Origin of the sequence: Mesorhizobium sp. M0771 (genome assembly GCF_040320155.1) — a bacterium.
GTDB lineage: Bacteria > Pseudomonadota > Alphaproteobacteria > Rhizobiales > Rhizobiaceae > Mesorhizobium.
This window is the reverse complement of sequence record NZ_JAMYPC010000009.1, coordinates 171,070-226,781: the sequence shown is the minus strand read 5'-3', so window position 1 is coordinate 226,781 and position 55,712 is coordinate 171,070. Positions and strand designations below refer to the sequence as shown.

Annotated in this window: 58 protein-coding genes (2 of these 58 only partly in view); 20 read left to right on the top strand and 38 right to left on the bottom strand. The window is 61.9% G+C overall.

The window, feature by feature from the left end; genetic code table 11:
• The 5 genes from NKI05_RS16600 to NKI05_RS16580 all read left to right on the top strand — a co-directional run.
• Positions 1–144, top strand: the 3' portion of a protein-coding gene (locus NKI05_RS16600) for a hypothetical protein (protein WP_023681074.1). The gene continues 12 nt to the left of window position 1, outside the view; 144 of the gene's 156 nt are visible here — the last part of the coding sequence; its start codon lies beyond the left edge, outside the window; its stop codon occupies positions 142–144.
• 200 nt (positions 145–344) lie between these two features.
• Positions 345–1,532 carry a magnesium transporter gene (locus tag NKI05_RS16595; protein ID WP_031205635.1) on the top strand — a complete coding sequence of 396 codons (1,188 nt, stop codon included), beginning with the start codon at positions 345–347 and terminating at the stop codon, positions 1,530–1,532.
• A gap of 533 nt (positions 1,533–2,065) precedes the next feature.
• Entirely contained in the window at positions 2,066–3,283 is a 1,218-nt protein-coding gene (locus NKI05_RS16590; RefSeq protein ID WP_196814912.1) for a tetratricopeptide repeat protein, read from the top strand.
• 11 nt (positions 3,284–3,294) lie between these two features.
• Complete coding sequence (locus NKI05_RS16585) at positions 3,295–4,104, top strand: FecR family protein (protein WP_023817785.1); 810 nt, start codon at positions 3,295–3,297, stop codon at positions 4,102–4,104.
• Between the two features lie 15 nt (positions 4,105–4,119).
• The gene (locus NKI05_RS16580) at positions 4,120–6,159 is read left to right on the top strand and encodes a CHASE2 domain-containing protein (RefSeq protein WP_023815925.1); all 2,040 of its coding nucleotides are present in this window, start codon (positions 4,120–4,122) and stop codon (positions 6,157–6,159) included.
• Between the two features lie 88 nt (positions 6,160–6,247).
• On the opposite strand, the gene NKI05_RS16575 is transcribed toward NKI05_RS16580, so the two are convergent.
• From NKI05_RS16575 to NKI05_RS16560, 4 genes are all read right to left on the bottom strand, one after another.
• Positions 6,248–7,222, bottom strand: coding sequence for a L,D-transpeptidase family protein (locus NKI05_RS16575; RefSeq protein ID WP_023744460.1), 975 nt, complete (start codon positions 7,220–7,222; stop codon positions 6,248–6,250).
• A gap of 315 nt (positions 7,223–7,537) precedes the next feature.
• The gene (locus tag NKI05_RS16570) at positions 7,538–7,792 is read right to left on the bottom strand and encodes a hypothetical protein (protein WP_023815924.1); all 255 of its coding nucleotides are present in this window, start codon (positions 7,790–7,792) and stop codon (positions 7,538–7,540) included.
• Positions 7,793–8,016: 224 nt separating this feature from the next.
• Complete coding sequence (locus tag NKI05_RS16565; protein ID WP_023667962.1) at positions 8,017–8,220, bottom strand: hypothetical protein; 204 nt, start codon at positions 8,218–8,220, stop codon at positions 8,017–8,019.
• Between the two features lie 289 nt (positions 8,221–8,509).
• Positions 8,510–9,421 (bottom strand): LysR family transcriptional regulator, encoded by a 912-nt coding sequence (locus tag NKI05_RS16560; protein ID WP_023744461.1) that lies wholly within the window; start codon positions 9,419–9,421, stop codon positions 8,510–8,512.
• A gap of 176 nt (positions 9,422–9,597) precedes the next feature.
• On the opposite strand from NKI05_RS16560, the gene NKI05_RS16555 reads away from it, so the two are divergent.
• From NKI05_RS16555 to NKI05_RS16535, 5 genes are all read left to right on the top strand, one after another.
• Positions 9,598–10,800, top strand: coding sequence for an MFS transporter (locus tag NKI05_RS16555; RefSeq protein WP_023815922.1), 1,203 nt, complete (start codon positions 9,598–9,600; stop codon positions 10,798–10,800).
• A 299-nt stretch (positions 10,801–11,099) separates the two neighbouring features.
• Entirely contained in the window at positions 11,100–11,927 is an 828-nt protein-coding gene (locus NKI05_RS16550; RefSeq protein ID WP_023736090.1) for a transporter substrate-binding domain-containing protein, read from the top strand.
• Positions 11,928–12,071: 144 nt separating this feature from the next.
• Positions 12,072–13,352 carry an NAD(P)/FAD-dependent oxidoreductase gene (locus NKI05_RS16545; protein WP_031205631.1) on the top strand — a complete coding sequence of 427 codons (1,281 nt, stop codon included), beginning with the start codon at positions 12,072–12,074 and terminating at the stop codon, positions 13,350–13,352.
• Positions 13,353–13,371: 19 nt separating this feature from the next.
• Positions 13,372–14,343: an amino acid ABC transporter permease gene (locus NKI05_RS16540; protein ID WP_023687785.1), complete on the top strand. Its 972-nt coding sequence runs from the start codon at positions 13,372–13,374 to the stop codon at positions 14,341–14,343.
• Positions 14,344–14,966: 623 nt separating this feature from the next.
• Entirely contained in the window at positions 14,967–15,530 is a 564-nt protein-coding gene (locus tag NKI05_RS16535) for a sigma-70 family RNA polymerase sigma factor (protein WP_023667968.1), read from the top strand.
• Here NKI05_RS16535 and NKI05_RS16530 read toward each other — a convergent pair whose 3' ends face one another.
• The 11 genes from NKI05_RS16530 to NKI05_RS16480 form a co-directional block, all read right to left on the bottom strand.
• Positions 15,531–15,707 carry a hypothetical protein gene (locus NKI05_RS16530; protein ID WP_023667969.1) on the bottom strand — a complete coding sequence of 59 codons (177 nt, stop codon included), beginning with the start codon at positions 15,705–15,707 and terminating at the stop codon, positions 15,531–15,533.
• Positions 15,708–15,848: 141 nt separating this feature from the next.
• On the bottom strand, positions 15,849–16,067 hold the full coding sequence (locus NKI05_RS16525; protein ID WP_023691451.1) for a hypothetical protein: 219 nt from the start codon (positions 16,065–16,067) through the stop codon (positions 15,849–15,851).
• Between the two features lie 73 nt (positions 16,068–16,140).
• Positions 16,141–17,043 (bottom strand): class I SAM-dependent methyltransferase, encoded by a 903-nt coding sequence (locus NKI05_RS16520; protein WP_023691450.1) that lies wholly within the window; start codon positions 17,041–17,043, stop codon positions 16,141–16,143.
• Positions 17,044–17,047: 4 nt separating this feature from the next.
• Positions 17,048–17,980, bottom strand: coding sequence for a GNAT family N-acetyltransferase (locus NKI05_RS16515; protein ID WP_023691449.1), 933 nt, complete (start codon positions 17,978–17,980; stop codon positions 17,048–17,050).
• Between the two features lie 53 nt (positions 17,981–18,033).
• Positions 18,034–19,191: a glycosyltransferase gene (locus NKI05_RS16510; RefSeq protein WP_023667973.1), complete on the bottom strand. Its 1,158-nt coding sequence runs from the start codon at positions 19,189–19,191 to the stop codon at positions 18,034–18,036.
• A gap of 7 nt (positions 19,192–19,198) precedes the next feature.
• Entirely contained in the window at positions 19,199–20,131 is a 933-nt protein-coding gene (locus NKI05_RS16505) for a glycoside hydrolase 5 family protein (RefSeq protein WP_023691448.1), read from the bottom strand.
• Positions 20,124–20,885 carry a TIGR04290 family methyltransferase gene (locus tag NKI05_RS16500; RefSeq protein ID WP_023667975.1) on the bottom strand — a complete coding sequence of 254 codons (762 nt, stop codon included), beginning with the start codon at positions 20,883–20,885 and terminating at the stop codon, positions 20,124–20,126. The genes NKI05_RS16505 and NKI05_RS16500 overlap by 8 nt, the downstream gene beginning before the upstream one ends.
• A 3-nt stretch (positions 20,886–20,888) precedes the next feature.
• On the bottom strand, positions 20,889–21,692 hold the full coding sequence (locus tag NKI05_RS16495; protein ID WP_023667976.1) for a sugar phosphate nucleotidyltransferase: 804 nt from the start codon (positions 21,690–21,692) through the stop codon (positions 20,889–20,891).
• A complete protein-coding gene (locus NKI05_RS16490) occupies positions 21,692–22,792 on the bottom strand; it encodes a CgeB family protein (protein ID WP_023687793.1) in 1,101 nt (366 codons plus the stop codon). Before NKI05_RS16490 ends, NKI05_RS16495 begins: the two co-directional genes overlap by 1 nt.
• A 14-nt stretch (positions 22,793–22,806) precedes the next feature.
• The gene (locus tag NKI05_RS16485; protein ID WP_023667978.1) at positions 22,807–23,403 is read right to left on the bottom strand and encodes a histidine phosphatase family protein; all 597 of its coding nucleotides are present in this window, start codon (positions 23,401–23,403) and stop codon (positions 22,807–22,809) included.
• Positions 23,400–24,503 (bottom strand): inositol-3-phosphate synthase, encoded by a 1,104-nt coding sequence (locus tag NKI05_RS16480; RefSeq protein WP_023681094.1) that lies wholly within the window; start codon positions 24,501–24,503, stop codon positions 23,400–23,402. The genes NKI05_RS16485 and NKI05_RS16480 overlap by 4 nt, the downstream gene beginning before the upstream one ends.
• 85 nt (positions 24,504–24,588) lie before the next feature.
• On the opposite strand from NKI05_RS16480, the gene NKI05_RS16475 reads away from it, so the two are divergent.
• A complete protein-coding gene (locus tag NKI05_RS16475) occupies positions 24,589–26,403 on the top strand; it encodes a hypothetical protein (RefSeq protein WP_023815914.1) in 1,815 nt (604 codons plus the stop codon).
• Positions 26,404–26,411: 8 nt separating this feature from the next.
• On the opposite strand, the gene NKI05_RS16470 is transcribed toward NKI05_RS16475, so the two are convergent.
• From NKI05_RS16470 to NKI05_RS16430, 9 genes are all read right to left on the bottom strand, one after another.
• Positions 26,412–26,597, bottom strand: a complete 186-nt coding sequence (locus NKI05_RS16470; protein WP_023667982.1) for a hypothetical protein — start codon at positions 26,595–26,597, stop codon at positions 26,412–26,414.
• Between the two features lie 94 nt (positions 26,598–26,691).
• Positions 26,692–27,732, bottom strand: a complete 1,041-nt coding sequence (locus NKI05_RS16465) for a UDP-glucuronic acid decarboxylase family protein (RefSeq protein WP_023681096.1) — start codon at positions 27,730–27,732, stop codon at positions 26,692–26,694.
• 23 nt (positions 27,733–27,755) lie between these two features.
• Positions 27,756–28,859, bottom strand: a complete 1,104-nt coding sequence (locus NKI05_RS16460) for a CgeB family protein (RefSeq protein ID WP_023815913.1) — start codon at positions 28,857–28,859, stop codon at positions 27,756–27,758.
• Positions 28,856–29,950, bottom strand: a complete 1,095-nt coding sequence (locus tag NKI05_RS16455; RefSeq protein WP_023667985.1) for a CgeB family protein — start codon at positions 29,948–29,950, stop codon at positions 28,856–28,858. Before NKI05_RS16455 ends, NKI05_RS16460 begins: the two co-directional genes overlap by 4 nt.
• Complete coding sequence (locus NKI05_RS16450; RefSeq protein ID WP_023733218.1) at positions 29,947–31,077, bottom strand: CgeB family protein; 1,131 nt, start codon at positions 31,075–31,077, stop codon at positions 29,947–29,949. The genes NKI05_RS16455 and NKI05_RS16450 overlap by 4 nt, the downstream gene beginning before the upstream one ends.
• A 2-nt stretch (positions 31,078–31,079) precedes the next feature.
• Positions 31,080–32,180 carry a glycosyltransferase family 4 protein gene (locus NKI05_RS16445; protein WP_023725528.1) on the bottom strand — a complete coding sequence of 367 codons (1,101 nt, stop codon included), beginning with the start codon at positions 32,178–32,180 and terminating at the stop codon, positions 31,080–31,082.
• Complete coding sequence (locus tag NKI05_RS16440) at positions 32,165–33,457, bottom strand: TIGR04295 family B12-binding domain-containing radical SAM protein (RefSeq protein ID WP_023725527.1); 1,293 nt, start codon at positions 33,455–33,457, stop codon at positions 32,165–32,167. The genes NKI05_RS16445 and NKI05_RS16440 overlap by 16 nt, the downstream gene beginning before the upstream one ends.
• The gene (locus NKI05_RS16435) at positions 33,454–34,527 is read right to left on the bottom strand and encodes a GDP-mannose 4,6-dehydratase (RefSeq protein WP_023696367.1); all 1,074 of its coding nucleotides are present in this window, start codon (positions 34,525–34,527) and stop codon (positions 33,454–33,456) included. The genes NKI05_RS16440 and NKI05_RS16435 overlap by 4 nt, the downstream gene beginning before the upstream one ends.
• Complete coding sequence (locus NKI05_RS16430; RefSeq protein ID WP_023681102.1) at positions 34,524–35,630, bottom strand: NAD-dependent epimerase/dehydratase family protein; 1,107 nt, start codon at positions 35,628–35,630, stop codon at positions 34,524–34,526. The genes NKI05_RS16435 and NKI05_RS16430 overlap by 4 nt, the downstream gene beginning before the upstream one ends.
• A gap of 217 nt (positions 35,631–35,847) precedes the next feature.
• On the opposite strand from NKI05_RS16430, the gene NKI05_RS16425 reads away from it, so the two are divergent.
• Positions 35,848–36,123, top strand: a complete 276-nt coding sequence (locus NKI05_RS16425; protein ID WP_023667991.1) for a hypothetical protein — start codon at positions 35,848–35,850, stop codon at positions 36,121–36,123.
• 215 nt (positions 36,124–36,338) lie between these two features.
• Here the strand turns inward: NKI05_RS16425 and NKI05_RS16420 are convergent, their stop codons facing one another.
• The 4 genes from NKI05_RS16420 to NKI05_RS16405 form a co-directional block, all read right to left on the bottom strand.
• Complete coding sequence (locus NKI05_RS16420; protein WP_023681103.1) at positions 36,339–36,665, bottom strand: low affinity iron permease family protein; 327 nt, start codon at positions 36,663–36,665, stop codon at positions 36,339–36,341.
• Positions 36,666–36,775: 110 nt separating this feature from the next.
• The gene (locus NKI05_RS16415) at positions 36,776–37,258 is read right to left on the bottom strand and encodes a DUF2269 family protein (RefSeq protein ID WP_023815908.1); all 483 of its coding nucleotides are present in this window, start codon (positions 37,256–37,258) and stop codon (positions 36,776–36,778) included.
• The gene (locus NKI05_RS16410; RefSeq protein ID WP_352792667.1) at positions 37,258–38,544 is read right to left on the bottom strand and encodes an SDR family oxidoreductase; all 1,287 of its coding nucleotides are present in this window, start codon (positions 38,542–38,544) and stop codon (positions 37,258–37,260) included. Before NKI05_RS16410 ends, NKI05_RS16415 begins: the two co-directional genes overlap by 1 nt.
• Positions 38,545–38,709: 165 nt before the next feature.
• A complete protein-coding gene (locus tag NKI05_RS16405; protein ID WP_031214590.1) occupies positions 38,710–39,666 on the bottom strand; it encodes an NAD(P)/FAD-dependent oxidoreductase in 957 nt (318 codons plus the stop codon).
• 188 nt (positions 39,667–39,854) lie between these two features.
• Between NKI05_RS16405 and NKI05_RS16400 the strand changes: the two genes are divergently transcribed.
• From NKI05_RS16400 to NKI05_RS16365, 8 genes are all read left to right on the top strand, one after another.
• Positions 39,855–40,196 carry a DUF768 domain-containing protein gene (locus NKI05_RS16400; protein ID WP_023667997.1) on the top strand — a complete coding sequence of 114 codons (342 nt, stop codon included), beginning with the start codon at positions 39,855–39,857 and terminating at the stop codon, positions 40,194–40,196.
• 154 nt (positions 40,197–40,350) lie between these two features.
• Positions 40,351–41,385, top strand: coding sequence for an ABC transporter substrate-binding protein (locus NKI05_RS16395; RefSeq protein WP_031205624.1), 1,035 nt, complete (start codon positions 40,351–40,353; stop codon positions 41,383–41,385).
• Positions 41,386–41,461: 76 nt separating this feature from the next.
• The gene (locus NKI05_RS16390) at positions 41,462–42,163 is read left to right on the top strand and encodes an ABC transporter permease (RefSeq protein ID WP_245259917.1); all 702 of its coding nucleotides are present in this window, start codon (positions 41,462–41,464) and stop codon (positions 42,161–42,163) included.
• Positions 42,163–42,834 carry an ABC transporter ATP-binding protein gene (locus NKI05_RS16385; protein ID WP_023699999.1) on the top strand — a complete coding sequence of 224 codons (672 nt, stop codon included), beginning with the start codon at positions 42,163–42,165 and terminating at the stop codon, positions 42,832–42,834. The genes NKI05_RS16390 and NKI05_RS16385 overlap by 1 nt, the downstream gene beginning before the upstream one ends.
• Complete coding sequence (locus NKI05_RS16380; protein ID WP_023815904.1) at positions 42,831–44,006, top strand: lanthanide ABC transporter ABC transporter substrate-binding protein PedA1; 1,176 nt, start codon at positions 42,831–42,833, stop codon at positions 44,004–44,006. The genes NKI05_RS16385 and NKI05_RS16380 overlap by 4 nt, the downstream gene beginning before the upstream one ends.
• Positions 43,994–44,956, top strand: a complete 963-nt coding sequence (locus NKI05_RS16375) for a PQQ-dependent catabolism-associated beta-propeller protein (protein ID WP_023739565.1) — start codon at positions 43,994–43,996, stop codon at positions 44,954–44,956. Before NKI05_RS16380 ends, NKI05_RS16375 begins: the two co-directional genes overlap by 13 nt.
• Positions 44,953–45,678, top strand: coding sequence for a lanthanide ABC transporter ATP-binding protein PedB/LutE (locus tag NKI05_RS16370; RefSeq protein ID WP_023815903.1), 726 nt, complete (start codon positions 44,953–44,955; stop codon positions 45,676–45,678). Before NKI05_RS16375 ends, NKI05_RS16370 begins: the two co-directional genes overlap by 4 nt.
• Positions 45,675–46,481, top strand: coding sequence for a lanthanide ABC transporter permease protein PedC (locus tag NKI05_RS16365; RefSeq protein ID WP_023713344.1), 807 nt, complete (start codon positions 45,675–45,677; stop codon positions 46,479–46,481). Before NKI05_RS16370 ends, NKI05_RS16365 begins: the two co-directional genes overlap by 4 nt.
• A gap of 1 nt (position 46,482) precedes the next feature.
• On the opposite strand, the gene NKI05_RS16360 is transcribed toward NKI05_RS16365, so the two are convergent.
• The 10 genes in view from NKI05_RS16360 to NKI05_RS16315 are tightly spaced (at most 58 nt apart) and all read right to left on the bottom strand, a layout consistent with a single transcriptional unit that may run on beyond the window.
• Positions 46,483–46,899, bottom strand: coding sequence for a c-type cytochrome (locus tag NKI05_RS16360; RefSeq protein ID WP_023681113.1), 417 nt, complete (start codon positions 46,897–46,899; stop codon positions 46,483–46,485).
• The gene (locus tag NKI05_RS16355; protein WP_023712216.1) at positions 46,880–47,758 is read right to left on the bottom strand and encodes a cytochrome c oxidase assembly protein; all 879 of its coding nucleotides are present in this window, start codon (positions 47,756–47,758) and stop codon (positions 46,880–46,882) included. Before NKI05_RS16355 ends, NKI05_RS16360 begins: the two co-directional genes overlap by 20 nt.
• Complete coding sequence (locus NKI05_RS16350) at positions 47,755–48,096, bottom strand: hypothetical protein (protein WP_023681115.1); 342 nt, start codon at positions 48,094–48,096, stop codon at positions 47,755–47,757. The genes NKI05_RS16355 and NKI05_RS16350 overlap by 4 nt, the downstream gene beginning before the upstream one ends.
• Positions 48,096–48,701: a cytochrome c oxidase subunit 3 gene (locus tag NKI05_RS16345; RefSeq protein WP_023712215.1), complete on the bottom strand. Its 606-nt coding sequence runs from the start codon at positions 48,699–48,701 to the stop codon at positions 48,096–48,098. Before NKI05_RS16345 ends, NKI05_RS16350 begins: the two co-directional genes overlap by 1 nt.
• Positions 48,698–50,674 (bottom strand): cytochrome c oxidase subunit I, encoded by a 1,977-nt coding sequence (gene ctaD / locus NKI05_RS16340; RefSeq protein WP_023712214.1) that lies wholly within the window; start codon positions 50,672–50,674, stop codon positions 48,698–48,700. Before ctaD ends, NKI05_RS16345 begins: the two co-directional genes overlap by 4 nt.
• Positions 50,671–51,684 (bottom strand): cytochrome c oxidase subunit II, encoded by a 1,014-nt coding sequence (gene coxB, locus NKI05_RS16335; protein ID WP_023815902.1) that lies wholly within the window; start codon positions 51,682–51,684, stop codon positions 50,671–50,673. The genes ctaD and coxB overlap by 4 nt, the downstream gene beginning before the upstream one ends.
• The gene (locus NKI05_RS16330) at positions 51,681–52,214 is read right to left on the bottom strand and encodes a c-type cytochrome (RefSeq protein ID WP_023681119.1); all 534 of its coding nucleotides are present in this window, start codon (positions 52,212–52,214) and stop codon (positions 51,681–51,683) included. The genes coxB and NKI05_RS16330 overlap by 4 nt, the downstream gene beginning before the upstream one ends.
• Positions 52,211–53,002 carry a substrate-binding domain-containing protein gene (locus NKI05_RS16325; protein ID WP_023815901.1) on the bottom strand — a complete coding sequence of 264 codons (792 nt, stop codon included), beginning with the start codon at positions 53,000–53,002 and terminating at the stop codon, positions 52,211–52,213. Before NKI05_RS16325 ends, NKI05_RS16330 begins: the two co-directional genes overlap by 4 nt.
• A gap of 58 nt (positions 53,003–53,060) precedes the next feature.
• Positions 53,061–54,938, bottom strand: coding sequence for a methanol/ethanol family PQQ-dependent dehydrogenase (locus tag NKI05_RS16320; protein ID WP_031205621.1), 1,878 nt, complete (start codon positions 54,936–54,938; stop codon positions 53,061–53,063).
• Positions 54,935–55,712 carry the 3' portion of a heme-binding protein gene (locus NKI05_RS16315; RefSeq protein WP_031202575.1) on the bottom strand. The gene runs 5 nt beyond the window's last position, so only the last 778 of its 783 coding nucleotides appear in the window; its start codon lies beyond the right edge, outside the window — the gene reads right to left on this strand; it ends in the stop codon at positions 54,935–54,937. The genes NKI05_RS16320 and NKI05_RS16315 overlap by 4 nt, the downstream gene beginning before the upstream one ends.

Sequence of the window (55,712 nt, the reverse complement as noted above, 5' to 3'; positions counted from 1 at the left end):
AAAGGTGATACCGCTCTGGACAAGGAGCGCGCCAAAACAGAGAAGCTCCTCAAAAAGGTTGGATACACCGCCTTGAAGGAGGCCGGTGTGGTATCCAAGCGACCCGACCTCCCAAATCTAAAGGTTGAAAAGCGAGGGAAATAGCGCGGACACTCGCATGCTGACCTGACGAGGGCACGCCCAAAATGTAGACGTCTGCTTTGCCTTCTCAAGCTAGGAGCGTGCAGGCGGCGCTTGCGAGAACCACAAGGCGGACTGCTGGGCCGGAAGAACTGTCGTATTTCCGCCCCGGTGCGATCCGATACTTCACAACTTCTTCACTTTCAATTGGGGGGCCATATCATATGAACGAAGAGACCGGCGTTCAGAAGTTGGTGCGCACGCTGCGTGCTCGAGCACCTGATGACGCAGCTGAATTGCTCGCTAGAGAGTCTCCCGAGTTCATCCGCGACACACTAAAGCTGTTGCCTGACGGGCACGCCCGTAAGGTGGCCGAGCATTTGCCACAGCATATGCGGCCCATCAGCTCTCATGATGGTGACATGGGTTTCGCGATCCCCGAGTCGCTCATCGAGGTGATGGACCCGATCCCCGCCAGCGTTCCTGTCGGGACGACGGTTGCTGCCGCGGTGGAAGCTGTCAGAGGCGCCCAGGTGCCGACCGAGCTCACTTATCTCTACGTCACGGACAAGGGCAATAAACTGGTTGGCCTGGCGGTCCTGCGCGATCTGATGCTGAGCGAACCCGACGCGATTGTCGATCACATCATGCTGCCCAGGCCGTTCGCTCTTTATGTCGGTCTCTCTTTGAGTAACGCATGCAAGGCGGCGGTACGGCGTCACTATCCTGTCTATCCGGTGGTGGATGCGGAGAACCGGCTGCTCGGGCAGGTTCGCGGCTGGCGATTGTTCGAGCAGCAAATCATCGAGATTTCCGCCCAGTCTGGACAGATGGTAGGCCTCCAGAAGGAGGAGCGCTCTTTTACGCCGCTGTTTTCAGCCTTCCTGAAGCGTCATCCGTGGCTGCAGTTGAATCTCCTGACGGCCTTCATGGCCGCATTCGTGGTCAGTTCGTTCACAGGCACGATCGAGAAGATCGTCGCTCTGGCGGCGTTTCTTCCAGTCTTGGCCGGGCAGAGCGGAAACACCGGCTGCCAGGCACTGGCTATGACGCTGCGTGGCCTTGCCCTGGGGGATGTGGACAAACGACCGAAGCTGCACTTGGTGATGAGAGAGGGCGCGCTCGCGGCCGCCAACGGCGCGCTCGTCGGCGTTGTTGCGGCTGCGGCGATGTGGTTCTATGCCTCGAGGCAACCGGAGTCGGCGGCGCAGGCGCCGATGCTGGCACTTGTGATCCTGCTTGCCATGTCCGGAGCGTGCCTCATGTCCGGCATCTCCGGCGTGCTGATCCCGTTGGGCCTGCGCCGGGTAGGCGCCGATCCGGCGGTCGCCTCGGCGATCTTCCTCACCACCGTGACCGATATTGTAGGCATGGGCCTGATGCTGGGGCTGGCCACCATGCTCGTGCTGTAGCAAGCTGCGTGCGGTGACGCGTCCCTGGGCGTTGAGGCAATGAGCTGACCTCGCGTTCAAAGAAATTGCAAGACCCGGGCCGAATCGCACACGCGTCGTGAGAAGCACCTTCCGGCAGCTCTCCGGCCCCTTGCGAAACGCGACGGAAGGCCTTTGGAAAAGCCGTGGGTGACCTTGAAGCCTGGTGACCAGATACGCAGGATCGCCCACCCAATATTAATCTTGTCGGCTGTGCGATCCACGCTGATGAGATTTGATTTTGTTAAGCCTTGGGCCAAATACTTCAATCACGTGCAGCAATGTTGAGAAGAGTTTTTGACAATCAGCGCAGCCGAAAAAGGAATAAACCCGATATCTTGTTGCGCAGCTGCAACAGCTGCTGAGGACTCGCATAAGTCCGGCGATCGTTCAGTCGCCTTTTTCTTGCAGTCGTGCTAAATCCCTCGCACTAGTCGGGTTTGGGGTGGGTTCTCGGCATGCAATCTTCGTTTCGAACGATCTTCGGCTTCGCCGCAGCGCTGCTTTGTGCCGGCGTGTTGCCGGCCGGCGCACAAGGTCTTTTTGGGGCCTATGACGATGCGTTTGCGGCCCGCATCGCCAGTCCGGCCGACAATGGAACGCTCGCCCAATTCGTCACGGTCGCGGTCAACGCTGGGCAATACGATCAGGCGATCTCCTCGATCGAGCAGTATCTGATCCAATACCCGCGCGATGCGCGCGCCCGGCTTGCGGCCAGCCGGTTATATTATCATGTCGGGTCCTATGAATTGGCCCGGCGGCAGGTGCAGTACGGCATCGAAGTCGGAGGTCTGACCGCAAGTGAGCAACAGGAAGCTGTTCGCCTGCTCGCCCGCATCGAGCGCGCGTTGCGTGGCGTCACCTGGGAACTCGCCCTGACCGGCGGCGTATTCAGCGCATTCACCGATTTTGAGCCAGGCGGGGCGCAGGACGACGACAGCTTCGTCTCGCCTTACGGGCAGGCGGAAGGTTTTGTGCGGTGGGACCTCGGCACGCCAAGTGCCGACGCGCTCGTTCTTTCGGGGTCGTTGACCGCGACTGAGCGTCTTTTCACGGAAGACCTGTCGGTTCCGGGTGGCGAGAAGACTTTTATCCACGGCAACGCAGCGATAACCTGGGACAAGGGACTGCCCAACAACGGGATCGATTCGCTGCGCCTGCTGCTTTCCGCGTTCACTGTTACGGATCGTTTCGACAGCGACATTTACGAAACCGGTATCGGCCTCAGTGGACGTTTCGTCGTTCGCCCGACGGTCGAGACGACGCTCTTCGCCGGTGGCGGCTACATCGATCTAAGCGCCTCGCAAGGCATTTTCGCGGATAGCAGGGTCTTCTATGAGGCAGGCGGCAGCTACCGCTTCCGCAATGGCCAGGCGCTCGGCTTGCGCTTTGTCGGCTCGAATGACTTCGCTTCCGGATCGGGCGAAATCAGCCGCAGCTATACGGGCGAGGTCCGCTATGGCGGACTGTTGATGAACGTACCGGATCTTTTCGCATGGTCGCACCAGATCGCCTTATCGGCCGGCCACAGCGACACTCCCGATCTGTCCGTCGGCATCGGCACAAATATCAAGAGCGACTTCTGGCGCATTGCCTCGGAAAGCGATTTTCAGCTGACGGAAGCGCAGAAGATCAGCGTCGATCTCGCCTACCGCAAAACCAACTTCGCCCTCGCCAACCGCGACCGAAAATCGTTCGAAATGCTCATGAGCTATACGTTGACGCTCAATTGAAAGAGGCCGCGATGAGGTATCATCAGATCGTCATTTTTATCGCCTGCCTCGCCTTCGCGGCACCATCCGCTGCTGAGACGGTCGGGTCGATGACGGCCTATCAGACCATCATCGTCCGCAATAACGGCGGGACGATGAACGTTGGCGCCGGCGTCGAACTCGGCGACCAGTTGCGCAGCAATCCCACCGGTCTCGGAATGCTGGTGTTCCGGGATGAATCGAGCGCCAAGATTGGTCCAAACACCAGCCTGACGATCGATGAGTTCGTCTACAATCCGGGCTCCGGGTCGGGAAAGATCGACATCGGGATGAACAGCGGCCTGGCCCGTTTTTATGGCGGCCAGGTTTCGAAAGGGGGCGTCATGCAGGTTGCGACGCCGCACATGGTGCTCGGAGCGAGAGGCGGCATCATCGAAGTGCTGGTGGCAGCCGGCCAGACCGTCGGCATATTGCGCGCCGGCCGCATGACCTGCACGATCAATGGCAAACGGCTGGTCATCACGAACCCGGGCTACGCCTGCACGTCGGACGATGGCAAGCTTCTGGCCGGCTACGGCGGCATCGACGCCTTCCCGATCTTGGACAGTATCGACCGGATAGCGGGAACCGGCCTGCCGGGCGCACCGGGTCCTGGGTTGGACGTAAGCGCAATTTGTACGTCGGCTCTAGGCTCCTCGCTCAAAGTCTGCGGGTCCAGGGACGGCGCACTGCCAGGAGTGGTCATGGAATTCCCTGACAGCCCAACGCCACCTGCGGGCAGCGGGGGCCGGCGGGGCGAGTGTGAGGGTGAGGGTTGCTGCTACTACTACAACTGCGATTAGGCCTGGCTGCACGAGATGAGCCACTCGGTCGGTAGGCGCTGGGCTGATTGGCGGCAAGCCGTCAAAATATCCGGCCTTTTGGTCGTGCTCCTGCTGCTCGCTTGCCATTTGGCTTTTGACGGGCCGTTGTCGCGCCTGCGTGAGCGGACGTACGACTTTTATCAGTTTCTCGCCCCACGCCAGGCGACGAGCAATCCTGTCGTGATCGTCTCGATAGACGACGACAGCCTCAAGGCACATGGGCGATGGCCCTGGAACCGTGGCCTCTTGGCCGATCTGGTCGATGGCATCACGCAATCCGGCGCGGCGGTGGTCGGGCTTGCGCTGGTACTCCCCGAGGCTGACACCTCGCCTGAGGGCATGGCCGGAGACAAGCGCCTGGCAGCGGCGCTGTCCAAAAATCGAACGGCGCTTGCCGTCAGCCTGGGCAATGAAGCGACGGTTTCAGAAGCAGAACCCAAAGCCGGCTGGTCGATCGTCGGGCAAGTACCCGATACACTTCCCGGCTTCACCGGTCTTACCGGGTCGCTTGCCGAATTCTCGAACGCCGCCGCAGGCCTAGGCGTGATTCGCACCTTGCCCGATCCCGACGGCGTACTGCGCCATGTGCCGCTGCTCTGGCTTCGCAACACCCCTCAACGCGCGCAGCTGTGGCCGTCTTTCGCACTCGAGCTCCTGCGCCTTTACGCTGGACAGGACGGTTACACAGCCCGGATGAATGCAGCCGGGTTCGACGCACTCAGGATGGCAGGCGCCATTGTGCCGCTCGAGCCGGAGGGGAGCATCCGCCTCTGGGAAACCGCCACCGACACGCCTCGCCTGTCTGCCAGCACTATCCTTTCGGGCCATGGCGATCCGCGGCTGCGGGACGCCATCGCCATTGTCGACCTGTCGGCTGTGGGCCTGACGCAGTACCTGCCCACGCCGACGAGTCCAGCGCGACCAGGAGCGGAGATCCACGCCGATGCGATCGGCCAGATGCTTGCCGGGCGCTTCCTGGCAGAGCCAGCGCACGCGCGTATGCTCGAGCGGCTCTGGTTTCTCCTCAGTGCCGTCGTTTTCATCGGGGTTTCCGGAGTGCTCGCCGGGCGTGTCGTGCTTGGCGCCCTCTCCCTGGCGCTGCTGGCCGTCACGCCGTTCGTGTTCGGCGCTCTCGAGTACAGCCTGCAGGGTGCACTCTATGACCCGCTGCAGCCGGCGCTTGCAACCATCATGGTTGCGGGCTTCGAAGGCTATGTCCTCTACAGGCGCAGCGAGCAGCGCCGGTCCACCCTGACGCGACAGTTCTCCCAATATCTGTCGCCCTCCGTGGTGCAGCGCCTCGCAAGCTCGGACACCGAGGCAATCCTGTCCGGCGAGAAGCGCGAGATCACCATTTTGATCAGCGACATACGTGGCTTCACGACCATGAGCGAACAGCTCGACACCCAAGAGATCGCCAAGGTGGTCAACCATTTCCTCGGCATTGCGACCGATGAGATCCTCAAGCGCGACGGCACCATCGACAAGTTCATGGGCGATGCGGTGCTGGCCTTCTGGAACGCACCGCTAGATCAACCCGATCATCGTGAGCGTGCGCTCGACGCGGGCCTGGCCCTTATCGAGCGGGTGAGGCGCGAAGACGCCGCCTTCACCGCGGATGGCCATCGCTCCATCGAAATCGGCGTCGCCATCGAGACCGGCATCTGCTCGGTAGGCAATTTCGGCTCCGAACGGCGCTTCGATTACACCGCGATCGGCTCCCCCGTGAACCGCGCGGCACGGCTCGAATCGACGACCAAGAAGCTGGGCATCCCCCTGGTGCTTGGACCCGGCTTTGCGGCAGGAGCATCGATGCCGGTCGTCCAGGCGGGCGCCTTTGAGCTCCAGGGTTTCAAGGGCGAGGTGCCGGTTTTCACCGTTCCGGAGATGCAAGCTGCTCAACAAGGTATGAGCCGCGAAGTAGAGAGCCAACATGGTGAGCAATCTGGCGCCCCCGCCATGGTGGTTGGTTCGCCGCCATCCGTGCAAATGGCGCCGCTTGACCTGACACCCCGAACCCGGAGCATCCGCTGATCGGATCCAGCGGATCGCAAGATGCGATTGTCACGGGCACAGACGGACATCTCGTTTCGGCGACCATCGAGGGATGCGACGGCTTGCGTCACTCGTCCTTGAAAGTCACCTTCATATGTTTGTGCACCATTGAGGCGAGGTCCTCGGCATCCCAGTTCGTTAGCCTAATGCAGCCGTGAGAGAAGGTCTTCCCGATCTTGCCGGGTTCGGGCGTGCCGTGAATGCCGTAGCTTTCGATGGAGAGGTCGATCCAGATTGATCCCACGGGATTGTTAGGGCCGGCAGCAATGGTGAAGGGCCGCTTGGTTTTGACTCCCTTGAATGCAAAATCGGGATCGTAGTGATAGGTCGGGTTGTGCACCACCCTTTGGATCTCTGCCTGCCCACTTGGTGCCGGCTTCTCGTCGCTCCCGATCGACGCAGGGTAGACGGCAAGCGCTTTATTGGAGGGGTCGAGCACGCGCACCTGATGAGCGCCTTTGTCGACTTCGACGCCGGCAATGGTGGCGGGAGGTTCACCCCGGCCAACATCTGGTACCAGCAGCGTGGTTCCAGCTTTCCTGAATCCGGTGCCTGGGTTTAGCCTCCTGAGCAATGGTTCGCTCACATGGAAGCGCTCCGCCAGCTTCTCGATCGAGTCGTGATAGCCAAGCCTTCTCAGGCGAGCCATCCTCTCCATGCGCCCCGGAATGCGTTTGGTGAAGGGGCCGCGTACATCTTTGCGGTTCAGTTCATAGGTGACCAGAGCTGGGCTGGTGGAGGTTGCCATCAGCTTGTCCCAAGTCGCCTGGGTGAGCTTGCCATCTGGCGCCAGTCCGTTCGACGCCTGGAAGGCCTTGACCGCCTTGGCGAAGTTCTCTCCAAGGCGGCCGTCGATAAGCCCCGGTGAGAAGCGCGCACGATCCAAAAAAATTTGCGCCTTCAGCACGGCAGGATCGAGCCCTTTCGGGTCGCCGGCGGAGAATTGCGCCTGATTTACCGCGGCTAGATCCAGCTTGGCCGCCTCCGTCCCGCCGCATGCGAAGGCGAATGCAATGGCGAGGAGGAGAAGGAGCCTGATCATCGATGTCACTCCTTGCGTTAAATCGCACCTGATCTGCTTCTATGACGCGCTGTGGCAGATCTGGTTCCATTCGCCGGTAGGAGGATCATAGGCAACCAGCCTTACGCTGCCGACCGGTCCGAGACGTTCGATGCCCAATGCCTTGCCCCTCACGAGAGGCGTTGCTGGCCTCGCAGATCGGCAGTGTAAAAATGGTCTGGCCATGTTGACGTGAGCTTCTACCTTCAAACTGCCCACTACCTGGACCGGCAGTCAAATGGTCTCAGGGCAGCAAGTGAGGAGATGCGCTGGGAACCGGCTTATCGGGCGGGTATTCTATTGATCTTCGGTATCGATAGATCCATGTTCCGTCGTCACTGTGATCGCGTTGTCGCCCGCGATTGCTCTAGCGTATTCGAGGCGCTCCAACTTCTGTTCTGCCGATAGGCCTTTGAACATCGCGGTGGCCGAGTTCGTGATTTTGAAGTCGCCGCAACTCGGACAGCGAAACTCCCGGATGTCACCAACTGTCTCCGAATTAACGAGCGCCTGCTCATCTGTAATCGGGCAAATTGCGGCCATCCAAGCCATCGTGGTCCTCCGTCCTAAGGCCGTCCTCGATTACCCAAAAGGCATCGTCGAGTGCAAAATCCATTTCTGCCGACGCTCACCCCACCTGGAGTACTCCACCGAGTAGATTGCGCTCTCCACTCTCCAACCCAGAATGTGGATTAAAGCCAGTTCCTCGGCGAGCGATTTGCTGGTGAGCGGTAGGCGCTCTCGCTCTGGAGCCTCTCCCAAACGATCGGAGATGTTCATGTAGCGTCGGGCAGGACCGAAGGGCCGGAACGTGGCGTTTTCATCTCTTCGGCAATCACCAGTAGCGCCTCCAGAGCGACGGCGATCCCCGACATCACCGTACTTATGTCTGCGCTGCCGCCGAGCGTCGAAAGTTCGGCCGCTCGCGTTTGCATGCTTTGGCTCAGCTCTTGTAACTTCAGGCGCAGCTCGTCATCCATGTATGTTCTCCAAGCTTGACGCTGGAGGAACGCGCCTGCTTACAACCCGTTCCGCCGGTGGCCGCAGAGAACCGGAGACACCGCAGATGCTACAACTTGCGCTGTGGCGGCGCTTAGGATGGGCGGTGGATTGAGCCTCAGCGACTGACCGTCGGCAAATAGCGGATGCTTCAGTCTCGAAAAGGTGCTGGACGGCTCGATATGCACCGCCCCTTGGCCCAGGGTGCTGGTCCCATGCACAGTAAGGCCGTGCAAGTGCGCGCGGCCTCTGGGCTCAACATTCCAGTCGTCATGGTCCAAAGTTGTCCCAAGGTGGGTTCTCACCAAAGCGGGCGGCGAGAAGCGTCACGAAGCTTTGAACTTTGGCGGAAAGATGCCTTCTTGACGGGTACATCGCGTATATCGACCGGCTTACCGGCTTGAACTGGGGCATCACTGTCTCCAGCTGGCCCGAACGAATGGCTTCTCCAACAAGGAAAGTGGGGCAAAGTACTATGCCTGCTCCACCCAGCGCCGCATCGCGCAGGAGCTGCCCGTTCGTTGCCGTCATCCGTGCAGTGATTTTTACCGCCACTTCCCCCTTTGGTCCGTCGAACCGCCATTTTCCGCGGCTGGCGCGCAACGCGTAGTCCAGACAATCATGGTCGTGGAGATCCGACGGCTTTGTGGGACGCCCGCGTCTGTCCAGATAGTCGCGCGAAGCGCAGACCACCTCGCGTGAGGGCGCGATTCGGCGAGCAACCAGATTGGAAACCGTGAGTGGAGCGATGCGTACCGCGACATCCAAGCCCTCTTCCACGATATCAACCACACGGTCGTCCAACACCAACTCAACCGACACCTCCGGATAGACCGCGAGATATTCTGCAACGACTCTCCCAAGGTGCATCGCGCCGAAGGAGATCGGCGCGCTGACACGCAGTGAGCCGGTCGGACGTGTCTTGCTCTCGGCCGCGCTCGTACGAACTTCCTCGACATCCTCGATTATGCGCAGACTGCGCTCGTAGACGGAGGCGCCGACCTCTGTCAGGCTGATGCGCCGGGTCGTCCGGTTGAGAAGGCGTGCGCCAAGCCACTCTTCCAGCATTTGGACATGCTTGCTCACGGCCGCTGGCGATAGTCGCATCCGCTTGGCCGCTCCAGCGAAGCTGCCTTCACCGACGACGTTGGCAAACACGGTCATGCTGGTCAGCCGGTCCAACTGCAATCACCTCTTTCATTCACGTTTCGTGAATTCACCATCCATATTTCCCTCCATTATCAATCCACGGTGGACAGATTATCTGAAGCCAGGCCGGGATCAATTGCCCGATCCGTCTCTCTAACATTTGCCCGAAACGTCGGCGTCGAGTGCCTTCTTGCGGGCTGGAGGTGATCATGTCTCTGACCAAAGCAGCCCTTCAGGAGAAACAGGGAGCCACTGTTCGCATGTGGCTCTCCGTGCTCACCGTATCGCTGGGTATTTTTTCGATGATCACTGCGGAGCAACTCCCTGTGGGGCTGATTCCGGCAATTTCTTCCGAGTTGAATGTCTCTGTTGGGAGTGGCGGTCTCACGGTGACGATACCCGGCGTAATTGCGGCGTTCGCTTCTATCGGTTTGCCGTTGGCAGTGGGGAGGCTCGACCGGCGTATTCTGATGGCGGGCCTGCTCGCGGCAATGGCTGCGGCGAGCGTGATTTCAGCGCTTGCAACGAACTTTCCCGTTCTGCTCGCGTCCAGGCTGCTCGTCGGGATCACCATCGGTGGCTTTTGGGCGATAGCCGGGAGCATCGCAGTACGCCTTGTTCCTGGACCGTCCGTGCCGCGCGCCATGACTATTGTCTTCGGCGGTGTAAGTGCCGCTGCGGTGCTGGGCGTGCCGGCCGGCACGATCATCGGTGATCTAGTCGGCTGGCGCGGCGCGTTCTGGTCTCTCGCCGGTCTGAGCTTTGCCATACTGCTCGCCGCCCTGCTTGTGCTTCCGAAGCTGGAGGCGGCGCAGCCTGTGGAGGTGAAAGCCCTGCGTGCGCAATTGCGCAATCCCGCCCTTCTGGCGGGCGTGGTTGCGACCGCACTGCTGGTGGCTGCTCACTACGGTGCCTACACCTTCGTGAGCCCGGTGTTGCTGGAGGTCTCGGGCGTCACTGCAGGGAGCATAGGCTGGCTACTGTTGGGATATGGCATTCTCGGAATGATTGGCAACGCCGTCGCAGGCGTCTGGGCCGCCAAATCCGTCGGTCGCACATTGGCCTGCATCGTCATTGGGCTCGGCGCCACGCTGGCTCTCTTCCCTTTGCTCGGGGTCACGCCGCTCACAGGAACCATCCTGCTGCTGGTGTGGGGCTTCGCGTATGGCGCGGCGCCCATCACGCTGCAGACGTGGGTGCTGAGTGCAGCACCAGAAAGCGCGGAGACCGCGACGGCCATCTACTGCTTCACTTTCAATCTTGCCATCTCCGTGGGTACCCTAGCGACCAGTCAGATCGTCGACACGATGGGCGTGAACAGGGTCCTCTGGGTCGACTCCGCCATCATCCTGCTGGTGCTGCTGCCGGTGTGCCGCGCACCCATGCTTAACCGGAACATCGGAAACTCGTAGACAGCAAGCCATCCTGTGCCGCCATCTGTCTATGATGCTGTGTAGGTTGAAGTAGACCTTCGTTCCTCTGTCTTGAAAGTCACGCGCGTCACATCAAACGCGGGTTCCGCCGCACCGTGCGGGTGCCGATGCTTTGCGCCCCCGGAGGACAACTGGCTACTTGAAAAAGGACTTGATCCCCTCGTCGATATGTGTGCTGATATGAGATCGATCTCATGCCGCGCTCTCAATTGCTGTTTCTCTACGGGAGCGCGCTCTGGGAAGCATATGTCTGAATGACGATGAAGAGGGAGGTTCAAGTGAGGAAATTGATCGCGTGGCTGGCCTTGGCCACTACCACGCTCGCGTTCGCGTCTGCGGCGTCGGCGGGTGAAACCATCGACCGGGTTACCTCGAAGAAGGCAATGGTGGTCGCCACAAACAGCGGTTGGCCGCCGCAGAGTTTCCTCGACGACAGTAATCAGTTGGTCGGCTTCGATATCGACGTCTCGAAGGAGATCGCAAGGCGCCTCGGTGTGGAGGTCAGTTTCGACACGCCGGACTGGGCGACGATGACGGGCGGCCATTGGCAGGGACGCTACGATCTGGGTGTCGGCTCGGTGACGCCGACCAAAGCGCGGGCCAAGGTGATCGATTTCGAAGGCATCTATTATTATAGCCCCTACGTTTACGTGGTTCACAAGGACAGCCCGGCCAAATCGGTCGCCGACCTGAACGGTAAGATCATCGGCGTCGAGACCGCCACCACGTCGGAGGATTTCATCCGCAGACAACTCGAGATCGATGCTCCCGGCCTGCCGCCCATCGAATACAAGCTGGAGCCAGGTGAGATCAGGACTTTCGCCGACTCAATGCTGCCGTTCGACGATTTGAGGCTTGGCGACGGCGTGCGCCTCAACGCGGTCATCGCACCAGAACAGACGGCTCAGAACGCGATAAAGAACGGCTACCCGTTGCGTGTCCTGGAAGGCGGCTATGCCTTCCGTGAGCCGCTGGTGGTGATCGCGGAAAAAGGTGATGCCGAGTGGAATGCCAAGATCGGCGGCATTCTCGACGAGATGAAGAAGGACGGTACCCTCGCGAAACTGACCACCAAGTGGTACGGCAAGGATTACAGCGCCGACTGAGGAGCGTCGTGGATAAAGCTTGAGCGGGATGCATTCAATTGAACATCCCGCTCCATCTGTTTTGTTTCAGCCGCATTTCCACGACACCGGGCGGCTCCGCCTGCCTGCAAAATGCTCTAGTGCCGCCACCTCATCATATTGATCATGACATGTCCTGACACCTATTACCGACGCACGCTTGCCGACAACACCATCAGACCGCCGCTGAGCGGCGTTTCCGAGTGCGAGACAGTCGTTGTCGGCGGCGGACTGGCCGGCCTGACGACGGCGTTGCAGCTGGCTCGCGCCGGCCAGCAGGTCGTCGTGCTTGAGGCGCAGCGGATAGGATTCGGCGCTTCCGGTCGCAATGGCGGCTTCGTCAATCCCGGTTTCGCCACCGGCACCGACAACATCGCCGCGATGGCCGGCGTCGACGCGGCACAAAAACTGCACCGCCTGTCCATCGAAGGCGTCGACTTCGTGCGGCAGACGATCCGCGATCTCGACGTCAAGGCGGCAGAGCCGCGCTCCGGTATATTGAGCGTGCTTCGCCACGATGGCGGCGCCGTGCTCAAGGCATATGCCGAGCAACTGGCGCGGGATTTCGACTACCGGCTCGACTATCTCGATCGCGACCAGGTGCGAGCGGTGCTGCATTCGGATCGCTACCACCAAGGCCTGCGCGATCCCAGCGCCTTCCACATGCATCCGCTTAACTATCTGCGCGCCGTTGCTGGCGAGATCGAGCGGCTGGGCGGCAGGATATACGAGAGAACGGCTGCCGTTGAAGCCAACCTTGACGGCGCCGAAAAGATCTTGCGTACCGACAGCGGCGAAGTGCGCGCCCGCCAGGCCGTAGTTGCCACCGGCGGATATACGGGCCCACTGGTCGGCCGGCTGCAGCGGGCATTCCTGCCTATCGCCACTTACGTTATGGTGAGCGAGGAGGCGCCTGACCTCATCGCCAGGGCGATTACGACGACCGACGCCGTCGGCGATAACCGTCGCGCAGGCGATTATTACCGTGTTGTCGAAGGCGGCAGGCGGCTGCTCTGGGGAGGGCGCATCACCACCCGGGCAGCCTCATCGGGCGTGTTGGCGAGGCAATTGCGCCGTGAGATGGTCACCACTTATCCGCAGCTCGAACACCTCAAGACCGAACTCGCCTGGTCCGGGCTCATGTCTTATGCCCGGCACATGATGCCCCAGATAGGCCCGTTGCAGCCGGGCGTCTGGTACCTCACGGCTTTTGGTGGCCATGGCATCAACACCACGGCGATCGCCGGCAAGTTGATCGCCGAAGCCATACTGGGACAATCGGACCGTTACCGGCTGTTTGCACCATTCGGCCTTGCCTGGGCGGGCGGCCCGGCTGGACTTGCGGTTGCGCAACTCACCTACTGGAAGCTGCAGGCGCAGGATTGGTGGCGCGAGCGGGCCCGCTGACCGCAGGGAGATCGAAGACGTGATCGGCCGACTATTGCTCAACCACCCGGACGCGGCGCGCCGCGTTGGCGTGTTCTTCGTGCTCGCCGCCATCGCCGCCGGCCTGTATGGGCTCGGCATCAAAGCCAGTTGGCTCGGCAAGCTCGTTCCGGGGTCGGTCGAGTGGCTCGCCGCCAACCCGGACGTCGGGCGGGCGGTCTCGGCGGTGCTGATCGCATTGATCTTGGTGGCGAACTGGAACGCGCTGCGGTATCTCAGCCGCAAACAGCAGATTGTGGCAGTTTGGATAGAGCTGTTCGTGTTGCTAATGTTGTTTTTCTATTCCTTCGACCTGTCCTTCGCGTTCATCGCCAAGAAGATCGGCTTCCTCGTCTCGAAGGGTGTGGTGACGACCCTCTACATTTCGGCCATTTCGATCGCCATCGCCACCCTCATCGCCTTCGTTGGCGCCATCGCCAAACTTTCCCGCAACGGCGTGGTCTATGGCTTGGCGACCTTCTATACCTCTCTGTTTCGTGGCTTGCCGTTGCTGATGCAGATCTACATCATCTATCTCGGCCTGCCGCAGATTGGCTACGTGATCGGCGCCGTGCCGGCTGGCATCATGGCGCTGTCGCTCTGCTACGGCGCGTACATGACCGAGATCTTCCGGGCCGGCATCGAAAGCATCTCGCGCGGCCAGACCGAGGGTGCTACGGCACTCGGCCTTAGCGCTAACCAGACGATGTTCCTGGTCATCCTGCCGCAGGCGATGCGCGTCATCGTGCCGCCGACCGGCAACCAGTTCATTGCGATGCTGAAGGATTCTTCGCTGGTCTCGGTGGTCGGGGTCTGGGAGATCATGTATCTCGCACGCACGCAGGGCCAGACCGAGTTCCGCCACATCGAGATGCTCATCACCGCCTCGATGATCTATTGGCTGCTCTCGATGGGGCTCGAGTTCCTTCAGTCGCGGATCGAGGACCGGTTCGGGCGCTCACTCAAGCGCTGATCGTCATCCGTGATCTTCGCCAAAGCGAGTTGCACAGCACCGCAACAGCCAGCTTCGGAGAGCAGCTGCAGATTGTACGCGACAGCATGCCGTTCGGCGACGTCGTGAGGGGTGAATCAACCCGGTATTTCATCGGCTTAGCCCGATCGGAGGGCAGAATAGAGCAAGTGCTGGACGAGCATGTTCGTTGGCCGACCGCCCGGCAACTACGACCGATTGCTGGATTTCACCCGCGCCAATAAGTTAACAAAATTAATGACTCTAACATGTCTCCGGCCAACCATTATCGCTATGTATCGATGGTAGCCGAGTTCGCCACGTGGTTCGCCAATAGGTTTGTCAGCAGTGGTTTGCGCGTTACCAGCCGCACGACTCGGTCCATGCCCTGCACAGCCAAACGCACCGGCGAGACTTCCCGGGAATGAAGCTCGGCATGGTGTTTCGTTCCTTTGAAGTGGGCGTGGTTGGGGGAAGACCGTAGTCGGCGTGTTCGCGCCCGGTGGAATTTTCGAAGAGTTGTTTCCAACGGCGGGAACGAACCAAACTTCCATGCATTTAGCTCTGGCTTCGTTCATTCACTCTTTTTTCTGGGAGCTGGACCATTGTCATCCGGAGGCTATCTCTTGGCCGACCAACAAACCAATGACGTTTCCATCGTCGATCTGATACCTGCCCTGCGGGCTTTCGCGCGCACCTTCTGCCGCGTTCCAGACGATGCCGACGATCTGGTGCAGGAAACGTTGACCAAAGGGCTCGCCAACATCGACAAGTTCGAACCTGGTACACGCATGAAGTCGTGGCTCTTCACCATCATGCGCAACACCTACTACACCCGGATCAAGATCGCTGCACGGGAAGCGCCAGGCCTTCTCGACTGCGCGTCTTCGAGACCGATTTCGGAAGCTACCCAGGAATGGACCGTTCAGAGCAAGGAAGTTCACGGCGCCATCCAAAAGCTGCCCGAACATCAGCGCGAGGTGCTGATGCTGATCGGCGTTTTAGGAGTGGGCTACGAGGAAACCGCCGAAATCTGCGGCTGCGCGGTAGGGACGGTCAAGAGCCGGCTGAACCGTGCCCGCGCCAACATCCTTGAGCTACTCGGGGAGAGCTCGTTGCAGACATTGATAGAAAGGCGAAATCAGCTGTCGGATGGTCAGCTCGATATAGAGGTCGACAGCCGCAGATAATCAGCTCTTCACGTCTCGCCGACGCTTCTCGACGAGAGCGTTTTGCAATTGGATCGCCAGCTTGGATAGGCGGTCTGGTATCTTTTCCTGCTCTATGGCGGCCAGCAGGGAAGCAATCTCCTGATCCACCGCCATCTCGACAAGCAGATCCGTGGTATCGTCGCTCGAATGAGACATCACGTTCTCTTGATAGCATCCCTAGATCCAAGTCTGATGATGAGCGCTCGGCACTACAAGGCGTTGTCGACCGCCGAGAGGCTCACCGGCGGCCCTTGCACAGTTTTCCTCCGTGCCGCGGCAAGACGCGGCGCGGTGGCGTCAGTCCTTCAGCAACCGGTTTGCGGCGTGATCCTGAAATTGATCGGACTTGATTCGATTGCCGTCCAGCCCGCGCTCTCGGCTATGTTGCTTCCTGTCGCGGTTGGACAAAACCGCGTTTTCTTCGATCTTGTCCTTGTCCAAGGTGGTCATTGCGCCGGCGCCGGCACCTTTGCCTTGGCTGCCTTGGCCGAAATGCTTTTTGCCGCCGGATGCCATGATCTCCTCCTTCGAATCCAGGACACCGATCGGTGCCGACGCCCGAACCGGCATCGCGCTGTAATGTTCCGTCTCACCCAGCAAGCAGGAAGGCGTCGCCATCCCATGACCCAAACGGCTTCTCGCCGTCGATGACGACCCGCAATTGGTGAGCTTGCGCAAGACGGCCGATGTCGGCCCGGTCCAAAGAAAGCGATCCGCGATAAGAATAGTTGAGCAATGCGAGCCGGCCCGGCCGTTTGAGAACGCGCGCAATTTCATCGAAAAGCCGCTCAGCCATGCCGGCCAGGACCAGGTAGGGAAAGCTGTCGACCGCCAACACGCAATCGAAACTGTCGTCGTCGAAGTCGGCCAGATCGAGACCGGAGGTTTGGCGCAGTTCGACATTGCCGAGCGCTGCGCATTGCTCGGAGGCGATAGAGATCATCCGCGATGATATGTCGATGCCGACCATCCGCTTGAAGGAATTGGACAGCGCGCGCTCGAAACGTCCGATGCCGCAACCGATGTCGAGAATGTCTCGTTCAATTCCGGTGAATTCTCGCGCCTCGAGCCATTCAACGATTTCGTCGGTCATGGCTGTCAGCCGCTCGTCATCGCCAAGGGATCCTAACTGGACACTTGCGGCTGTCGAAATTGCTGCCGCGGCATCAAAACTCGAGGCCAGCCGCGTGACGACGGCAATATCCGTCTCGCCGTTACCGCGTTCATGCCGAACGGCGCCGCCTGTCGCTCGCAAAGTGGCAAGGACGCCCGGTCTGTGGCGCAGCAGTCCAGCGACCTTTCGCAGTCTTTCAGCATCGCCGGTATCCGCCGGACGGACTTTCAGCACGAACTCCGCCAATTCCGCCGCTTCAATTGTGGGCGGCAGGTGAAGCGCCAGCCTGACGAGAACAGCTTCGGCGCAGGCACCATCGGCCATGCAATCTTCGACCGCCCGTCTGACCGATGTCCGGCGCTGCGCGTGCACACTCATGACATCAACTCCGCGTCCAGATCCTCCGCATCGTCCACCTGTCGACGGCGCCCCAGCCATATTTGTAGGCCTCCTGGCCGCGCAGGAAGTCGAACTCGCGCGCATCCTCGCGGATCGACTCCGCGATCGCGTGGCCGATCAGGATCGCCCCTGGGCTCTCCTCGGCATATGCAGGATCGAGGCCGCCGAGATAGGCATAGGCGCGGCCGCGGTGGTGAAATCCGTAATAGGCGGCGACAGTCGTGCCATCGATCGCGAGCAACCAGCATCGGACCAGGCCGTGAGCATCGAGCAAGGGAAGTGAAAGCCCATGGAAGTGCCGCACGGCGGGGTCGGCCAATACACCACCTCCATGTCCAACCCAGCGTGCCTGGTGCAGGCGGATCAATTGGTTCAGGAAGTTCTGATCGCCCCGCGCTGACGCCAACGCGAGCCGGCCGCGTCTGGACGCCGCTTGGCGCGCCCGGCGCAACTGGCGCCTGCGCCGAGCGGGAACGCAGCCGGCCAACGTGTCGTCGCCGGCAACAGCAAGCACGGGACAGGCTGCATGAATTACCGGCCTCTCGACCGTTAAACCGGGATGCGCGATCGTAAGACCGGCACTGTTTTGCGGCAGATCAGACAAGATCCATTGTGACCACCCGACCGAGCAGATCGTTTCGGCAATGGTGGCGACAACCGCCGCCTCGATATCCCGGACAGCCAGGATGTCCAGATAATCACTGAGCGAAATACCGACCGGAAGCAGCTTCGAACCGGCCGTTCCATGCTCGAGATAGAGTGGCGCCAGCCCGACCAGATCGCCGCCACGCCAGACCGCAACTGTCGCCAGTTCACCGGGTGCGAATGCGCGCCACCATGGCACCAGCCAGGCGGGGGATTGGAACGGCGTCGCAGAGGAACTCTGCTCCCACAGTTTCCACCAGTGCGGCGTCAAGGCATCGAATTTTACGGGGTCATCGATGATTTCGCTGCGCAACACTGCTTTTCTCACGGTGCCGCAGCGAAGCGCCGGCAATCTGTGCCAAGTTGTGCCAGCGCCTGATAGGCAGCCATATACGACGAGATCATCCGTTCCAGCGAAAACCGCCGTCGCGCCTCCACCCGGCACGCCTCGGCGTCCAGGCTGGGCGCCGCAAGAATGGCTTGGGCCATCTCGTCGACTGTGTTGACGAGAAAGCCCGTCCTGCCGTGCTCGATGACATCCGCAAGCGCACCATTCGGGAATGCGACCACCGGGGTACCGCAGGCGAGGGCCTCCATGGCGACAAGCGAGCTTGTCTCGGCGGCGAGGCTTGGAATGACCAGACAGCGGGCTGCGTTGAGAAAGCGCCTCTTGGCGTTAAAACCGAGCGGGCCCAGGAAGCGGCGGCGAGCATCAAGACGGGATTGGACCTCGTCGCGAAAGTAGCGCGTATGTGTTTCGTAGGGGTAGACCTTGCCGCCGATGACCAGGGGCACGCCCGCCTGTTTGGCCGCGTCCAGGGCCAGGTGAATGCCCTTTTCCGGGCAGACTCGGCTGAGAACCAGGGCAAAGTCTCGCTTCGGCTGCACCAGGCTCAGTGCTTCGATGTCAACGCCGTTGGGAATCGGCGCCACCAGTCTGGCCCCTGGTGGCGCCGTTTGCTGCTGGGTGGGCGAGACCGCATGGAGCCACAGGTCGTCGCGCGTCGGTCGCAGAGCCTCGGCCGGATACCAGTCCAAGGGCAGGTGGAGGCTCACCAGGGTCGGACCATCGTCGGGCAAATAGGCATGAAAATCGATACCGTGCAGATGAGCCACATCGATCGGCCATCGGGCGCGGGCAGCGGCGATCGCTTTGCGATGAGCCTGCTGCGCGCGGCTCTTCGCCGCCTCGTCGAGCACGCCGTTTTCAGCCGGTATTTCCACAAGGGTACCGCTCGCGCTGGAGCCGCGGCAGCCAATGACGATAGAGCGGTGGCCGGCGCGAACCAGCTCCCGATCGAGCATCGACAGAACCTGTTCGGCACCGCCGACAGCATCGGGTCCGACGGGTGCGAGAGGGTAGGCGACATTGAGGACAGTGAGCGCCGCGGCTGGTTGCGCCTCGGTCCCGTATGCCGCACCACCTGTCGATGATGCCGCTAATTCGTCCAATGTGTCGGGCGTCTGATGCATTGGCAGCATGACACTTTCACGCTGCCGAGGCCCGCCGCGTCGGGAGCGAAGCGGACGTCATGCCGGGCGCATAGCGGCGGATCATGGTTGCGCAGAATTCCGCGAACTCCTCCGGCACCAGAGGTGGGCTGGTGTGGTGGGGCATCATTCCGCGATGCTGCGGTGTAAAGCAAAAGGTGACCGTCACGTCGAAATCGGCGAGTGCCTCCATCTGCCGGTCAAACCAGTCCAGCGCGTTCGGCCGGAAGCTGTCTGCCCAGGAAAGCCCCGTGCGCATATTGGTGACGCCCAGCCGCTTCATCCAGGCGACGGCATCGTCCAGCCGGGCGTCCTCGAAATGAAACCACTGCACCAGCCCCATTGCGGGCGTGTAGCGCAGGAACTCCTCCAGCGCAGGTTTTGGCGTACCGTCCTGGCGTAGCAGCCCCATGTGGAAATGTCGATAGTAAGAAGAGCCCTCTGCCTCGCGATGCCGCGTCGTTGCTTCCCATTCGCGCGGAAGATCGTAGAGGCTGTACCACTGGATGCGTGGTGCGTTGCCGATCAGCAACTCGGCGGTGCGCTTGAGCCCCCAGACCTGGATTTCTTCCGCGCCGAAGGTCGATACGCCGACTTCGCTGACCCAGATGGGAAGGTTGGTGACGGTCGCGATCTCGCCGATCTTCTGTGGCCATTCGTGGATCTGCCACAGGTTCCAGTCGAGCGGAAAGCCGTGCACGGCGACGGCATCGACATGGTCCAGCACGCCGAATTCCTTCATGCGGGTGATAAAGCCCGGATCTATCGGCGAGATGCCACCGAGTACTTTCGTCAAAGACGGGTTCTCCGACGCGATTGCGTCAGCCGACAAGATCGCCATCCTGGCAAAGCGGCTCCAATCGGGATCGAGCTCTGGGTCCCAATGCGATTTGTTGTTGGGCTCGTTCCAGATCATGGCGGCTTCAATCATGGAGCTGTCCTTTCGAGGGGTAGATGGCGCCGCCGCCGGCCGGGTCCCCGGCTGCGCGGCAGAAATAGACCTCCTGCTCGGGGTGCAGAACGATCTCGAAACCGGCGCTGCGCAGCATCGCTTCGGTGCAGGCGCGGTTTGGAATCCACCAGTTGGTGGGATCGTCGGCATAGCGGTGCTCGATAAAATGCAGCTTGGGAAACTGCGGCTGGTCGAACAGGTCATGCGTCCAGAAATGATAGTTTTCTTCCAACTCGGGCAGATCCGCGCTGCCGCGCTGCATGGACTGGAAGATCATCAGGTCACGGGCGACATGTTCGCGGATCAGGTCGAGCGCGAGCAAGGGGTGGCGCAAATGGTAAAGCACCCCCATGAACAGCACGACATCGAACGTCTCGCGCAGCGAGCCGACGTCGTAGACCGAAAGCTTCTGGAATTCGATCTCGCAATCGGCAACCTCGGCGGCAAAGCGAGCCTGCGCCAGGTAGGCGTCATCGAAATCGATGCCGAGGACACGGTCAGCACCTCGCCGTTTCATCTCGATGGAGTAAAATCCTGCATTGCAGCCGATATCGAGTACGGCCTTGCCCCTCAGATCAGCGGGAATGGCATTGGCAAATTTGCGCCATTTGATCAGCGGGTAGTTGCCCAGAAAATGGTTGGGAGCGGTTTGGACGCCGGCAAGTTCCATGTTGTGGAACCATGGGCCGAGCGCATCGATGCGGCGGCGGATTTCGGCATGGGAATGCAGCATGGCTCAGGCTCCTTCGCCAGGAACGACGGGTACATGCGACTGCGCGCCGGGCATGATCATGGTGGGCCGGCGCTGCGCGGATGAGGCGTCGTTTTCAAGCAACCGCAGAGCTGTTCGATAGCCGTTGAAAGTGCCGACATCGACATAGTCCGACCCAGCCCTGACACCAAAAGCTGTACCGCCGGCCGCAATATAGGCGTTGACCAAAGTGCCGATATATTCGTCACTGCGCTCGCGCTCACGCCAGAGTGCCGCAAGCTGATGCAGGATATGGCCCGGCATCTTGAACGCACCCCAGACCCAGTTCGTGGCGGCATCCTGTCGTTTGACCTGGATTTCGATCACGCGCTCGTGGACGTCGGTGACGACGGCGTCGAAGAATTCCGGCTGATCCACCGGGAAAAGCAGAAATGAGAGCTGATCGTCGGGCAAATGGCGGAAACCGTCCTCGGGAAACCAGATCGTATCGGGAAGGCCGACCAGGACGACCTCGTCGGGCGCGACGAGGGGCGCCGCCCGGAAGATCGCATCGCACAGACCGACGGGGTTCGGCTGCACCACGAAGAGAGCCGCCGCGTCACCGTAGCCGGCGGCGTAGTATTCAAGGATGTCGGATTTACCCGATCCGATGATGAAGCAAATCTTGTCGACGCCGGCCTGCACCATGCGCCGTACCAGATACTCGCTCACGGCGCAGGGACGCTCGGTCTGTCCATCGATCCGGCTACCGACCGGCAGCAGCTCTTTCGAGAAGCCGAGCGGCTGAATGCGGCTGCCGCGCCCGGCAGCGGGTACGATGCCCAACATCAGACCGCTTCCCTCATCGGTTCGCCGGGAGATCTTTGAAAGGCATCGTTCAGGATGCGATCCAGTTCCGCCGCGCGCCGTGCGGAAGTGTGTTCGCCCAAGACCCGGTCGCGGGCACGCCTTCGAATGCCGTCGAGCTCGCACTCCGGCAATTGCAATGCGGCGACCACATCATCGGTGTCATGCGCCAACAATATTTCGCGGCCGGGTTCGAAAAATTCGGCTAGGCCCGGCCATGCATCGGTGACGATGGCAGCCCCACACGCGGCCGCTTCGAAGAGCCGTCCCGACGGGCACCAGCCCTTTTGCGCCATCGCCTCCCGGGTGACGTTCAGTGTCAGGCGAGATGATGAGAAGAAAGCCGGATGGTCGGCTGGCGGAAGATGCCTGACAAAGAAGATGTTGTCGCTCCATGGGAATTCCTGCGGATATTGCGCGCCGCCAATGATGAAGCGGTGGTCAGGCAGGCGCGCGGCCGGGCGGACCAGCAGCTTTTCGACGCCGGCCTGGCGATCCGCCGCGTAAGTTCCGAGATAGGACAGATCACCGGCGAATTCGGCGCGCTTCTCTGCCGGCCGGTGTTGGTCGGGATCGACATGTCCATAGAGAGGTACCACGTGACGCGCGCCTAAAACCGACTTAAGCGCCTCGATCGCCGAGCCGCCGGTGTAACTCAAAACGAGGTCGAAATCGGCAAGACCCTCAGGTCCGAAATAGGGCGGACGCTCGCCTTGCTCGATGCGGGCAAGCGTGACCGGAGTGTCGAGATCGTAGAAGACACGCAATCCGCGACCTGTCTGCTGCGCCAACCGCGAGGCCTCCACGGCGTCGGCACAGTAGGAAGTGACGACGACGACATCCGCTTGCTTCATTGCCCGCTCCGCAACGCGACGGATGTCTTCCCAGTCCGGATAAATGACGACGTTGCCGCCATCGAGCCGATCGAGATCACGCGTCCCGGCATAGTAGGGGGTATCGCGTTCGAAGAAGGTGATGGACCATCCCAGCCGACCCAGGGCGCGGATCAGTCCCCGCCAGAGCGTGGCATGGCCGTTGCCCCATGATGATGTAACGGTGAGACCGAAAATGACCATCTGCATCCGGAAAGTCCTCGTCAGGCAGCTTCGTTCATTCGCAGGAGCTTGGAGCCCCAGTCACCCGACACGATCGTCGTGATCGAGGCTGGATCGATGTCGAAGCGGAAGCAGTCGCCGACCGGCAAGCCAAGCACCTTGCAGACGGCGGCTTTGATCACGTCGGCGTGGCTGACCAGGGCGACACACTGATTCGGATGCCGCTCGCGCACTGCGTTCATCAGTGCGACGATCCGCTCCTGGACATCCAGCATGGTCTCGCCGCTCGGTGTCCTGGCCTCCTGCCGCTGGTCGTTCCACGCCCGCCAACCGGCATCGCCATTCAACTCGTCGAAAGTCTTTCCCGACCAATCGCCGAAATCGATCTCGTCGAGTTCGGCGCAGATCGCGATTTCACCGACGCCGCAGGCAAGCGCGATCGGCACGGCCGTCTCTTGCGTACGCTCCCGCGGGCTGCACAAGATGGCTTCAATCGGCTCCCGGGCCATGCGGCCACCAAGATGCGCGGCCTGCGCCTTCCCAGCCTCGCCAAGGCAAACGCCATCCATCCGTCCTGCAAGATAGGAGCCGACATTGTCGTGCGCTGCATGACGGATCAAAAAGAACGTTGTCGTCATTCCGCGGCATCCAGCAAAGGCTCGTCCTTGCCGGCGATGAAAGCGAGCGTGCGCTGCCGCGCTTCGGCGTCGGTGAACTGTTCGGGAGGCGACTTCATGAAATAGCTGCAGGGACCGGTCAGTGCTCCCGCTATGCCGCGATCGAGCGCAAGCTTGGCGCAGCGTATCGCATCGATCACCACGCCGGCTGAATTTGGAGAATCCCAGACTTCCAGCTTGAGCTCGGCGTTGAGCGGCACGCCGCCGAAGGTCGTCCCTTCCACCCGGATATAGGCCCATTTGCGATCGGTCAGCCACGGTACGTGGTCGCTGGGTCCGACATGAATATTGCCTGGCTCCAGGGGAACATCGAACTGGCTGGCCACGGACTGGGTCTTGGAAATCTTCTTTGATTCCAGCCGCTCGCGTTCCAGCATGTTGAGGAAGTCGGTGTTGCCCCCGAAATTCAGCTGATAAGTGCGATCGATGCGCACGCCGCGCTCGCGGAAGAGATTGGCCAGCAGGCGGTGAACGATGGTCGCCCCGACCTGGCTCTTGATATCATCGCCGACCAGCGGCAGCCCTCGCTGCTCGAAGCGCCGGCGCCATTCCGGACGTGAGGCGATGAAAACGGGTATGCAGTTGACGAAGGCGCAGCCGGCCTCAAGCGCGCATTCGGCGTAGAAGCGCGTCGCCTCCTCGGAGCCCACCGGCAGGTAAGAGACCAGCACGTCGGCGCCGCTGTTGCGCAGGATTTCGCTGACGTCGGCAACCGGCTCCGGCGCCTCCTCGATTTCGTCGCGCAAGTATTTTCCGATGCCGTCAAGTGTCGGTCCGCGCTCGACGCGAACGCCGTTTGCCGCCGCATCGGCAAAGCGGAACGTGTTGTTCGGGGCGGCGTAGATTGCTTCAGCGACGTCGAGGCCAACCTTGCTCCTGGCGACGTCGAATGCGCAGACAATCTCGATGTCGTCGACATGGTAACCGCCGAGGTCGGCATGCATCAGCCCTGGGATTGGTTCGTTGCTTTTTGCGTGACGATAATAGGAGAGGCCCTGCACCAGGGAGGATGCGCAATTGCCGACCCCGACGATACCGACACGAACCTTTTTCGATCCCACGAAACTGCCGCCCTATGCTGTTCAAAGGTAAGTTCCTGCCGCCGAACCACCAGCGTGCCGGAATGTTCCTTGGCCTGCCGAAAAATTGCGCAAGACAGCATGGATCGAAGCAGCGCTCGCTGCGTTGCCGCAAGGCAAAGCATTGGAAAACCGATCGATGATCGTTTACGGCGACCAGAAGCGGAGGCAGAGCGCAGAACGGCTTCGCGATGCTGCGAGCGAAATTGCTCAAAGTCTGGACCGCATGGCTCATGGCGTCCGACGCCATGCCGCGTTGGTCGGCCTATTCATCAGCGTATCGGAACTGGTTCGCGCGCTTGCCGATGTCGATTTCGAGAACAGGGGCATCGACATCTTTTCGCCGCGGCAACAGCAAGGCGCCAGATTGCTGGTTGGTCTTGCGGCAGAGGTGGCGAAGTCGTGGCGAAGCGGTTTCGCCGTGGGCGGTGGCATCGAGCCGGGACTTCTCCAACTGCTGGACGGGTTGGATTGCGAGGCTGAGGTTCTGACCGGTTCTGCCGAGGGTTACGCGCATTACGCGCTTTATCCCGAAAGCTATTTGGGAGCGGCGCAGGAGTCAGGTCTCGATGCGAACACATGCGTGATCGGCATCCGCAGCATCGGCCTGGGGCTTGCCGCCATAGTGGCTGCCGCGATTGGCGCGCCGGCGCCGTTCAGCGTTCGTCCGGTCGGCCATCCTTTCCGCAGGCACATCAATGCCGATCCGCGCTCGATCGCTTCCTGGAAGAACAATTCATCGGCACGCTTCGCCGTTGTAGACGAAGGTCCCGGTCTGTCCGGCAGTTCGATGCACGCCGTCGTCGCGTGGCTGCGGGAACTGGGTATTGGTATGGACCGCATTCACCTGTTTCCCAGCCATCCTGGCAACCCGGGCACCGAAGCGTCACGGGAGGCCAGGGAGACATGGTCGCGCTGTCCGAAACATGTGGCGACGGCGCTCGAATGCACCTTCCCCGAAAGCTCGAACATTCCCTCTCTTACCGACTGGGTGGCCGAGGCGGTCGGCAGCCCCGAATTACGCCTGTCCGAACTGTCTGGTGGCGAATGGAGGAGCGCCCACTACGTCGACGAAAAGCATTGGCCACCGAGCCCGCGGGGCATCGAGCGGCGTAAATTCCTGGCGTCCGCGGGGTGTGGTCGCTGGCTCGTCAAGTTCGCCGGCCTCGGCGAAACCGGACGGAATAAGAAAAGAACCGCGGAAATGTTGGGGAAAGCCGGGTTGGGGTCGCAAGTGGTCGGGCTTTGCCACGGCTTTCTGGTTGAACGGTGGATTGACGGCACCACGATGGACCAAGCGCCGCTGCCAAGAGGAAGGCTGGTCGCGGAGTTGGCGCGCTATCTAACCTGGCGGGCGCTCAATCTCCGAACCTGCGAACCGGGTGCATCATTGCTCGCACTCGCGGAAATGGCTGTTTCCAATACATCTGAAGCCCTGGGCGAGAACCGAGCGGCGACGTTGCGCCGTTGGCTCTCGAAAAAAACCCCTGCGTATGTTCTGCAGCGGGTGGAAATCGACGGAAAGCTTCACGCGTGGGAGTTTCTCGTTTGTGCCGACGGCACGGTGCTCAAGACAGATGCCGTCGACCATTGCCGGGCACACGATTTGATTGGCTGCCAGCCGATAGAGTGGGACATTGCCGGCGCCCGTGTCGAATATGGACTATCCGACAGCGATGTGACGACATTGGTCGAGGGGATGGGGCTCGATATTGACAATGGCCACATCGATTTTTTCGAACCCTGCTATTTGGCGTTCCAAATCGGGCTCTGGAGCACGGCTGCGCAATCCGAAAATGGCCAGGAAAAAGCAAGGCTGGCCGCGACCGGAGACCGATACAGGGCGGGGCTGATACGGTTCCTGGACGACTCTCAGGTGTAGCGTTTCGATCAATCCAGCCTTCGTAGCATGTCTGCTTCCTGCTCGAGAATAGCGGCCACTTCCTCGCGCTGCAGATGCGTCATCATCAGGCTGACGCAGCACTCGAGATAGGTGATCGAGGAGCGCCGCAGATAGGCAGCCGCCTCGCGTTCGGCAATCTTGTCGACATCCTTCGCGGGTCGCTTGGGTTGCATGAGGATGATCCTCCGTATCGGGTCCCTCCCGCCAAACTACAAGGTTGGATGGATGTTCCGCACGATCTCCGGGCAGGTCCGGCCGCGGCCCACGTCATGCAGGAAGGTTCTGCAGCCCGCCTGCGGGTCTCCTTTTGGCAAGGCCTGTCATCTGATCGCCGATGCCGGTGCCTTCGAGCGCCGCGAAATAATCGATCGTCAGCTTGAGACCTTCGTTGAGCGGCACTCTCGGCGACCAGCCGAGCAGCGTTTTCGCACGCGAAATATCAGGCTGCCTGCGCCGAGGATCGTCTTGCGGCAGGGGCAGAAATTTCAGATCCGACTTGGTGCCGGTCATCGCCTTCACCAATGCCGCCAGTCGCACGATGGTGAATTCTCCGGGATTGCCCAGATTGACCGGCTTGCCCGGATTGGGGTCGATGTTCATCAGGCGCATCAATCCATCAATCAAGTCGGAGACATAGCAGAAGGATCGCGTCTGCTGGCCGTCGCCGAATATCGTCAGCGGACGCTTCTCGAGCGCCTGCATGATCAAATTCGAGACGATGCGACCGTCGGCCGGATCCATTCTCGGACCGTAGGTGTTGAAGATGCGCGCGACGCGGACGTCGGCCTTGCCGGCCCTTAGATAGTCGAAGCAAAGCGTTTCGGCGGTGCGCTTGCCCTCGTCGTAGCAGGCGCGTGGGCCGGTGCAGTTCACATGACCGACATAATCCTCCCTTTGCGGGTGTTGTTCCGGATCGCCATACACTTCGCTCGTCGAGGCCTGCAGCAGTCGCGCGTCATTGCGGACAGCGAGTTCGAGCAGGTTGAGGGTTCCGATCACGCAGGTACGCGTGGTGTGTATCGGGTCGGCCTGATAACGCGGCGGTGAGGCGGCGCAGGCCAGGTTGAAGATGTGATCCACGGGCTCGCCGAGATCCAATGGCCGGCAGATGTCCTGCTCGATCAACCGGAAACCCGGCCGGTCCATGATCGAGATGATGTTTTCCATGCGCCCGGTCAGAAAATTGTCAACGCAGATCACGCGCCAGCCGTTGCGGAGCAATACTTCGCAAAGATGCGAACCGAGGAAACCCGCGCCGCCGGCAACAAGCACCGTCTTTGCCCTGTGCGCCTTTCTTGTCTGTCGCATCGCTGTTTTCTCCTGTCTGCCGTTCATGCTGCACTTCCAATGTCGAGATCGAGGGCCGTCGCCCTTGGTTGGGTCAGCGCCGCCACGAATTCGCGAGCCCTGGCCCCACCGGTGTGGGAAGCGAGGACGAGTTTGCGAGCCCGGCCGGCCATGGCCAGGCGTGCGCGCTCGGACTCGCCAACGAGGATATCGATGACTTCGTCCGTCTCCGCGGCGGTGTGGATCGCCGATGCGGGAAAGAAGCTGTCGAGCCCTGGCCAGTGGTCGCTGACGATGGGCGTGCCGCAAGCCGCCGCTTCGAACAGGCGCACGCTGGGCGACCATCCTGCGGTGATCATGGAACTGCGTGTGACATTCAGCGTGTAGCGCTGACGGCTATAGAACGCGGCGTGATCGGCTGGCGGCAAATGTTCGATGCGTTCGACATTGTCCGGCCAGATGATGTCGGATGGATATTGGGAGCCGGCCACGACGAAACGGAGGTTCGGCATATGCCGTGCGGGCTCGAGCAGCAGAGCGTTCAGCGTTGTCTGCCGGTCCATGCTGTAGGTGCCGAGATAGCCGAGATCCCAGCGGATCGGATCTCCTGTCGGGTGATGCCGTTCCGGATCGACCGAACAATAGAGAGGTTCGGCATGGCGCGCGCCGAAGTCTTGCGCCAGATGGCTGAGCGTTGGTCCGCCGGTGAAGGAGAAATAGACATCGAAATACGGAATTTGCCGCGAACTCAGATAATCGCAATCGTCGGCTGAAAGCTTGGCCAGGGTCACCGGGGTGTCGATGTCGTAAAAGCAGAGCTGCCCCTTGCAAAGCGAGGCGACGATGTCGATGACCTGGCGGCCTTCTGGAACAAAGGATCCGATGACAATGATGTCGGCCTGCTCCAGGCACTGTGCGTAGTCGCGTTGCAGCTCCGCAGTGGTTTCGTAGTAGCGCAAGGCGCAGAACTCCGGATCGCGCAGATCGCGGTGATTGGCGTACCAGGGCACGTTGCGCTCCAGAAAAGTCACCCGGTGACCGAGTCCGTGCAAGCCTTTCAAAAGACCCCGGAAAGTCGTGGCGTGGCCGTTTCCCCAGGATGAGGACAGCGACAGGCCGAGAAAGACGATGTCCAGTTTCTTGGTCATTCCGCTGCCTCCACGGCCCCGTGCTCGAAATGACGTTTGAAGACGGCATCCGCCACATCCGCCCGAAGCGCGTAGGTATGGTCCGCCAGCACGCGGTGAAGTGCGGCTTGGCCGATTGCCTTGGCCCGCCCGGGGGTCAGCGAGCGCATTATTTCGGCGACATCGCCCCCGTCACGCGCGACCAGGATCTCCTCGCCTGGTTTCAGGAACAGTTCCACGCCCAGCCATGCATCCGTGATGAGACAGGCGCCCGCGCCGGCCGCCTCGAACACTCGCGTGGCCGGTGAAAAACCGTTGGCGGCCATGCTGTCGCGGCTGATGTTCAACACGGCTTTTGGGGTGACATTGAAGGCGTTGTGATCGCGGGTGCCGACATGGCCGAGCCAGCCTACATTGGTGGGGAGCGGCTTGTCGCCCCAACCCGAGCCTCCGAGCAGGAAACGCTGTTTCGGCAGCTGGCTGGCGGGATCGAGGAAAAACGATTCGACACGCGCTTCACGGTCCGGCAGCCGGTTTCCGAGGAACGCCAGGTCGCAGGCAAAACGCGCTTTGCTGGCGACCGGATGGTGCGTTTCGGGATCGAGCGCATTGTAGATGGGCACGCACTCCTTGGCGCCCATGGCACGATAGGCCCAGACAACGGGATCGCCGCCACCATAGGTCAGCACGAGGTCGATCTCCTGCAGTGCACGATGGAGCGGGTGGTCCGGCTCGTCGCGCAACTGGGCAAGCGTGGCTGGCGCATCCACGTCCCAGAATACGACAAGCGCGTCGCTGCGGGCGTGGTCGAGAACGGCGCGAAGCAGCGCCTCGTCTTCGAAACCGACGCCACTCGCCTTGACGACGATGTCGGCGCCGGCGGCACGTGCCGCGACCTGCATCAGCGCATGCTGGGTCGCCTCATAAACGACGACAGTGCACCAGTCGGGAGCTTCGATGTCGCGGTTCTTCTGCCGGTCGTAGACATCGGGTTCGTAGAACGTGATCTCGTAACCCAATTGCGAAAGTGCCTTGAGCAAACCGCGATAGTACGTCGCGGCACCGTTCCAGTAGGACGACAAAAGGCTCGATCCATAGAATGCGATCTTCATGCGACGGCTTCCTTTGCGGCTGTCGGGACGGCGGTGTGTCGGCTCGCGCATTGCGTGAGCACGCCGAGCAACTCGTCGACGCGGTGGCGGCAGGTGTGCCGCGAGCGGATGGTCTCGAGACCCGAGGTCACCAGGGAGGCCGCAAAGTCCTCGTCGGACAACACCGTCCGAAGCTGTTGCCGCATTTGCGAGCCATTCTCGGCAAACAGGAAGTCGACACCGGGCCTGAAAAGCTGCTCGACATCGGACCATGGCGCTGAAATCAGCGGAATGCCGCAGGCGAGTGCCTCGAACATGCGGATCGTCGGGATTCCGGGCAACCTCTCGCGATAGGGGCGCCGTGGGATGTGAAGTGTGACACGATGCGCGGCGAAGGCCTTCGGCACGTCGGCATTGGCGATCCACCCCTCATAGCGCAGTCCTGCGGTGGCCAGATCCGCAAGTGCGGTCTTGGGGTAGCGTACGCCGTGAACAGCGGCATCAAGGCCGAGATCGTGCACCGGCTCGATCAGAAACTCCTTGAGTTCGGCGGTCCGCTCATCATCGCCCCAGTTGCCGATCCAGACCAGATCGGAGGTGGGGTGGATCTCCGGGTGCGGCTTGAACAGGCGATCGTCCGCCGCTTCATGCCAAGTGAAGACGCGCTTGCCCCAGCCGGCGCGCAGATAGCTCTCGCGCAAGGTTTCGCCAAAGGCGAGAACGCCGTCATAGTGCTCCAGCCGGAGCGCCGAGAGTGCCTCGGTCGCAGACACGGCCCGGTGGTGGGTGTCGTGAAAAAGAAGGATGAAGTTGCCGCCGGCGGCCCGGGCACGGCCAATACGTGCGACAAGCTCCGGATCCGTCCACTCATGAACGATCACAACGTCGGCCTCGGCAATCCAGGCTTCGTGATCAAATCCGGCATCGTAGGTCACCGGCATCAGTTCGGGAAAATCCTTGCGGAAGCGTTCGATGGCGAACGACCCCTTCTCAGCCAGCAGATTCGACCGGCTCCAGCCATTCGCCGGCTCCAGCGCAATCGCCTGATGCCGGCGCTGGACCAGCTCTCGCATGACGCCGCGCAGGAAATGGGCATTGCCATGGTTCCAGTCGGAAACGACCGAGTGGGTGTAGAACACAAAGCGCATGATCAGCGCTCCGCCATCGCTAAGGCCGCTTTGTCGTAGACGCCGCGCATAGCCGCTGTCTGCTTTGTCAGCCTAAACCTGCGGCTGCGTCGGATGGCTGCCTGGCCAAGCTCTCGCCGGAGCTCGGCATCGCTGGAGAGACGGTTGAGGCAGGCAGCGAGATCGTGCGGATCGCGCGCGTCAAAGAATATCGCGGCCCCGTCCCATAGTTCGCGATAGGTGGCGATATCGGAAAGCACCAGGGGCGTAGCCGACATGGCGGCTTCCAGCGCGGCCAGGCCGAATGGCTCGTAGAGCGATGGCGATACGAAAATACCCGCGCGAGCCATCAACGAACGCACCTCATCGGACGGCACTGCTCCCAGAGGAACAGCATGGCTGAAGCTGACATGCTCGCCGTTTGGACCGTTCGTCGACCCGGCGGCAAACAGAGGCCATCGCGTCAGGGACGCCGCCTGATCGACCACCGCCGCATTTTTGCCCTCGTCCCACCAGCGGGCAGCGGCGAAGACGAGCGGTTGATGCTTTTCGGCCTTCGGCAGAGGACGGGCACCATTTCTGACCACACTCAAGCGCGCGATCGGGCCGTAGCAGGTCTCTAGCATGTCGGCATGGCTGCGGCTCGGCGCGATGACCGCGTCGGCCCGATCCATGCCGCGTCTGTTGCGCTCCTTCTGCCAGGCCCATGCGCCATCCGCCGCCTGTCCTCTGACCGCATGGAACCAAGTCGTCACGCAGGAATGGGAGACCACCACGACCGGGCATGGCGCGTCGAATCCCGCCGCCTGCGAAGGCGCGTTGAAATGGACAAGGTCGATGGCGTGGTCGCGCATGGGCGCATGCAACTCTCGCGGCAGCGCGTCGAGATCACCGCCGTTGCGGGTCATCCAATCCGGCGGCGTGTTCAGCCAGATCAGCTTCGCGAAAGCCTCCGCCTCGTCGGCCTGCTGCCTGGACGGTGGCGGACCGAGACCGGCAAGCACTACGCTATCGCCGCCGTTGACAAGTTCCCTGGCCAGGTCGAGCGCATAGCGCCACACGCCGCCCACGGCATCGACCGTCATCAGGATGCGCCGCGATCGCGGCGTCAGTGTCCGCAACATGTCGCCTCCAGTTCCGCCAGCGGACGCGGGCGCCTTTCCTGGATATCGCTGAACTTCTGGAATGATGCGAGATAGTGATCATGGGCGCGCTCCCAGGCGAGGTCGTCGGGTTCGCCCCAAAGCTCGCGATAGCTTGGCGAACTCGGATATGGATAAAGCGGTACGGGTTCATTGGCCCACACGCCGTTGTCGATGAGGTGCGTTCGCCAGTAATCGACGAGGGCAGGGTCATCCTCGACGACGCCGATCAGATTGGCCTGTACGAATGGAACGTGACGCCTGGCATTGACGAGCAGCGCGGCGAGTTCCTCGGTACCCAGCCGGCAGCGCTTCGCGAGCATCGCACGACCTTCCACGGTCAGGCTTTCGAGGCCGGCCTCGATGGAGACACAGCCAGCCGCACCGAGCAGTTCCAGCAGCTCGGGCTTCCAAAGGTCGATGCGGGTCTGCACACCGAACTTCACGTCGCGATGGATCAACGCTTCCAGCAGCGCTTTTTGCGGCAGGAAGATTTCATCGATGAAATAAATGTAGCCGACCCCCTGGGCAATCAGCCCATCGATTTCCGCTATGACAGCCTCGTGGTTTCGGCGGCGATAGGCATCGCGGAAATCGATCTTGGCGCAGAAGCTGCAATTGTAGGGGCAGCCGCGCGATGCTTCGACCTCCGCGCCGAACCCAACCTGCTTGTCATCGAACCTGTGATGGTGATGCGAATGGGCTGCGATCCAGTCTGATGGCCATTGGAGTGGCGGATGATCGACAAACGAGCTGGCGTGGACGCCGCCGTTCAAAACCACCTTGGCGTCGCGCAGGTAAGCGGTCGAGGGGACCGCGCTCCAGTCGTCGCGCCGGGCAAGTTCCGCGACGATTTCCTCGCATTCGCCGCGCACAACAATGTCGACGCCAAGCTTGCGCAAGGTTGGCGCGGGCGTAGCCGAGCCATGCGGCCCGACCGCGACTGTGCGTCCACCGCGCCCGGCGAGACGGTTGAGGAAATCGGCCGGCACGCGCAACTCGGGTGGTGCGCAGCGCCAGAACAGATAAGTCGGGGCGGTACTGACGACCGTCATTGCAGGCGCGAAATCAGCCACACGCTCGGAGAGGTCCGAGTTGTCGAGCTTCTGCAATTGCCCATCCAGCATCAACACCTCATGGCCGGCTGTTTCGAGGAGGGATTTCGAATAGCCGAGTTCCAGCGGGAGATGTGGTTGGCGGCAGCCGAAATAGATGCTGTCGTCATAGGTCCAGAACGGGTTTACCAGGGCGATTTTCATGCGACGTACCTCACGACTTCGGGGCGAGGCTGGAGCCGGTGTTGTTGCAGCCAGTCTGCGAGATCGCGAATGCCTTCGCGCCATGAAACACGAGCTTTCCAGCCAAGCATCGCTTTGATCTTGCGGGTGTCGGCGACGAAGAAGGGCTGATCGCCGGTGCGTTCGTCATCATGGCGGATCGAAAGCTCATGGCCGGTCAAGCTACGGATCTCGCTCAACAGCATGCGCAGGCTGATCGCATTATCGGGGCCGCCGCCAAGATTGAATGCCTGGCCTTTGGTCGTCTCGATACGATCGAGCGTGGCCCTGTAGGCGGCGACCGCATCGGAGACATGCAGTATATCGCGCACTTGTCTGCCGTCGCCGTAAATGGTGATTGGACGTCCCGTCAGCGCACTCAGCAGGAAGTGCGCGACCCAGCCTTGATCCTCGGTTCCGAACTGGCGCGGCCCGTAGATGCAGCTCATCCGCAGCACCGCCGTGGGCATGCCGTAGGATTTGGCATAGTCGAGCACATATTGGTCCGCCGCGCCTTTGGAGCAGCCATAGGGCGTGCAGAAATCCAGGCCGTGGGTCTCGTCGATGCCATTCGCTTGGATGATGCCGTCGCAAGGCAGGTAACGATCGCCGTCCTCGCGCACCGCGACGTCGGGCAGGCTGCCATAGACCTTGTTGGTGCTGGCGAAGACCACCGGAACAAACTCACTGCTCAGCCGCGCCGCCTCGAGGACATTGAACGTTCCTCGAAGGTTGATGTCGAAATCCTCGTCCGGTTGGACCAGGCTCGTTGTGACGGCGGTTTGCGCGGCCAGGTGGAAGATCGCCTTGGAACTCTTCAGAACGGGCGCAAGCGCGTTGGCGTCGCGCACGTCAATCGTTTCGACCATGAGGCGGCTTCCGTGTTTCTGCGCCAGCCATTCAAGGTTCTGTTCGACGCCGGGGCGGCTGAGATTGTCGATCACCAGCACCGGCTCGCCATCCGACAACAGGCTGTCGGCCAGGTTCGATCCTATGAAGCCGCTGCCGCCGACAATGGCGACGGGCGCGTCGCGTCGATTGCGCGTATTCATGACACCAGCCCACGTTCTTCAAGCTCGCGTTTCATGTCGGCGCCGCGGTCGATGGCGGACGAGTTGCGCACCCAGGAAACGAAATCGGCGAGCGAATTCTCCAGTTGTTGCCTCGGCTCGAAACCGAGCAGCTCACGGGCCTTGGAAATATCGGCGAAGCAGTTGCGGATATCCCCGGAGCGCGCCTTGCCGAGCAACTCTGGCGAGCGGTCCGGCGTTCCCATGGCCTCGGCAAGTACCCGCGCGACGTCGCTGATAGCATAGGCTCGGCCGCTGCCGATGTTGATGACGTGACCCCTTGCCTGGCGTTGCTGCAGCGCAAGACGAAAGGCGCGGGCGACGTCATCCACATGGACGAAATCGCGTTTCTGTTCGCCATCCTCGAAGATCATTGGACGTTGGCCGTTGGCGAGACGCGAAGCAAAATTGGCCAACACGCCGGTATAGGGGTTCGATAACGCCTGGCCGGCGCCGAAGACGTTGAACAGGCGCAGCGCGACCGCATCGATGCCATAGGCTTCGCCGAAGATCAGCACGGCGCGTTCCTGGGCGTATTTCGTCAGTGCATAGATAGAGGCGAGATCGACCGGCTTTTCCTCGTCCGTCGGCAGGGGGGAGAGGGGTTCGCCTTCCGGCGACAGCGGATTCCACTGTCCGTTTTTGATGTCGCTCGCCTTGCGCCGGGCATTGTCGATGCGCCGGCCGTCCGATGTAGCATAGAGGCCCTCGCCATAGACACTCATCGATGAGGCGACGACAATGCGCTCGACCGGGTGTTTGATCAGCGCCTCAAGCAGCGTCGCGGTGCCGAGATCGTTGGTGCCGACATAGCGCGCGATCTCGTACATCGACTGTCCGACGCCGACTTCCGCGGCTAGATGAATGACCGCGTCAACGCCTTCCAGCGCCTTGGCGACCGCCTCCCGGTCCCGAATGTCGCCCTTGATCAGCTCGGCCCCGGCGGGAAGGGCGACTGTTTCGCCTGCGTGCACCTGCTCCAGCAGCACATCCAAAATGCGAACCGAATAATCCTGCTCGATGAGTTCCTGGGCGACATGCCGGCCGATGAAGCCGCAGCCCCCTGTAACCAATATCCGTTTCACGACCACTCCTCAGACAGGTAATCTTGGCGACCCGAACTTTTCGGCAAAAGGTTTGTTCCCTTGGCTTCAACAAAGTTCCTTTGGCCGGCTTCGTTCGGAAGCAGCCACATCGCGCTCGCCGCGCCGTGCCGGAACATTGCCGCCCTTGTGCTGTTAGGACGCCGGCAGCCCCGACGATGCCCGATGTTGGCAACGCCGATGATCAAAGGAGATTTCAATGTCCCAGTCGCAAACGACCACCAATCACGACGAAATCCGCAAATGGGCGGAGGAGCGGGATGGACGGCCGGCAGTGGTTCGCACCAAAGGCGCGGGCGGCATCCTGCGGATCGACTTCGGCAAACCCGAGGAAGCATTCGAGCCGGTCGAATGGGATGAGTTCTTCCGCATATTCGACGAGAACGATCTGGCCTTTCTTTACCAGTCCAAGACTGGTGACGGACAAACCAGCCGTTTCAACAAGTTCGTCGAGCGCAACCAGAAGGGCGAATGACGCACTTCGAGCCGGCCGATTTGCCCGACCTGGTTCTCGGGCAAATTTTTCTGGATGCGGTGGAACAATAGGGGCTCCGATCCTTCCGTCGCTGAACCACAGCCGCAGCAAGGATCGAAGGCCTTGGCCCTGAGCGCAGGAGGCGGCGGGGCTGGATAGGCGTCAAAAGCTGGAAACCCGCTACTCGTCCTGCCGTGAAACCAAAACGCCGCTCATCAGTCGTCCTGCTGCCTGCGGTGGCGGTGTTTTTCGATTTCCTCGGGCTCTTCATCGTCGATCCGCGTGATGTTCGAGGCATTGTGGTCTGATCGCAGGATCTCATCCAGTTTGGCGTGAATGGCCTGAGTGTCGCGGTGCTCGGCACGCTGGATGAACAGCGTCATGGCCCACGTAAACAAGGTAGCCGCTCCATGCCAGTCCAGGGTCTGTCGCTCGAAGATCATCCAAAGGATTGCGTAGACCAAGAGGATCAGGAATGCCGCGGGGCGGGAGGTTAATGTGCCGATTGAGGTAAGCACGCCGGTGACGGGATGATTGGCCATGCGAAAGAACTCGCGGCAGTGACCGTGGTTCCCGACCGCAGTGCATCGCGCCGGCAGGAGCCAGCTAGGCGCGACGGATGAATTCACGGCGCAGTGCTTGCCGATCGCAGCTACAACGATGACCACTCGATTGCCGGGCGCGCAATCATCAGCCAGAAAATGGCGAGGACGGCGCCGAAAGCTGGGAAGCCGAAGACAAACCAGCGTCTGAACAGCTGATGGTAGCGCTCGGGAGGAGGTTGGTTGGAGAGTGCGGCCTGTGTGGCTAGATTTCGCATCTCGATCTGCATCCACACGACAGGCAGCCAGAACAGGCCCGTTAAGATGTAGAGCAGGATCGAGAGAACGATCCATCCTTCGGACAGCGAATACCCCGCAACCTTAGCGAGGCCCAGTCCGGTCAGAGGTTGTGCGACAACGGCCGTAGCCGTGAACAGGAAATCAGCCAGCACGACAATTCGGGCGACAGCTGCGATCGTCGCGGCATTCCCGGTCCGGTGTGCCAAAAGCATGAAAAAAGCAATGCCGGCACCAGTTCCGAGCAGCACAGCAGCGCCGATCACGTGCAGGTATTTAAGCACGAAGTACATCATCAGCGTTCCTCCAGAATGGCCAGCGCTGCAAAATGCAGAACGAGGATCGGGAGGATTTTGATCAACGGCCCGAGTGGCTCAAGCCAAAGATCCGGCCGCAGAATGCTCCCAGCGATCGCATAGAAAAGCGATACCGCGATTGCGCCGAAAAGACCAAGCCGGCTGGTTGGGCGCCAGGCGATAAGCGCCCCGACGGCGATGTCAGCCAGCGCGCCGGCGACTACCGCCGGTTCGGCCAAAGGGCCGGCAGCAGTGCCAATCAGCAAATCAACTCCGCTGCGCCAGCCGGCAGTGAGGGAAATGATGCCCGTCATGATCCAGAAGAGCGGCAAGATGACAAAGAGCGCCGGCTTGACGAAGTAAAGACCGGCGAACCATCGCTCCTGCACCGTCGCAGGATTTAAACGCAGTGCAGATGTAAGACTTGATGGTTGAATGCCGGTCGCCGTCATCCAGGGTTGGGGATCGCCGACAGCGCCACGGGCAATCTCTTTTGCTGCATTGCTGCGCATCGGCGGGCGCCAGCCCAGCTGAGCCGCGGCATCCCCGAACCTGTACAAGATGGCTGCGGCCCAATTCGGCAAGATGAACTCCCGAGCACTGCTCCATCCGAACCAGCGGCGATAGCGACCCACGACCTCGCTCATCGAAAGTGCCTCGGGCCCAGCCAGGTCCAGCGTGAGGTGCGATGGGCTGCCGGGTTTGAGGAAGAACAGGACGGTGGAGATGACGTCATCGAGTTGGACGACTTGGAGACGGCCCGTGCCGGGCATCAACGGCAAGAGCGGCAAAGCCGCGAGGCCGCGAAACAGTGCACTTGCGCCGAAGGCCGGCCTTCCCAGCACTACGGAGGGGCGCAGGATGACCCAGTCAAGGCTACGTGCCATCAGTGCTTCATCGCCAGCAAGCTTGCTGGCGGAAAAGGCGGACGGCTGCTGGCGATCGACCCCGATGGCAGAAAAGTGAATCACCTTGTTCACACCTTCTTGCTCACACGCGGTGAAGAGAGCTGAGGCGCCGGTAGAATGGACATGCCGGGTGTTTTCCCGGGCACTATCCTGCAGGACGCCGGCACAGTTTACGACGGCGTCCACACCGGCGAGATAGGGGATCCAGTCCTGAGGTCGCAAGGCCCGCGCCATATCCAGGGAAACGGTTTGGATCTGCGGGTGGACGCCAGTGTCTGGGTGGTGAAGCACGCGAACCACTTCATGACTCTCGCCGGCCAGGCGCGCGCAAAGCGCGGCTCCAATCAGACCTGACGCGCCGGTGACGAGAATTTTCATTCCTTCCTCCAGCCGTTCGCCAGCGCGTGCCCGTCCATCAACCCAGCGGCTGCGCCTGGGACAACTCTAGCAAAGCCGAAGCCGGTAGTCTCACGCCGGGTGGAACAGGTTCCGGGCATCAACGCAGCCAAAGGTGAGCCGGTACGGTGCGTTCGCATCTGCAGGTCAACTTCGCCGGAAGTTCGTCGCCGGCTCGGCGCAATCGCGGAGGTCGTTATGAATGTGAGTTGCAGCCTTGGCGGCGTCTCCGAACGCAACAGCAATTTGATTGAGCCCCTCGGCCACGTCGCCAATGGCATAGAGTCCTGGCGTTGAAGTCTCAAGGTGTCGGTTGACCAGGACATAGCCTTCTGCGTCACAGTTAGCCCCCAGAGCAACCGCGAGTTCGGAGCGTACGTCGCTGCCCATCGAAGGGTACACCACATCGATGTTGCGCATCGGGGCGCCCTCGGCCATGACGACATCGAACCCGGTTCGTCGAGGGATCAGGTCATCGACAGCGTCCCAGATTTCAACTCCGCCTGCCAAGGCGGCGCCGCGGGCAGCTTCGGAAACATCATCCTGGTTATTGGCGAGCAAGGCGACCTGACTGCCATATCCCTTCAGGAACAGAGCCTCCCTGACGGCGAGATGCTCCGGACCAACAACGCCGATGCGGCTACCCCGGGCCTCATATGCATCGCAAACCGGGCACAGTCTGACAATGCCGGTTGCGATCGCCTCCTCCAGTCTTTCAATGGGAGGTGCCTTGTCCACAATGCCCGTTGCCAGAATCACGCGCCTTGCTTGGACAATCCCGCAGGTGGTCGTCAGAACAAAAAACCCCTCGCGTTTTTCGGCGTGGCCTACGCAACCATGGACAAGGCTCGCGCCGTATAGCTGTGCCTGGGCTCGTAGGCGGCCGAGCAGTTCTTCCCCGCTGATGCCGTCGGGGAAGCCGGGACAGTTGCGGGATTTTGGGATGAGCTTGGCACGCGCATGCCCCGCGTCGAGCGAGATCACCGAACGCAGAAACCTGGCTAAATACATGGCTGCAGCGAGCCCCGCGGGGCCGCCGCCGACGATGGCAACGTCAAAAACTTGTTCGCCCGAAAAACTTGGTTCGCCCGAAAAGCTTGGCATAGGGCCTAACTTCAACTCAACAAGCTTGTTCCACAGGGTCGAAATGGACGCAATCAGGATGCACACTGCGCGATAAGAGTGAACTCCAATCGAGTCGTGAAGAGAAAGGCCACTGCCTCATCAAGCCTGCAAAAACCTCGTGGCTCCCAACGCTGTGAGTACAGCGCCACTGGGAAAGTGAACGCATCATGGAACTTCGGCTCATCGTCGCGCTTAGTTTGGCGAAAGGGTGGTCTGAGATGAGCGCGACCAGAGAGTTTTTTCAAAACTGGCTACAGGAGAATGTCGGCACACTTCCTGGTCGAGAGGAAGTCAGCGTCGCGGTGCTCGCTCAGCAATTCGAGCAAGATGCCGAGGTGGCTGGTTATGGGCGTGAAGTAAGGGAGGACGAACTCGGAAACATCGAAGATGCTATCGTGCAAGCGATCGAGAACGCCGGGTCCGGGGTGCAGAGCCCGAGCTCCGAAAAGAGCGATCCGGCACCTGTAATGGACGCGTTGGAGGTCGATGATGCCAAGAGCGGACCGTAGCCCCTGACACCTTCTTCTGTTCGCCTGAACAAGCCCCCGGACTGCCATACGAGCCGAAAACGGACCTTAGGTGCTTTCCCGTTGGTTCCATGCACCATCGGGAACATTCCTGCCGCCACGGCGTTAGGAAAGTTCCTTCACACCCGGTGCGCCCGTGCTGACTGCTACCCTTCCAGGCGAATGGCTGACCCGGCATGATCAGGGTCACATCTCGCGGCGGGCCGCTCTTGCGGGTATTTGTTGCTGGCTATTGGGTGCTTCCGCAGAAGCCGCGCCACAGCCATCGCCGCTCGTGCGATTTGGCGTGCTGGGATTTGGCACCGCCGCGTGGGAAGTTGACGTCATGCGGCGACATGCGTTGGACACCATGCACGGCGTATCAATCGAGGCTCAGCGGCTTGCCGGCACCGAAGCCGGTAAGACCGCATTGCTGGCGGGCAGCGTCGACGTCATCGTTTCGGATTGGGTTTGGGTCATGCGCCAGCGCAGCGAAGGCGCTGATCTGGTCTTCTATCCCTATTCTCGTGCCGTCGGCGCGCTGGAACTGCCGCAAGGCTCGCCCATTCGAACTCTTGCGGACCTCAAGGGCAAAAGGCTGGGGATCGCAGGTGGTCCGCTGGACAAAAGCTGGATCCTGTTGCGCGCGCTCGGCCTCCGTCAGGTGAAGCGCGATCTTGCTGAAGAGGTGGATCCAGTGTTCGGCGCGCCGCCTTTGTTGGAGCAGGAATTTCTGGCGGGGCGACTGGATGCACTGCTGACGTTCTGGAATTTCGCCGCCCGTCTCGAGTCAGAGGGGGCAAGGCCTCTGCTCAGTGTCGCGCAAATCCTGCAGGGGCTTGGCGTATCCGTGGACTTGCCGATGCTCGGCTACGTCTTCCATGAAAGCTGGGCGCGGGCCAACCCGATAGCCCTCGCGCGATTCACGAGCGCGACCGCGGCAGCGAAGTCGCTGCTCGAGTCTTCGGACGACGAATGGCGGGTGCTCGCGCCCCAATTGGGCACGGACGATCCTCACCTACAGGCGGCGTTACGCGCCGCCTATCGAGCCGGAATCCCTCGTCGGTTCGGCAAAGACGAACGTGATGGCGCGGCCCGGTTGTTTGCCATCCTGGCCGAATTGGGCGGCGAGGATCTGGTCGGCAAGGCGACGAGCCTCGATCCTGGTGTCTTCCGGGCCATACCGGCTTGAGCTCGCGCCAATGACCGATGTCCCAGCGTTCCCCATCACAATGCAGCGTTCGCAATCCACTGCGGCATTGCTGACCATGGTGCTCGTCTGGCAGATTGCATCATCGATCGCCGCCGATCGGCTGTTTCCTGGTCCGGTCCAGGTTGTTTCGGTTCTCCTGCACGAAGCGGTTCGGGGCGAGCTGCCATACCATTTGGGCATCTCGCTTGCGCGCGTCGTGGCAAGCCTCGGGTCGGCAATAGTCATCGGCGCGGCCCTTGGCTACGCGGCAGGCCGCTCGCACAGAGCCGACATATGGATGAGGCCTTGGATCGTGTTACTCCTCAACATGCCGGCGCTGATCACGGTCATTCTAATTTATATCTGGCTTGGTCTTGCCGAGACCGCGCTTGTCCTTGCGGTCGCGCTCAACAAGATCCCCAATGTCGTGGTGACTATTCGTGAAGGCGCCAGCCGGCTGGACAAGGACTTTGCCGAAATGGCTGAGCTCTATCGCTTCGGGCGTGCTGCAAAGCTGCAGCATGTCGTGCTGCCGCAATTGGCGCCGTTCTTTCTCGTCACCCTTCGCAGCGGGCTGGCACTAACGTGGAAGATCGTGTTGCTCGCAGAACTGCTCGGCCGCTCCAACGGCGTCGGGTTCCAGCTACAGGTCTATTTTCAGAACTTCGACGTCACCCACATCCTTGCCTATGCGATCAGCTTCGGCGTTGTGATGCTTGCCATAGAGTATGGACTGCTTGTGCCGTTGGAACGTCGTCTGTTCGCCTGGCGACGCTGATGCTGAGGATCAGGATCGAGGACAAGACTTTCCCCGGTGACGACGGACAGCGCCGGACGATCTTTCGCGCGCTGTCGCTTGATATAGCCGACGGACAGGTCTGCGTCCTGACCGGCCCTTCCGGTGTCGGCAAGTCGACGCTGCTGTCGATCGTTTCGGGCGTCGACCGCGAATTTCGCGGCAGCGTGAGCGGACGACCGCTTCCGATAGGCATGCTGTTCCAGACACCGAGGCTGCTGCCCTGGCTCACCGCCTTGCGCAATGTAGAGATGGCCATCCCGGATCGCGCGCCCGATGCGGCCCGGTGGCTTGCCGCTGTCGGCCTGAAAGGCAATGAGAAGAGCTATCCGCAGCGACTCTCGGGCGGCATGGCGCGGCGCGTAGCGCTTGCCCGGGCGCTCGCCGTGGAGCCTGCGCTCCTGCTCCTCGACGAGCCATTCGCTTCTCTCGACGAGGCGACGGCGCAAGCCATGCGCCGCCTGCTGCAGGATTGTTTCGCCAGTCGGCGGACTACCACGCTGCTGGTTACGCACGATCTCGCATATGCCTCGTCTCTGGGTGATCGGGTCATTGTTCTGGAGGGATCGCCGGCGCGCATCGTGCGCGATGTCGCAATCTCACGTGGCGATGAAGCGGGATCGTCGCGCTTTGGGCTGGGGGCGACACAATGAGACTGATGCTGGGCCTTCTCTTTCTTTTGCTGATCACCGGCCCTGGCGCCACCGAGCAACAGACGATGGTGATCGGGTATATCGGCCAGGAGCGCAAACCGGCTCTGCCCCTTGGACCCCTTGATGAAACCGTCACCGACGACGGCCTGCAAGGCGCACGGCTCGGCATTGCCGACGACGAAAGCACCGGCCGGTTTCTTGGGCAGAAATTTCGGCTGGAGGAAAGAATATTGAAACCAACCGAAACGCCGGACGACGCGGTAAGACAATTCGCCGATGCCGGCATCGCCTTTGTCGTCGCCGATCTCGACGCCAGTCAGCTTCTACAGGCCAGTGCCGCGCCCGGTGCCGAGCAGATGACGTTGCTCAACAGCCGGGCGCCGGACGACGTGCTTCGCCAACAGGACTGCCGTCGGAACGTGCTGCACACGATCCCGAGCCGCGCCATGCTCGCCGACGGGCTGGCGCAGTATCTCGCCTGGAAGCGCTGGCAGCGTTGGTTCCTGCTTGTGGGGCCGCATTCGCAGGATCAGGCGATGGCGGCGGCCTTTCGACGGGCGGCGGCTCGCTTCGGAGCCGAGATCACGATCGACCAGCCGTGGACATTCAGGCCCGCCAACGGACGTGCCGATACAGGGCATGTCACGCTGCAGACCGAAATACCCGCGGTCACGCAGGTCAGCGACTATGATGTGCTCGTGGTCGCCGACGAGGCGGATGAATTCGGCGCCTATCTGGAGGGCCGCACTGCGCTGCCGAGAATCGTCGCCGGCACGCAAGGGCTGGTCACCACAGGCTGGAGCGCTGTCAGCGAGGAATGGGGCGCCACGCAACTGCAGGACCGTTTCCACAGGCAGGCAGGGCGCTGGATGTTGCCCAGCGACTACGCGGCCTGGCTCGCTGTGCGCAGTATCGGCGAAGCGGCGACGCGCCTGCACAGTCTCGATCCCGCGGCAATCGGCAGATATATACGCGGCGACGCGTTTCTTCTCGCTGGCTTCAAGGGGCAGGGGCTTAGTTTCCGTCCTTGGGACGGACAGATGCGCCAGCCCATTTTGATCGCCGGGCCTCGCCTCTTGATTTCCAGCTCACCGCAACCGGGCTTCCTGCATCAGCGCACGCCGCTCGACACGCTGGGCATCGACCTGGAGGAGAGCACATGCAAGTTCTGATGACGCTGTTGTTGGCGGCGTTCGCTCTTGCTGCTCCCGCCGCCGCCGAGACCATCTACGTTTCCAATGAGCAGGACAATACCGTCGCGGTCGTCGACGGCGTGACAATGACTTTGCTGGCGACGATCGATGTCGGCCGCCGTCCGCGCGGGCTGGCGCTGTCGATCGACAACAAGATGCTGTTCGTCGCGGAAGGCGACGACAACCGCATCGACGTGGTCGACGTCGCGAAGCGGCGGGTCGTCGGGGAATTGCCTTCGGGAGCCGATCCGGAATTCTTCGCAGTCCATCCCGATGGCAAGCGGCTGTTCGTCGCCAACGAGAATGACAATCTGGTGTCGGTGGTGGACATCGCCGCGGCCAAGGTCATCGGCACCGTGGATGTCGGCGTCGAACCGGAAGGAATGGCGGCCAGCGCCGACGGCCGCTATGTCGCCTGCACTTCGGAGACCACCAGCATGGTGCATCTGATCGACGCAGGCACGCTTGAACTCGTCGACAATCTGCTGGTCGATACCAGGCCGCGCGCGGCTTTATTCTCGCCGGACGGGAAGCAATTCTGGGTGTCCTCGGAGATCCGGGGCACTGTCACCGTCTTCGACACGGCAACGCGCGCGCAGACCGGCAAAGTCGAGTTCGAGGTGCCGGGTATACGACGCGAGGGCGTGCAGGCGGTCGGCATGGCGACGTCCCGCGATGGCACGACCGTCTATGTGGCGCTCGGCCCCGCCAACAGGATTGCGGAAGTCGATGTGAAAACGCTGGCGGTCCGTCGGCTCTACCTTGTTGGTCAACGACCCTGGCACGTTGCGCTCTCCGGCGACCAGAAGCGCCTGGTCAGCGCAAACGGGAATTCCGGCGATATTTCGTTTATCGATCTGGAAAACCAGGAGGTGGTGAAATCGCTGCCGGTAGGGCGGGGGCCGTGGGGCGTCGTGATCGGGCCATGAACGCCTTGTCGGTCGAGAATCTGGGCCATAGTTTCGGAAACCGGCGGGTTCTCGACGGCGTCTCTTTCTCTGTGGCCCAAGGCAGGATGTGCATCTTGCTAGGCCGCAACGGCGCCGGCAAGACGACGTTGTTCTCGCTGATCACCGGTCTTTATCACGCCCGCTCCGGCTCGGTGCATGTCTTCGACCAGGCGATGGATGTCAACCCGTCCGCCGCGTTGGCGCAGATGGGCGTCGTCTTCCAGTTGCCGACCCTCGATCTCGATCTGACGGCCGGCGAGAACCTGCGTTACCACGCGGCCTTGCATGGGCTTAGCCAGGCCTTGAGCAAGGAGCGCTCCATCCACGAACTCGGCCGGCTGGACGTGCTGGACAGGATCGACGATCCTGCCCGAGCGCTTTCCGGGGGGCAGCGTCGCCGTGTCGAGATAGCACGCGCTCTGATGCATAGCCCACGCCTTTTGCTGCTGGACGAGCCGACCACCGGGCTCGACGTGCCGGGCCGCCACGCGCTCGAGCGGCACGTGCGGGAGCTTTGCCGCCAGCGCGGCATTGCCGTCCTGTGGGCAACACATTTTCTGGAGGAACTAACGGCGGATGACGATGTGGTGGTGCTGCATCGAGGCACAATCCGGTGGGCCGGCCGCGCCGATCGGCTGGCTGCCGATCTCGGTGTGGCGAGCACGGGCGAGGCCTTCGCGTCGCTGACGGAGTCCGAATGAAAACGTCTCACGCAGTGCGCGCGCTCAACGGCATCCTGCGCAGGGAGATGCTGCGGACGTTGCGGCAACGCGGCCGGCTGCTCTCGGCGATGGTGCGGCCGCTGGTCTGGCTGGCAATCTTTGCCGCTGGCTTCCGCTCCGTTCTCGGTCTGTCGATAACGCCACCCTACCAGACCTATGTTCTCTATGACGTATATGTGGTGCCTGGGCTAGCGGCCATGATGCTGCTCTTCCATGCCATGGCGAGTTCGCTGGCCATGGTCTACGATCGCGAGATGGGCAGCATGCGCCTGTTGCTGACCGCACCATTGCCGCGCTGGTACCTGCTTGCGGCGCGCCTGCTGGCCAGCGTGATCGTTGGCGTGCCGCTGGTCTACTTGTTTCTGTTGATCGCGCGTTTCTGGGATGTGCGGCCGCCCGTTCTCGGCTACGTCGCGGTATTTCCGGCGCTCGTGCTGGCGGGCCTCATGCTTGGCGCGTTCGGACTGCTTGTCTCCTCGGTTTCGACACAGATGGAGAACTTTGCCGGTGTCATGAATTTCGTCATCTTTCCGGTGTTCTTTGCCTCGACGGCGCTCTATCCGCTGTGGCGGCTTGCCGAGGCGGGACCGGTGCTGGCAACAATCGCCGCCTGGAACCCGTTCAGCTCGGCGGTCGAGCTGATACGCTTCGCGCTCTATCTGCGGTTCGATCCTGTCGCGGCGGTTGTGGTCCTTGGCTGCCTCATCGCCTTCTTCCTCGCGGCGGTCATCGGCTATGACCCCGGCCGGGGCTTGTGGTCCCGGCGCGGCGGCGAGGGATGAATTACCTCAACGCATAGAGATAAGCGGCGATGTCCCGCGCCTGTTGCTCGGTGATCCTCGTCGACGGCATGGCCGTGTGCGGATTGACTTCCCTCGCCGAGCGTATCCAGCGGATCATGTTCTCCGGATTGTTTGCCAGCAGGCCACCGATAAAGACCCTGTCGGCAAGGCCACCGTCCAGGCGGGGTCCGACCTGGCCTTGCGCACCCGGCACGCCGGGTATCGTATGGCAGCCGGAGCAGCCATTCGCCGTCATGATTGGAATGGCGCGGGCGCCTACGCCGCCGGTCGCCGCATCCGACTCGTGCCGGACGCGCTCGCGCCGGTCGGACCACAAGGTCGCCGCTGCGACAGCCGCGGCCAGCAGCAGGATTGCGGCAAGGGCGCCCCCGATCAGCCTACCCAGGTCGGAGCGCATGTGTTGCCTCCCTGGTTGCGCTGCTGCTTATCCACAGGCCGGCGAGCAGCAGGGCGGCGCCGCCATAGATCAAGCCGGCCGGAACCCACATTACCAATCCGGCGAGCTGCTGGTCCTCGATCGCGGTCAGTCCCCACAATGCCGCGCCGGCGCCATTCTCCGGATACCAGAGTTTAGGCGAGACGAGCAGCAGGACACCGAGCAGGCCGGTATGAAGCGAGGTGAAGAAAAGATGCATGACGGAGCTGCCAGAGGTCTGCTGTCGACCGGGGCGCGGTAGCAGCGCCCACCAGAACAGCAAGGCTGTGCCGAGGAAGCTCGCATGCTGGGCATAATGAAGAAAGCCCTGCTGGAGCGCTGCCTGGAACAACGCCGGAATGTGCCAGATCCAGATGGCGACGCCGTGAATGATCGTCGCGTTGAGGGGGCGGATCACCAGGGCCCAAACCGATTGCAGCGTCTTTGCGCGCGTGAGCTTGCCCGTTCCGCGGCGAAGTGAGGCCGGCAAGGACCAGAGCAGGACCGCCCCTGGGCAAGCGGCGACAAGGAGGGGCGCCGCGACCGCCATCAGCAGTTCATGCTCGATCATATGGGCGGCAAACACCCGCTCGCCGAGCGCATGGATGGGGCTGACCAGTGCTGCCGTCAGCACGCCCCAACCGGCGGCGAACAACAACGCCTGCCGCATCCGCTCGGGACGGCCTCGGCTGCTGCGGCGCCACAACCGAGTCGCTCCGATGGCATAAAGGAAGGCAATCGCGGCCAGCGGAAACGTGATGGGAAATGCGAGCGTCCATCCGGCCTCGGGCGCGCCGGTGCCGTAGCAGATCGAGGTCGAGAAGAACGCGTCGAAGCTCATCGCAGGCACTCGTCGAGAATGAGAGCCGCGCTGCCTTGCATGATGATGACGAGGGCAAACAGCAATGCCGCAAGCATGCCGAGATCGGCGACGAACTGCTCGGTGCTGCGCGTGCGCTCAGGCTTGAAGGCGGCGCCGCCCTGCCGCTTCGCCCGCCATGACAAGGCACCGCCGAGCAGCGAAAGCACGGCGAGCACCAGTGCCACGGGAAGCACCACCGGCACCTGGCGGTTGCACTGCCATGGTACGAGTGCGTAGTTCAGCTGCGTCGAGATTGCCCAAGCCATCGGCCCCGACAGAAGACCACCCCAGGACGTTCCCATTTTCAACGCACGCATCAGCCTAGCCTCGGCATCCAGTAGATGAGCAGATAGATCGGGATCCAGGTCAGCACCACGAAATCCCAATAGAAGACATTGTCGCCGACATCGCCGAAGCGCCGGCCGCTATAGCCATGGCGTGTGAACATCAGCACCGTCAAAACGATGGTGTCGCCGACATCGGTGATCAGGTGTGTGGTGTGCAGCCCGAGCAGCACCCAGAGCATCGAGCCGTAGGCGTTCGTGTCCCAGTAGATGTTCAGCGCGGGGAATTCGAACCAGCGCACGACAAGCGGGGCCAGACCGAGCAGCGACATCACCACCAGCCCGATCCGCACCGGAACGATCGCGCATTGCTTGGCATGGCCGTGGAGGATGTGATTCGGCACCACGCTGATGATAAACAGGATGGTGACGATCGTTCCGGGCCAATGGTCGGGGTGCGGGGCGCTTAGACGCCAGTTGGGCCACAAAGTGGCGAGATAGAGATAAGCGCCCGCGGCCAACGCAAAGCCCATGCCTTCCAGCGCCATGAAGCCGAGCGTTCCCCACCAGGTCGGGCTGCGCGGACCATGTCCAAAGGTTGGGAGGTCCGAAAGATCCAAGCTGGGACGCTCACTCATCCCTCATCCTCCGGGTCGTCCTTGGGCCAGAACCAGCCGATCAAGGTGATGGCGATCGGCGCGGCGCCCCAGACGATCGCCCAGGGCGTGAAGATCGAATAGACAAACGTACCGCCGACGGCGATTGCCGCCAGCAGCGGCCAGATCGACGGTGTCGCCGATTTCTCGCGAATGTCGGGATGGGCTTCCGCCACGGTTGAGATCAACAACTCACGGACATCGACGCGGAGTCCGGTCGCCACAGGCAGCGCCTCCCGTTCGGCCCAGAGCGGCTCGACATGCGTGACAATCGGTATCCGCGCGAAATTATAGCTTGGCGGCGGCGAAGACGTCGCCCATTCGAGCGTACCGGCATCCCAGGGATTGTTTCCGGCCAGCGCGCCCTTCAACGCGCCGTGTACAAGATTGAAAGTGAACAGTACGAAGCTGAGGAAAAAGAGCACCGCGCCGGCGCTGATGAACAGGTTGATGTTGCCCCAGCCAAGCTCGGCCGGATAGGTGTAGACCCTTCGTGGCATGCCCCAGAGCCCGACGAGATGCATTGGAAAAAAAGCTGCGTTGAAGCCGATGAAAGCCAGCCAGAAATGCCAGCGCCCGAGACGCTCGCTCATCATGCGGCCGCTGATCTTGGGGAACCAGAAATAGGCCGCGCCCAGCAGCGGGAAGACCGAACCGCCGATCAGCACGTAATGGAAATGGGCGACGACGAAATAGGTGTCGTGCACCTGGAGGTCCAGCGGCACCGAAGCGAGCATGACGCCGGTGAGGCCGCCGATGACGAAGATGAAAAAGAAGCCGAACACGAACAGCAGCGGCGTGCGGATCACCGGCCTGCCGTCCCACAAGGTCGCCAGCCAGCAGAAGATCTGAACGCCATTGGGGATGGCGATCAGCATGCTCGACGCGGTGAAGAAGCTGGCGCCGAGCTTGGGTAGCCCCGTCGCGAACATGTGATGGACCCAGAGGCCGAACGAAAGGAAACCGACGGCGATCAGCGACAAGACCAGCCCGAGATGCCCGAACACGGGACGCCGGGCGAAGACCGGGATGATCGCCGAGACCATGCCCGTCGCCGGCAGGAAGATGATGTAGACCTCGGGATGGCCAAAGAACCAGAACAGATGCTGGAAGAGCAGTGCGTCGCCGCCCTCGGCGGGGTTGAAGATATGTGTGCCGACCAGCCGGTCGAGGATCAGGAAGGTCGAGGTGATCATCACCGCGGGCATGGCGAAGACGACGACGAAGGAGGTAACCAGCATTGCCCAGACGTAGAGCGGAATCCTGTCCAGCGACATGCCGGGGGCTCGCTGCTTGAACACGGTGACGATGGTTGCCACCGCGACGGCGAGTGAGGAAACTTCTGTATAAGTGATCATCTGGGCCCAGACGTCGGCCCGCTTGCCCGGCGCGAATTCGGGGCCTGACAGCGGCACATAAGCAAACCAGCCGACGTCGGGCGCCATGTTGAGCGCGAAAGACACCCAGGCGAATATGCCGCCCGAAACATAGATCCAGTAGCTGAACGCGTTCAGGCGGGGAAAGGCGATGTTGCGGCTGCCGACCATCAGCGGGACGAGATAGATGCCTGTCGCCTGCACGATAGGCACGGCGAACAGGAACATCATGGTCACACCATGCATCGTGAACAGCTGGTTGTAGAGGTCCGGGCCGATCAGACCGCGCTGCGGCCCTGAGAGCTGGATGCGCATGGCGACAGCGTTGAGCCCGCCCAGGCACAGAAACACGAAGGCGGTGATCAGATAGCGCCGTGCGACGACCTTGTGGTCGACGCTCGACAGCGCGCCGATGATGCCGGGGGGCGTGCGCCATGTCCGCGCCAGCCAGCGATCCAGGCTGGCATCGTCCATGCCGGTGTCGCGCGGTCCGTCATGCTCGGGTGCGACGTCGCCCGCGGTAGAGGTTTCACGCACCGGCGGCAGGTCGCGTTCGCTTGTGAGGTCCGCGCTGCTCATTTAAGCGCCTCGAGGTAGGCGACCATGGCGTTGAGTTCGTCGCCGCTGAGCTCCACCACCGGCATGTGGGATCCGGGCTTGATGCCCTGTGGGTCGGCTATCCAGGCGGCGAGATTGCCGCGGCTCATCGTCAATGTCCCGGCGGCAAGCGTCTGCCGGCTGGCTATATGGGTGAGGTCAGGGGCGACCGTTCCTCCGGCAGGCGTGCCGCCTATTCTGTGACACATCACGCAAGGGCGCTTCAGAAACAGATCCTGGCCGGCCTTGGCTTCGTCCCCCGTCGGAGTAGCGGCCGGCTGCAACTGGTCGTTCCACCAGGCGTCGAACTTCGCACGCGGCTCGGCGATGATGAAGGTGCCCATGTTTGCGTGCTGCGCCCCGCAGAACTCGGCGCATTGACCTCGGTAAACACCAGGCTTGTCTGCCTTGAGGTCGAGCACGTTCATGTGGCCGGGAATGAGGTCGAGCTTGCCCGAAAGGCTCGGGATCCAGAAGGAATGGATGACGTCGGTCGAGGTCAGAAGAAGCCGCACCGGCTCCCCGGCGGGGATATGGATCTCGTTCGCCGTGGTCAGGATGCGGCTTGGCGTGGCATCCTCATAGCGCGCCTCCCACCACCATTGATGGCCGGTGACCCGAATGGTCAGTGCGGCATCCGAGCCGATCGCGGCGAGCGTCCTGTTGGCGAAGAAGCTCAGCAAGGTCAGTCCGATCAGGACAATGGCGGTCAACCCGACGGCGGTCATCACCGCGCGCAGCTTCCGGTCGTCGGCGCCGGCCTTGATCGCGAGCGGCTCCGCCTGCGCGCGCGACCGCATCATCAAGGGCACGACGAGGGCGATCATCACCAGCACCCACACCACGGCGCAGAGCGCGGTGAAGAACCAGATCAGCCATGCCAGTTCGCTCGCCGCGGGACCTTTCGGGTCGAGGGCGGATTGCCAGCCCGCGCATCCCTGGAGCAACAGAGCGCCGGCGGTGGCGAACGCCATCGAGACGAGACGTTTCACGGCGACTTCCCCAGCGTGGCCGCGTCGGGCATGCGGTTTTCCGACGGATGCGCCATCATGTCGTCATTGCGTTGCGGCGCGGCGGAAGACGGCGCGTTGCCGCTCAGCGAGCGCACGAAAGCCGCAAGCTCCCAGATCTGGTCGTCGGGAATCTTGTCGCGGAAGCTCGGCATGCCGTTTGGCCGACCGTCGCGGATCGTGGCATGGATGCTTTCGATCGAGCTGCCATAGAGCCACTTCTGGTCCATCAGGGCCGGCCCCATGCCGCCGCCGCCATTGGCGTGGCATCCAGAACAGTTGAACCAGCCGAAAAGCCGTTTCCCTTCGCTCATGTGGAAGGCGTTGGCCTCGAAGCTCGCCGCCTTGTTGTCGCTGGCGGGGGGGCGCTGTCCGCCGGGCTCCAGCGTGGTCACAGGCGTCGGCTGCTCGCCCGATCCGAGCGCCGATTGCGGGCGCGTGTCACGTTCCTCGCGCTGGCAGGCAGCGAGCGCCAGGACTGGAAACAGGAGCATGGCCACAGCGGCTCTCATCGCACCGGGCTCCCCGAGGCATCGAGGCGCGGCACGCCATATTGTGACAGCAAGGCATCTATCTCGACCTTGTGCCTGGACAGGGCGCCATTGACGTCCCCGCGCAGCGCATCGTCTTCGCGGCGGACGCCCATCGAGATGTCGTAGATCATCGGCAGTTGCGGTCCGTCGATGCGGGGCGCAACCGGCGTGATGCGGAGCGGCACCTTCTGCCTGGCGGCGAAGTAGCCGGCGAGGGGGCCCCAGACCACCGCAAGGTCGATCTCGCCACTCGCCACCGCTTCGACGATGCGCGCCGGCGGGTTGGGGGCGGAATAATCGCCATACACGGGATAGCCGACGAGGTGCCCGACGATACCGCGGCGGCCAAGCGCCTGGACCGGAGGCGAATTGGCGCCATCGTCACCGATGAGCTGAACACCGATCCGCATGTCGCGCAGCCGCGGATCATTGAACGATGCTACGTCGGGGCCGTCCCTGCGGGTGACGAAGACATAGGACGATCGGTAGTAGGGCGTGGTGGTGCGCAGCATTTCGAGGTTGCTCGGCGTGCCCGGCACCAGATCGCACAGGCCCGCCTTCAGCGTGTTTCGGATGAAGCCGCGGCGCTGCGCCCACCAGGTATAGGTCAGCTTCGCGCCGAGATCGGACGCAACGATTTCGGCGATCCTGTTCTCGAAGCCCTGACCGGCCGCGTTGGAGAACGGCATGTTGTTCGGATCGGCGCAGACCCTCAGCTCACGTGCGTCGGCTGTGGCCGTCAAGAACACGAAGGCGATGGCGGCCATGCCGATCACCAGCCGTTGACACGCCTTTCGCGCCGGACCTACGGTCAAGTACAATCCATCAAGGCAGCCGGAACACATAAAGCGTGCCTCCCGAGGTTGTCGCGTTCTTCAGATCCTTCATGGCATTGACGAAACCGAGCGCGGCGGTGGCGTCACGCGGGTCAAGATCGCCCGATACAATGGCGCCGGCCCAGCCGCCGACGCCTGAGAGGATGGCGACATATTGGTGCCCATCGGGACCGCGATAGGTGATGGGCTGGCCGATGATCCCGGACGAGGTCTTGAACTGCCAAAGCAGGTCTCCGGTCTTGGCGCTGACCGCCTTGAACCAGCCTTCCATCGTGCCATAGAAGACAACGTCGCCGGCGGTCACCACCGCGCCGCTCCACACCGGGAAATTCTCCTTGAGGCTCCAGGCGGGTTTCTCCGCGGCGATGTCCCAGGCGGTGAAGGCGCCGCGATTACCGCCGGGCCCTGGTATCATGCGGACGTTCATGCCCACATAGGGCGTGCCGGCGATGTAGTTCACCTCGACGCCTTCTTCATCCATGCACAGATTGTTGTGCGGGATGTAGAGCAGGCCGGTCTTCGGCGAGAACGCGGAAGGCTGCCAGTCCTTGAGGCCCGACGCCGTCGGACAGATATCGCGAACGACCTTGCCGGTGCCGGTCTTCTTGTCCGGGTTTACGATCAGCCGACCGGTTTTCAGATCCACACCTTTGCTGGAGTTGACCGGACCAAACGGTTTTGCCGACAGCACCTCGCCGGTTGTCCGGTCGAGGATGTAGAGATAGCCGTTGCGCTCCGGCCGGATCAGCACCTTGCGCGGCTTGCCCTGCCAGGTCATGTCGAGCAGGATCTGCTCGTTGATGCCGTCATAATCGTGGAGGTCATGCGGGCTCCACTGATAGAACCATTTCGCCGCGCCGGTGTCGGGATCGCGCGCGAAAATGCCAGACGTCCACTTGTTGTCGCCCGGCCGCAAATCCGGATTCCATGGTCCGGGATTGCCGGTGCCGTGGAAGATCAGGTTCAGATCGGGATCATAGGAAATCCAGCCCCACATGTTGCCGCCGCCGATCTTCCAGGCTTCCGGCGGCCACGTCGTGACGCCAAGATCCTTGCCTTTGTCCATGTCGTAGTGCGGCTTGAAGTCCGATCCGATCAGCACGTCCTTGTCCGGCCCGGTGCTATAGGCGATCCAGACGACATGACCGTCGCCGGCGTCGAGCGCCTTTACCCAGCCGCGAACGCCCATCTCGCCGCCGGAATTGCCGACCAGCACTTTGCCCTTCACCACAAGCGGCGCCATGGTGATGGTCTCGCCGATGTTGATGTTGCCGACATGAGTGTTCCAGATCGGCTTGCCCGTGTTCGCATCAAGGGCAATCGTGTGGCCGTCCAGCGTATTGAAAAAGATGCGCCCGTCGGCGAATGCCACCCCTCGGTTGACGACGTCGCAGCAGGCCACCCCCTGTGCCGCCGGCTCGGGATTGGGTTCGTACTTCCACTTCATCGGGGCGCCGGGCTTGGAGAGATCGAGCGCATAGACGAAGTTGGGAAAGGGCGTCACGATATACATGGTGTTGCCGACGACCAGCGGCGCTGCTTCCTGGCCCTTGTTCACGCCTGTCGAGAACGTGAACGCGACCTGCAGGTTCTTGACGTTGCCTTCATTGATCTCGGAGAGTTCGCTGAAGCGCGTCGACGCGTAGTTCTTGGCCGGCATCGTCCATTGGCCGTCATCGGGTGGCGAAGCTGCGGCTGGCGGTACGATCGCTGGTGTTTTAGGGGGCTCGGACGCAGCGCCCAAAAGCGGCAGGCAGGCGAGCAGCGTCACCAGAAGGATAGCGCAAAACGAATTCCCGGCTGCCAATTTGCGGGTATGTCGTTCTACGTCAACGCGCGTCAATGCCAACTGCGGCATAGCTTTCATTTATTGATCGAGCCTCCCACGCCGGCGCCGAGTTCGGCCGCGATGTCGGCCTCCGTTCCGGCACAAAGCGGATGGCCCCAGCCCGAAGCGCTTTTGCCGCCGGGGTCCAGATCGTAGACAATGGCATCCTTGCGATTTGGATTGACGCCTGCCGGGACCTTGTCGAAGCCGAGCGCCGCGCGGATACGCCAGGCGACATTGTGATCGGCGCATGAGGAATCGCCTGAAACGCCGAGGCCGCCGACAATGCTCTTGCCGTCGTAGAGGGCAAGCCCGCCGCCAAACACCACGACGCCTCCGATCGGCTTGCCGACGAGCGGGTCGCCGCCGCTTCCGAACGTTTTGGGATCGCCCGTATAGGCCGCGGCCTGGTTGACAGGATTGGTCTCCTGCAGGCCAAATAGCGGTCCCCCGGGCTGCACCCCCGCATAGAGATTGGCCGTCGAGAGGGCCATCTGAGCCAGGCTGAGACCGTTGGCCGTGTTGGCTTTCTCCGCTGCTATGAGCCGACTTCCCGGCCATTGCGAGTCGGGGGTGGGGCCGCTGAACGCAATCGCGCAGACAGTGCCGTCACGGGCAACGATGGCTGCCCATTCGTTGGTTTCAAAGCCGCCATTGGCTGGTCCGCCGCTTGCCTTCACGTTGGCTTTGAGGGCTGCAAGCAGCTTGTCGTGGTCGGCCGGACAGGGTTCCTGCGCCATGGCCTCGTGCCCGTGGAACAGGCCACCCATCAGCAACAGCAGGCCAAAAAGAGGTACGAAAAGCTGCGAGCGA

What these genes read in the sequence shown, in the direction of transcription:
- NKI05_RS16595 (WP_031205635.1), top strand. Translation starts at nt 345, where the DNA reads ATGAACGAAGAGACCGGCGTTCAGAAGTTGGTGCGCACGCTGCGTGCT.
- NKI05_RS16585 (WP_023817785.1), top strand. Translation starts at nt 3,295, where the DNA reads ATGAGGTATCATCAGATCGTCATTTTTATCGCCTGCCTCGCCTTCGCG.
- NKI05_RS16580 (WP_023815925.1), top strand. Translation starts at nt 4,120, where the DNA reads ATGAGCCACTCGGTCGGTAGGCGCTGGGCTGATTGGCGGCAAGCCGTC.
- NKI05_RS16575 (WP_023744460.1), bottom strand. Translation starts at nt 7,222, where the DNA reads ATGATCAGGCTCCTTCTCCTCCTCGCCATTGCATTCGCCTTCGCATGC.
- NKI05_RS16570 (WP_023815924.1), bottom strand. Translation starts at nt 7,792, where the DNA reads ATGGCTTGGATGGCCGCAATTTGCCCGATTACAGATGAGCAGGCGCTC.
- NKI05_RS16565 (WP_023667962.1), bottom strand. Translation starts at nt 8,220, where the DNA reads ATGGATGACGAGCTGCGCCTGAAGTTACAAGAGCTGAGCCAAAGCATG.
- NKI05_RS16555 (WP_023815922.1), top strand. Translation starts at nt 9,598, where the DNA reads ATGTCTCTGACCAAAGCAGCCCTTCAGGAGAAACAGGGAGCCACTGTT.
- NKI05_RS16545 (WP_031205631.1), top strand. Translation starts at nt 12,072, where the DNA reads ATGACATGTCCTGACACCTATTACCGACGCACGCTTGCCGACAACACC.
- NKI05_RS16530 (WP_023667969.1), bottom strand. Translation starts at nt 15,707, where the DNA reads ATGTCTCATTCGAGCGACGATACCACGGATCTGCTTGTCGAGATGGCG.
- NKI05_RS16525 (WP_023691451.1), bottom strand. Translation starts at nt 16,067, where the DNA reads ATGGCATCCGGCGGCAAAAAGCATTTCGGCCAAGGCAGCCAAGGCAAA.
- NKI05_RS16520 (WP_023691450.1), bottom strand. Translation starts at nt 17,043, where the DNA reads ATGAGTGTGCACGCGCAGCGCCGGACATCGGTCAGACGGGCGGTCGAA.
- NKI05_RS16510 (WP_023667973.1), bottom strand. Translation starts at nt 19,191, where the DNA reads ATGCTGCCAATGCATCAGACGCCCGACACATTGGACGAATTAGCGGCA.
- NKI05_RS16505 (WP_023691448.1), bottom strand. Translation starts at nt 20,131, where the DNA reads ATGATTGAAGCCGCCATGATCTGGAACGAGCCCAACAACAAATCGCAT.
- NKI05_RS16500 (WP_023667975.1), bottom strand. Translation starts at nt 20,885, where the DNA reads ATGCTGCATTCCCATGCCGAAATCCGCCGCCGCATCGATGCGCTCGGC.
- NKI05_RS16495 (WP_023667976.1), bottom strand. Translation starts at nt 21,692, where the DNA reads ATGTTGGGCATCGTACCCGCTGCCGGGCGCGGCAGCCGCATTCAGCCG.
- NKI05_RS16490 (WP_023687793.1), bottom strand. Translation starts at nt 22,792, where the DNA reads ATGCAGATGGTCATTTTCGGTCTCACCGTTACATCATCATGGGGCAAC.
- NKI05_RS16485 (WP_023667978.1), bottom strand. Translation starts at nt 23,403, where the DNA reads ATGACGACAACGTTCTTTTTGATCCGTCATGCAGCGCACGACAATGTC.
- NKI05_RS16470 (WP_023667982.1), bottom strand. Translation starts at nt 26,597, where the DNA reads ATGCAACCCAAGCGACCCGCGAAGGATGTCGACAAGATTGCCGAACGC.
- NKI05_RS16465 (WP_023681096.1), bottom strand. Translation starts at nt 27,732, where the DNA reads ATGCGACAGACAAGAAAGGCGCACAGGGCAAAGACGGTGCTTGTTGCC.
- NKI05_RS16460 (WP_023815913.1), bottom strand. Translation starts at nt 28,859, where the DNA reads ATGACCAAGAAACTGGACATCGTCTTTCTCGGCCTGTCGCTGTCCTCA.
- NKI05_RS16455 (WP_023667985.1), bottom strand. Translation starts at nt 29,950, where the DNA reads ATGAAGATCGCATTCTATGGATCGAGCCTTTTGTCGTCCTACTGGAAC.
- NKI05_RS16450 (WP_023733218.1), bottom strand. Translation starts at nt 31,077, where the DNA reads ATGCGCTTTGTGTTCTACACCCACTCGGTCGTTTCCGACTGGAACCAT.
- NKI05_RS16445 (WP_023725528.1), bottom strand. Translation starts at nt 32,180, where the DNA reads ATGTTGCGGACACTGACGCCGCGATCGCGGCGCATCCTGATGACGGTC.
- NKI05_RS16440 (WP_023725527.1), bottom strand. Translation starts at nt 33,457, where the DNA reads ATGAAAATCGCCCTGGTAAACCCGTTCTGGACCTATGACGACAGCATC.
- NKI05_RS16435 (WP_023696367.1), bottom strand. Translation starts at nt 34,527, where the DNA reads ATGAATACGCGCAATCGACGCGACGCGCCCGTCGCCATTGTCGGCGGC.
- NKI05_RS16425 (WP_023667991.1), top strand. Translation starts at nt 35,848, where the DNA reads ATGTCCCAGTCGCAAACGACCACCAATCACGACGAAATCCGCAAATGG.
- NKI05_RS16420 (WP_023681103.1), bottom strand. Translation starts at nt 36,665, where the DNA reads ATGGCCAATCATCCCGTCACCGGCGTGCTTACCTCAATCGGCACATTA.
- NKI05_RS16415 (WP_023815908.1), bottom strand. Translation starts at nt 37,258, where the DNA reads ATGATGTACTTCGTGCTTAAATACCTGCACGTGATCGGCGCTGCTGTG.
- NKI05_RS16410 (WP_352792667.1), bottom strand. Translation starts at nt 38,544, where the DNA reads ATGAAAATTCTCGTCACCGGCGCGTCAGGTCTGATTGGAGCCGCGCTT.
- NKI05_RS16405 (WP_031214590.1), bottom strand. Translation starts at nt 39,666, where the DNA reads ATGCCAAGCTTTTCGGGCGAACCAAGTTTTTCGGGCGAACAAGTTTTT.
- NKI05_RS16400 (WP_023667997.1), top strand. Translation starts at nt 39,855, where the DNA reads ATGGAACTTCGGCTCATCGTCGCGCTTAGTTTGGCGAAAGGGTGGTCT.
- NKI05_RS16390 (WP_245259917.1), top strand. Translation starts at nt 41,462, where the DNA reads ATGGTGCTCGTCTGGCAGATTGCATCATCGATCGCCGCCGATCGGCTG.
- NKI05_RS16385 (WP_023699999.1), top strand. Translation starts at nt 42,163, where the DNA reads ATGCTGAGGATCAGGATCGAGGACAAGACTTTCCCCGGTGACGACGGA.
- NKI05_RS16380 (WP_023815904.1), top strand. Translation starts at nt 42,831, where the DNA reads ATGAGACTGATGCTGGGCCTTCTCTTTCTTTTGCTGATCACCGGCCCT.
- NKI05_RS16375 (WP_023739565.1), top strand. Translation starts at nt 43,994, where the DNA reads ATGCAAGTTCTGATGACGCTGTTGTTGGCGGCGTTCGCTCTTGCTGCT.
- NKI05_RS16370 (WP_023815903.1), top strand. Translation starts at nt 44,953, where the DNA reads ATGAACGCCTTGTCGGTCGAGAATCTGGGCCATAGTTTCGGAAACCGG.
- NKI05_RS16365 (WP_023713344.1), top strand. Translation starts at nt 45,675, where the DNA reads ATGAAAACGTCTCACGCAGTGCGCGCGCTCAACGGCATCCTGCGCAGG.
- NKI05_RS16360 (WP_023681113.1), bottom strand. Translation starts at nt 46,899, where the DNA reads ATGCGCTCCGACCTGGGTAGGCTGATCGGGGGCGCCCTTGCCGCAATC.
- NKI05_RS16355 (WP_023712216.1), bottom strand. Translation starts at nt 47,758, where the DNA reads ATGAGCTTCGACGCGTTCTTCTCGACCTCGATCTGCTACGGCACCGGC.
- NKI05_RS16350 (WP_023681115.1), bottom strand. Translation starts at nt 48,096, where the DNA reads ATGCGTGCGTTGAAAATGGGAACGTCCTGGGGTGGTCTTCTGTCGGGG.
- NKI05_RS16345 (WP_023712215.1), bottom strand. Translation starts at nt 48,701, where the DNA reads ATGAGTGAGCGTCCCAGCTTGGATCTTTCGGACCTCCCAACCTTTGGA.
- ctaD (WP_023712214.1), bottom strand. Translation starts at nt 50,674, where the DNA reads ATGAGCAGCGCGGACCTCACAAGCGAACGCGACCTGCCGCCGGTGCGT.
- NKI05_RS16330 (WP_023681119.1), bottom strand. Translation starts at nt 52,214, where the DNA reads ATGAGAGCCGCTGTGGCCATGCTCCTGTTTCCAGTCCTGGCGCTCGCT.
- NKI05_RS16325 (WP_023815901.1), bottom strand. Translation starts at nt 53,002, where the DNA reads ATGGCCGCCATCGCCTTCGTGTTCTTGACGGCCACAGCCGACGCACGT.
- NKI05_RS16320 (WP_031205621.1), bottom strand. Translation starts at nt 54,938, where the DNA reads ATGAAAGCTATGCCGCAGTTGGCATTGACGCGCGTTGACGTAGAACGA.